This window comes from Thermostichus sp. MS-CIW-38 (assembly GCF_054058415.1).
This window is the reverse complement of sequence record NZ_JBSSAH010000012.1, coordinates 1-56,746: the sequence shown is the minus strand read 5'-3', so window position 1 is coordinate 56,746 and position 56,746 is coordinate 1. Positions and strand designations below refer to the sequence as shown.

Sequence of the window (56,746 nt, the reverse complement as noted above, 5' to 3'; positions counted from 1 at the left end):
GCCTCTTTGCCAGAAAACAGTTCAGGATTGGGATTTGAATTGGATTTGTGCTGCTCTTTAGCCACAAAGTCCAGCTCCATTTGAGAAACCTGGGAAAGAAGAAAGTCGGCAAAAGCTTTGGCCACCACCGAAAGACGTTTAGAGCGCAAATAGACCAAATGCCAGAACCCCCGAATGGGAAACTCTTCCACATCCAAAATAGCCAGATGATGCTGCCACCCCCCCAAGGCCAACACATGCTGAGACAAAACCGAAATGCCCAATCCACCCACAATGCCTTGGCGGATAGCTTCGCTGCTGCCTATCTCCATGCGAATGTTGAGCTTTAGGTTATGCTTCTCAAAAAGCCGCTCTACAGCCATGCGGGTGCCGGAGCCGGGTTCACGGGCTAAAAAAGGTTCTTGGGCAATCCGCGCCAGAGGGATCCCCTTTTGGCCCACCAGCGGATGATGAATGGGGGCCATCACCACCAAGGGATTTTCCAGAAAAGGTTGCGCCACCACGTCCAGATCTTCTGGCGGCATCCCCATCACGTAGAGATCGTCCATGTTGTTGCTCATCCGCTCCAAAACCTGCTGGCGGTTGATCACCTTGAGAGCTACGTCGATGCCGGGATACTGCTGACAAAATGGCCCCAGAAGACGGGGAATAAAGTATTTGGCAGTGGTGACCACTCCAATGCTCAGCCGTCCCTGCTTTAACCCCTTCAGGTCGGCAAGGGTCATCTCGAATTGATTCAATTGTTCAAAAATCTTCTCGCAGGTTTGGTGTAAAGCTCGCCCCGCTTCGGTGAGATACAGCCGCTTGCCCACCTGTTCAAACAGCGGCAACCCTACAGCTTTGCTCAATTGCTTGATCTGCATGGAAATCGTGGGTTGGGTCAGGTAGAGCTCTTCGGCAGCGCGGGTAAAGCTCAGGTGGCGGGCGGCAACCTCGAAGATTTGCAGTTGATGCAGGGTAATGGCCTTCATGGACAATCAAGAAAAGCTAAAGGTTTACTACTAAATCATAAGCGCTAATCTATGCCTTTTGGCGAGATCCCTAGGAGAACCTGGCTAACGGTCACAGTGGCGAAAGGGGCAAAACCGAAGAGCAAACCCCTGCCACTGGGATCGGAGGTCTAGTCATTCTAAACAGGAATGAAACATTTCTGTTGCACTACTCCCCAACTCCCCTCTCCCCGATGGAGAGGGATTAGAGGTGGCTGTAGAAGCGGCGCAGAGCGCTGAGAAGGTGTCTCAATCTAGATTGAAATAACTATAGGGATTGGCCAAGGGATTGCGCCGGTCTGGGCACAGGCGGCTGTTTTTTTCCAATAGCCGCTCTCTGGGCAGGAGAAGAGTACGATCGGGGCCATTCTCGGTGGAGGTTGAGGGTGCTGAGACTGCCGAAAAACCAAGGGATCCGCTGGCTTGCGGGTGTGCTGGGCGCACTGATATTGCTGGGATGGGGGATCGCAGCCCATGCCCAATTTCTGGGGCCGGGCCGTTTTCTTTTCCCGGGCTCTGGTTCTCGGCTTCAGGGCAGCCAGGAACCGGCGGGATCCCTGCTCAATGCCTTCTGTCAGCAACCGCCTGCGGAAGTGGCCCGCAAGTCTCAACTGCGCCAACAGGCCAACCGGTCAGATGTCGCCTGGGCCGAATACGCGCAGATTTTGGACGAGCATCGTGCCGCCTTGATTGCCTGCCGCAGCCAACGCTGGCCCCAGATCCAGGCCATCTGGGTACGTCTGCATCCCTGTGATGCCAATCCGGGCGTGTTGGATCAGGTGTTCGACCAAGTGGTAAACCTGGGCTACAACCGCGTCTTTATCGAGACCTTTTACGATGGCCGCTCTATTTTGCCGGATGGCGCAGGGGGGATCTGGCCCAGCTTACAGCCCAACGCCGACTTGTTGGATCTGGCTCTGAAGGCGGCGCGACGCCGCGGTTTGTCTGCTTATGCTTGGGTGTTTTCCCTCAATTTCGGTTACAGCTACGGACAACGGCCCGATCGACAGGTGGCCCTGGCCCGCAACGGTCGCGGCATCACCACCGTCTTGGATCCCGCTACAGCCCTTTCGGAAGACCTGGGCAGTCCTGGCGAGGTATTTGTGGATCCCTTTCATCCCCTGGCACGGCGGGATTTTGCCGAGTTGGTCCGCCGCATTCTACAGCGACAGCCAGATGGGATCCTTTTCGACTACATTCGCTATCCGCGTGGCTCAGGGGGATCCAGCGTGGCAGCCACCGTCCGAGACTTGTGGATTCATGGAGAGGCCGCTCGGAAAGCCTACCTCGATTTGGCAGAAAACCCGGCGGGTCGGGCATTGCTGGAGCGCTACCTAAGCCAGGGCTACATTGCAGTGGCAGATGTTCTCCATCTGGATGCCACCTATGCCGAAGAGCCCAGGTGGCGGCAGCCAGGGGATCCCTGGCCCAGCCCGACCGAGAAATGGGCGCTTTCCCCAGAGTTACTGGACTGGGCTGCCCAAGACATGGCCAGCAGGAATTGGCAGGGGGATCAGCTTTCCTCTGCAAAAGATTTACCAGAGAGTCTGGAGAAACCGGCGGATTCCAGTTCTGAGGCAGCAGCACCAACTCCTGCCCCTTCCCCCACCCCCAGCGCCGCCGTTCGCCAAGAACGTTGGCAGCAGCAGCTTTGGCAGCTGAGCGTCGAGTTTGCCCGCTACGGCGTTCTCGATTATCTACAGCAGGCCGCCCAACCCGCCCAGAGGCTGGGGATCCCGGTGGGGGCTGTCTTCTTCCCAGAAGGCAACCAAGCAGTAGGAGAAGGGTTTGACGCTCGTCTGCAACCCTGGGACCGCTTTGATCCGGGTATGGAATGGCACCCAATGGCCTATGCCAAGTGCGAGGATAGCTCCTGTGTGGCGCAGCAGGTGGAGCAGGTCCTGGCTGTGGCCTCTCCCCAAACCTTTGTCTGCCCGGCCATTGCCGGTCTATGGGGACAAGCCCAGCGGCAACGCCCCAGCCTGGAAACCCAAACAGCAGAGCTGGCCCGCCGCTTCCCGCAGTTGCCCTGTGTGAGTCACTTCGCCCTCTCCTGGATCGAGCCGGAGCTGGAGCGCAGCCGTCGCACCTGTCAACTCTAACGCCCATCCCAATCTGAAAGTTAGGAATTCTGAACTTATGAGCCCTGAGCAATTTGATCTGATTAACCGCCTGTTTCAACTGACCTTTCAGATCGGGGATCGCTTGGGCTGTGAATCCTCAGATCCTGCTCAATTGTTGCTGACCAACCGGCCCAGCCTGGAATCCAGTTGCACATTCTTTCCTTCCGATTTCACCTACGAAGCCTTGGATCCCCAAGTGTGGGCCGACTACATGGCGGAAGTTCCGGCCTTAGCGCAGATGGCGAATATTTTGCAACCTTATCCTTTCACCTGTGGCATTTATCGCCAAGACGAGGTTTCGTGGTGGATTTGCGCCTTTTGGGCAGCCCAAGAGGACTTGGGAACCAACTTGCTCTTGCGCGCCCACAGAGTCGAAACTTAGGCGCTTGAGCCCTATCTCCTCTCCCTCATCGAGACGGGGATCGGCGTTACCGGAATCAAAGGGGCTGATAGCAGTCGTGGTTTTTATTACCATCTATTTCAACTGATCGCGCTAGCGGGCCAGAGGCCTTAGCAGGAAGCAACCGGTCGTTTGTTTCACCTTGACGGTGAGATAAATGACTATGCGTTGTGGAACGGTTTATTGCAATTGACCTACTCGCGACCGCTATAGCTGGCTTCCGCCCAGAGCGTGAGCTGGGGGCCTTACGGCACTCCTTCGTAAATCACATAGACTCCGGCGCGCTCAGGCCGAGAATGCCGGTGAGGACGTTAAACAAAACCTGCTGCGTGGCCTGCACCAATTGGATGCGGGCTTGGGCCAAAAGGGGATCCTCTTTCAAGAGCGGCAAAATACGGCAGTTGTCGTAAAACTTGTTGAAATCGGCGGCGATGGCTTCTGCATAGCGGATGATCTTGTGGGGAGCGCGCTCTTCGGCAGCGGCGATCAGCTCATCCGGCAAGGCCAACAAGCGCAGCAGCAGGGCCCGCTCTTCTGGCTCTTTGTAGGGCAGTTTTTGTTGCTCCGTCAAAGGGACTTTGTTGGTCAGTTCAACCTTTTCTTCTTCCTGTAGCCGCCGCAGCAGAGTGCAACAGCGGGCATGGCTGTAGTGAACATACACGACCGGGTTATCGAAAGTTTGCTTGACGGCCAAATCCAAATCGAAGTTGATGGGGCTGTCCATGCTGCTGCTAAGCAAAAACCAGCGGGCTGCATCGACCCCCACGCCAATTTCTGGATCTTCGATCAGGTCATTGAGTGAGACAAAGTTGCCGGTGCGCTTGGACATGCGCACTTCGGTTTTCTCACCGGTTTGCGGGTCGGTTTTGAACAATTTGACAAATTGTCCAATCAAGATTTCCAGCTTGACATCTGGGCTGAAGGCACCCACCGCCGCCTTTAAGCGGCCGATATAGCCATGGTGATCCGAGCCAAGAATGTTGATCAGCCGGTGATATCCCCGCTGCACTTTATCCCGGTGGTAGGCAATATCGGCGGCTAGATAAGTGAACGAACCATCGGCCTTTTGCACCACCCGATCCTTGTCGTCGCCAAATTCTTGGGTTTTGAAATAGACGGCCTCTTCGGCCCCTGGCTTGGGATCCTCACCCCGCGGCGCTTTGGCTTTGTAGAGAAAGCCGCGCTCTTGCAGCTCCTGCAAAGCTTGCTGGATGGCGCTCAGGCCTGTCTGGGGATCGGGGGTGTGCAGGCGGCGCTCGCTAAACCAGTGATCAAACTCGGTGCGTAGTTGTTGCAGGGTCTGCTTTTGCCAGGCCAGCATTTCCCCATAGGCAAAATCGGTGTACTCCTCTAGGGTGGTGGGCAGAGGGCGGATCCCGGCTTTCACCTGCTCCAAGAGACGTTGGGCCATCTCGATCAAGTAGGTGCCGTGATAGGCATCTTCCGGCAAAGCGATGTCTTCCCCCTGCAGTTGCCGCACCCGCACCTCCAGAGACTGGCCCAAGAGCCGCATCTGGTTGCCGGCATCGTTGATGTAAAACTCCCGCTCCACCTGGTGGCCCGTCCAGTGCAGCAAGTTGGCCAACGTAGAGCCAACGGCAGCCCAGCGCCCATGGCCGACGTGCAAAGGCCCCGTCGGGTTGGCGGAGACAAACTCCAGCAGAATGCGCTCAGGATGGGGAATGGCTGTTTTGCCGAAGTTTTCTCCCAGATGCAGCAGCTCTTGCAAGCGCTTGGCCAAAAAGGGATCCCCCAGCCGGAAGTTGAGATACCCTCCTCCCGCCACCTGAGTTTCGATGTCCGGCAGATCCAAGTGTTTTTGCAGGGTTTGGGCGATCTGGGCCGGTGCTAGGCGGCAGAGCTTGGCCATGCCCAGGGGGGTGGGACAGGCGTAATCGCCGTAGCGAGGGTCGCTGGGGATCTGGATCACGGGGGCAATGGCTGCGGCTTGTGGGGGAGCCAGGGATCCCAGTTGCCCCGCCTCTGAGGCCCGTCGAATGCTCTCGGCTACGGCGGCGGTGAGAAACCGAATCAGCGAGGTGGATACGGGTTGAGTGGCCATGGCTGTTCGTGTCGGCAGACGTCGAGAGAGGTTCCAGGGATGCCTGGGGCAGTAAAAGCATCATCATATCGACAGCCAACCGGCTCTGACAAAATCTGACAAAAGAATAGATGCTCCTCCAGCCAAACTTTGCTTTTGCTCGCCTGCTTTGCGAAGATGGCTCTGACAAATTGACGGGACAGAGCTTTAGGCCAAGCTTTTGGGTACAAAGTATCACCGAATACAAAAGTTTAACTCTGCTTTGCTAAGTTGTTTGGCGGTAATGCTCGCCTTCCCGCTTGCGGATTTCTGCTGAGACAGCTGCTGTGGAGTTTACTAGTATGTCCATCCCGAAATCGTCGCGTCGTCAATTCCTTCAATCTGCTGCTGCGGCTGCCTCTTGGGTTGCCGTTGGAGGGCTAAAGGCGAGGGCTCAGAGCCGCGGGCCGCTTCTGGTTTCCCAGGGACTGACGCCCCTGAAGTTTACCCTCTCTTGGTTGCCCTCTTCGATGGATACCCCCCTTGTAACGGCGATCTTGAAGGGCTACTTCGCCGAAGAGGGGCTGGAGGTCACCTACGAGCGCGGCTATGGCTCCGCCGATTCCATCACCAAGATTGCCGCTGGCCAGTACGACCTGGGGGAAGGGGATCCCTACTCCATGATCGAGTTCAATGCCAAAAATCCGGACGTGCCCTTGGTAGCGATTTATGTCCACTTCAATCGCTCTCCCTTTGGCATCTACACCTTGAAAGATAAGGGCATTGGGGAGCCGGCCCAACTGGCGGGCAAGAAGCTAGGAGCACCGGCAGGGGATGCGCCGCGTCGGCTCTGGCCGGTCTTTGCCAAGCAAGTCGGCATCGATCCGGGCTCGGTGGAGTGGGTAACTATGGAGCCGCAGTTGCGCGAACCTTTCCTCATCCAAGGTCGGGTGGATGCCATCAGCGGCTTTATGACCTCGGCCATGCCCAATCTGGTGCGGGGCGGCGTCAGCTTGGAGGACATCACGGCTTTCCTTTACAACGACTATGGCCTTGAGCTGTACGGCAATGCGCTCATCACTCGTGTGCAATTGCTGCAGGAAAAACCGGAGCAGCTCAAAGCTTTTTTGCGGGCGTATGTTAAGGGTTGGCAAGACACCATCCGCGACACCGATGGCAACATGTTGGCCCTTCTGGACAAAGCCAAAGCCGAGGGGCAGGTGCTGGATATGGCAACTGAGAAATTGCGCCTCGCCCTGGCCATGCCGCGCCTGTTTGTTACCGATGAGGTGCGAGAAATTGGCTTGGGGGATGTGGTGCCCGCGCGTATGGAAACCTCAATTGCTCAGGTGGTGGATGGCTTTGGCTTGTCTAGCAAGCCCCCTTTGAAGAAAGTGTTTGACAACAGCCTGCTTCCCCCAAAATCCGAGCGGATGATCGGCTGATCTGGATGATCCGGTACCAACTTTGAGGCCTCTGTCTGTTGACTTTTGCAGACAGCTAGCCCTTCCTGCCAGCTGGTCAACTTTTCTCGATGACCGGTGAGAGACGTAGCTCAAAGGCCTACGGCCCGCTGTCGCGATTGGCTCTGTCATCCAAGCGAGATATTCCCAAAGCTTGTCCTGTTCACAGGAGGGAGCCCAAATTTCTCTTGAGGGGAGAACCGCAAGCGACCCAGAGCAGTGAGGAAATATCTCAAACTTTGTTTAAGGTTACTTAAACTTGGGAAACCAATGTGCTGGGAAAGGCAGCTTATGAGGGTTTAATGCCGGGGTGGCTTTTCCGATCCCGAAAAAAAGCTGAATAAGTGTGTGGCGCCCAGGGATCCCTTTTAACCTGGAGGGGATCACTAGGGAGTTTAGGCCCTTGGAAACTTTTGTTCTGATTAAGCAAGTTCCCGATCAAAACGCCAAGGCCGGCATCAACAGTGACGGCACGATCGATCGCGCCAAGGCCAAGCGGATGTTAAACCCTTTTGATCGCTATGCACTGGAAGCAGCTCTGCAAACCAAACGGCAACACGGGGCAAGGGTAACGGCAATTACAATGGGGCCACCCCCGGCCATTGAGGTGCTCTACGAGGCCATTGCCCACGGGGTGGATCGGGGCATTTTGATGACCGACCGCCGCTTGGCCGCTTCCGATACCCTAGCCACTGCCTATACTCTGGCCCAGACGGTTCGCTATGCTGGCCGGCCCGATGTGATCTTCTGCGGGCTCCAGACCACCGACGGCGATACGGCCCAGGTGGGGCCGCAGTTGGCGGAGCGGTTGGGGATCCCTCAGGTCACCTATTGCGAAGCCTTCGAGATTCGGGATGGGATCCTGGTGGCGCGGCGGGCCATCGAAGGGGGATCCCAAATCGTAATGGTGCCCCTGCCGGTTTTGATCACGGTGGCCAATTCCGCTCGGCGTTTGGCCTACCCCACTCTACGGGGTGTGCAGCGGGTGCAGCGGCTAATGCGGGATGAAATGGCACGGGCCGAGGCAATCCAGATCCTCAACTTGGACGATGTGGGGGCAGACCCGGAGCGCTGCGGTCTCAAGGGATCCCCAACCATCGTGGCTGCCACCGAAAAAGTGGGGGAAATTGGCGGCAACTGTCAGGTCTTTCAGGGACAATCCGTCCCCCAACTGGTCAACCAACTGACCCAGGCCGTTGACCTCTCCCGCTACGCGGCAACTTCCTAGATCTTCTGCCTTGCATCCCTCTGGCCAATTCTTATCTCCATCACCTTTCAATCCTCATCGTCTCATCTATCGATCCCAGGGTGGCTAGCTGGCGAAAGCTCCCGGTTTTGGGCAGTGAAAAGTTAACTCAGAAAGACTCTGCTGACCTCGTCGCAATTGCAACACCCAAGATTGCCCTCGACCCGATTCAATCCCGATCTCAACCTAGGAGTCACAGTTTTATGGATCGCAAGCGGATAGTGGTCTTCGCCGAGCAGGTGAACGGGGAACTGCAGCCCATTGGCTTAGAGTTGTTGGGGGCCGGGCGGCGGCTGGCCGATAAGCTGGGAGCCACCTTGAGCGCTCTTGTGCTTGGACACAACATTGCCCATTTGCCCTCGATCCTGATCGGTCACGGGGCAGATCAAGTCTTCATCGCCGATCACCCCGAGTTGGCCGAATACCGCACCTTGCCCTACCGCCGGGTGATCACGGACTTGATCAAAAGCTGGCCCCAACCACCCCACACCATCCTGCTGGGATCCACCACCACCGGGCGAGATCTGGCCCCCCGCTTGGCCGCCCACCTGGAGACCGGCCTGACCGCTGACTGCACCGAGCTGGACATTGGCCCCTTCGAGTACACCAACAGCAAAGATCCCAGCAAGTCCGGCCTCTTCCCCGACTGCCTTTATGCCATCCGGCCCAGCTTCGGCGAATCTCTCAAGGCTCGCATCCTTGGCCCCTGGAAAAACCCGCAAATGGCCACAGTACGACCAGGGGTGATGGTGCCCCTGCCCTGGGACAGATCCCGCCAGGGGGAAGTGATCCCGGTGCCGGTCAACTTGGATCCCGGCGATCTGCGCCTGCAGATTGTGGAAACGGTGCGCAACCTGTCCCAGGCGGTAGATCTCACCCGCGCCAAGGTGATCGTTTCCGGCGGCTACGGGCTGGGATCCCCAGAGGGATTTGAGCTGTTGAAGGAGTTGGCCGCTTGTTTTCCCAACAGCGCTGTCGGCTCCTCCCGCAAGGCCGTGGATTCTGGGTGGATCCCCTATGCCCACCAGGTGGGCCAAACCGGCAAGACCGTCCGCCCCCAGCTCTACATCGCCTGCGGCATTTCTGGGGCCATTCAACATCGCGTGGGCATGGACAAATCCCAGACGATCATTGCCATCAACAAAGACAGCGCCGCTCCTATCTTCAAATTTGCCCACTACGGCATTGTCGGGGATCTCTACCAGGTGGTGCCGGAGCTGATCCGGCAACTGCGACAGAGACAGGAGGAGCTCCGAGAAGGCGCCGAGGGCCAGCCTTTCCAGAGCCTCGGCGAGCGGATCCCAATTTTGCAGAGTCGATGAGAGATGGTTGGCAAAAACGCTCTCAGTGCAGGGCCATTGTCAGCAGCCCCTGCTGCCCCAGCAACACCTCCCGCAACAGGGTAACCAGGCCCACCCAAACCACAGGGGCCATGTCCACACCTCCCAGCGGCGGGATCAGGCGGCGGGTCGGGCGCAACAGAAACTCCGTCAGGCCGACCACCAGCGAGTAGGGCAACCGAGAAGTATCCAGTTGCGGATACCACGACAGAAAGATGCGCAGCACAAACAGGAGGGTGTAGAGCGCCAACAGTGGGCCAAGCACCCAAGAGGTGAGAATTGGCAGCATAGGTTACTCAAAGAACAGGTTTACTGGTGGCAGTTCTCTCCATTCTGCTCTAATTGGGAGGGTCTGCTGGAGTCCAGAGATACCTCGGGGAATGCAGGCGCTCGGCCCAAGTCAAACCCCAACTTTTTTAAACTTTAACCCTCTTCCCGAAAATGGCCTTACCGGCGGGGCAGCAACAGTTAAAGACTAGCGTCATAATGGACGTATCTTGCTGGACTGCAGGCAGGGATCCCATGCAAGGAAAACTACAAGAGATCGATATCCGCAGCATCCTTCAGCTCATCGAGCTGGGCCAGCGCACCGGTGAGCTTTTTGTAGAGGCCAGCCCCTCTGTCTACTGGTTTGTCTTCTTCCTGAATGGGCGGATTATCTACGCCTCTGAAACGGAAGGGAACATTGCCCGCCTCAGAGACTATCTGCACCGCTTCAAGCTGGAAGCCGCCCTGGAGGAAATTCAAATTCCCCACAAAGCCGCGGTCAACGCCCCCGAATACAACCGCCTCTGGTCTTTGCTGGAAAGCCACAAGCTCAACCCCAACCAAGGCAAGCAAATCCTGCTGGGCATGGTGCGGGAAGTCCTCTTCGACCTGCTTAGCCTCCACCAGGGTTCCTTCATTTTTGAGGCCGGATCCCCCCTGGCCCCCCAGTTGACCACCTTCCCCGTTACCCCCCTGCTCACCGAGATCGTAGCCCAAGTGCAGGAGTGGAAAAAGCTGCACCCCTACATCCAAGCTCCCAACCAAGCTCCCACCATCGTCAACCCCCTGCCGCTCCAGCAAAACCTGCCCGCCCCCGTCTTCAAAGCCCTGAGCGAGTGGTCAGACGGCAAAACCAGCATTCGCCAGATGGGTCGCTACCTGGGTCGAGACACCCTGGCGGTGGCCAAGGCCATCTATCCCTACGTCCGCCAAGGGGCCATTCAACTGTCCGAGCCCGTCTTGATCGCGGAGCCCAAGCCCAGCCGTCCCCTCAAACCCAGCGATAAGCCCAGCCACATCCTTTGCATCGACGACTCCATGGCCATCCAAAAAACCGTAGAGTTCATCCTGCAAAACGAGGGCTACCAGGTTACCACCATCGGCAATCCTCTCAAAGCGCTGGGACAGGTGTTTCTTCTCAACCCCGACATGATTCTCTGCGATGTGGCCATGCCCAAGTTGGATGGGTATGAGCTGTGCGCCATGTTGCGCAAATCCAGCCAGTTCCGCGAAACCCCCATGATTATGCTGACCGGCAAGGATGGTTTTACCGACCGGATTAAGGCCCGCATGGCCGGAGCGAACGAATTTTTGAGCAAACCCTTTGCGGAAAAGGAGTTGTTGACCATTGTCGAATCCTACGTGGGCCCTCCCCCCAAACGGGGCGGTGGCGAATAGGCGTTGGGGTAGCCAAAATGTTGGCACAGAAGACTATAGGCGAAGTACTGGACAGAAGAGTGGCCTCACCGAAACAATAGGGGTAGCATGGCCGACTTGGAGCCATGGAGCCAGGTGAGGTTACAAGAGCAAACCTCAGTCAAAGCAGCCCGACGGTTGCGCGGGAGTGCAAAAGGAGCAAGACGGCGATGAGCAAAGTGCTGGTGGTGGATGACAACCGTACCTACCTGGAGACCATTTCCAGCTTGCTTTCCGAGAACGGTTTGGAAGTCTCCACAGCAACAGACGGCGTAGAGGCAATGGAGTGCATTCGCCAGCAGAAGCCTGATGTGGTGGTGCTGGATATTGTCATGCCGCGCATGAACGGCTACGAGGTATGCCGGGAAGTGAAGGGGGATGAAAGTACCAAACACATTCGCATCGTCATGTGTTCCACCAAAGACCAGACCTTTGATATCGAGTGGGCCAGGCGCAACCAGGCGGATGCCTATGTAACCAAGCCCTTTAAGCCCCAAGAGCTCCTGGCGACCATCAAACATCAATTGCGGGAGATGAATCGGAAATGAGTCGCGTTTTGGTGGTGGAAGATAGCCAATCCCAGCGGGAGATGATCAGCAAGCTGCTGCAGGAAAACGGCTTCGAGGTGATGACTGTGGAAGACGGGGTGGAGGCCGTAGAGGCGGTGAAGCAAAACAAACCCGACCTGATCGTGCTGGACATCGTCATGCCGCGCATGAACGGCTATGAGGTGTGCCGTCTTCTCAAGGCCGACCCTCTCACCCAAAAAACGCCCATCGTCATGTGTTCTTCCAAGGGCGAAGAATTTGACCGCTACTGGGGGATCCGCCAGGGAGCGGATGCCTACATTGCCAAGCCTTTCCAGCCCCAGGAACTGGTGGGTACGATCAAGCAATTACTGAGAGGCTGAGAGCTGCCCCTTCTGCTTCCACGCCTTTCGGTAGGTCCTGAGAACGACTCTGCGTTTTAAGCAGGGAGGGGGGCGGGATCAACAGTCCACAAGACTATCCATGCGGGGGAGCATCATGCTGGGGGATCTGGATTTATTGATGGGGGATGAGACCCAAGAGTTGCGGGAGATGGAGGCTCCCGAAGGTGAGCTATTCCTAAAGTTCAAGATTGCCACCGGGGAGGAATTTGCGCTGCCAGCGGTATCGGTTGTGGAGGTGGTGAGCATTGGCCCAGAGAAAATCACCCCCATGCCCAATGTGGCCCCAGTTTTGCTGGGCACGCTGAATTTGCGGGGCGAGATCATCTGGGTTGCAGACCTGGGGCAATTTTTGGGGATCAGCCCGCCCCTGAACATCGACCGAGCCGAGATTCCTGTGGTGGCCGTGATGGATCAACAGGATTTGCTCATGGGCTTGGCTGTGGATTTAATTGTAGGCATGGAGTGGCTGAAGACTGAATTGGTGCGGCCTGCCCTCACGGCTCCTGAGTCCATGGCTCCTTTTTTGCGAGGGGAATGGGTGGTGCCCGGAACGGGATCGCGCTTGCCATTGCTGGATCAGTCGGCCATCCTGCGATCCAATCGTTGGGGTTGACAGACGGCCCCCTGGGAGCTCAGCGGGAGGAAAGTGTATAGTTCCTATCAAAGATCCAAGCTAACTCCAGCCACAATGGGGAAAGTTGGACCAAATCTATCCCCTACCGATGCGTGTCGAGGCTGTTGAGGGTAAGCCCTGAGACGGCGGCAGAAAGGCCCACTCTTGCTTGACTGAATGTGGAAAAGGGGGGATAGCCTGCATCCATGGGGTTTTGAGGTGTTGGGGGCGTTCCGTTTGCATCTGTGTTGACGCGTGAACAGAGGTAGGCAAGCAGTGAAGGGAGGATCCATGGTTCCGAGCGCGAACAGTCAGAGAGACTACACCGATGCGATGGCCGCCTTTTGGCAGGGAGACTACGTCCGGGCGGTGCGGTTGTTCAACCAAGTGGCCGCTGCTGAACCGCAAGATACTGCTGTCAAGCTGCTGCTGGCTTTGGCACAAAAACAAGCTGGGCAGTTGTTGGAAGCTCGCCAAACCTACAACACCATTTTACAAACAGCCAGTGATCCCGATGAGCTGGAGTCGGCCCGGAAGGGTCTAGAAGAGCTGTTGCAAATGGCACCGGAGCTGGCGGATCTTCCCGATTCCCCAGAAGCGGACGAGTTTCGCTCTCCAGATGAGTTTGCACCTGGGTCGGATGCCTTTTCGGAAGAGGCTTTCTCTGCTCCCGATCCCTTCTTGCAGTTCGAGGAGATGGGGGAAGAGGAGGCGGATCCCTTTGCTCAGGATCCCTTTCCACTGGAGGCAGACAGCCTTGGCAGCGATTTCATGGGGGAAGAGAGATTCAGGGATCCCTTGGAGACCGGGCTGCAAATGCCGGAGGCTGATCCGCTGGGTTTATCTCACCCGATGCCGACCCATTCTCGGGTAACACCACCGGCCACCTCGCGACGGGTAGGCTCGGAAGAGGGCGGGCCTCAAACCGATCCGGTGGTCGAAGATGACTTTGCCTTCCTCAACGAGTTCGATCGAGAGCATCTGGAAGCCCTAGAAGGCGACTTCGACTCCATTACGCAGTTGGCCGGCGATGCCGATTTTCCCGATGAGATGGGCTTCTCCCTGCCTGGTTTTGAGGAAGAGGAGGGGGGATCCCTGGAAGAAAGCCTGCCGACCGAATTGGCTGCCCCCATGAGTGAGCCGATCCCTGCTCCCGACGAAGATACTGCCAGTCCCGGCTCTGCCCTCTTCGAGCTTGACGAGCTAGACAGCCTGGATCGCGAACTTGCCGGCATGGATGGCGGCGAGCCGGTGGGGGCCTTCCGCCCAGATGAGGGGGCGATTGGGGGGATGAGCCCAATGGCGGAGACCGGCAGCGGAGCGGCCCAAGTTCTGCTGCCCACGGCCTCCCTCCCTATTCTTAGTGTAGGTGAACAAGGGGCAAGAACCTCTGCTGGGATCGCCAACCGACCGATTGGGGATCGGCAATTGGCCATAGCGCTTATCCAAGGAGCTGTGAGTTTGGCTGCCGGCTTGGCGATTGGCCTTGGGATCCAGGCCAATGGGGGAGCTCGCTTGATTGCCGGGGTGATTGGAGGTGGGGTGATCGGCACAGGAGCAGGGGTTATCCTCGGGGCCAGGAGTGCCAAACAAATTCGCTCCACTGCCCAAGAGCTGGCCGGCCACTTTGCCGCCTTGGCCCAGGGGAATTATTCAGTACGAGCCACAGCCAACACCCACGATGAGCTGGGGCGCTTGGCCGACAGCTTTAACCAGATGGCGGCTGCCCTTGAAGCCAACTTCGCCGAACTGAGCCAGCGGGCTGCCGAGCAAGGGCAAGCTAAGGAAGACCTACAGCGCCAGGTGATTCGCCTGCTGGACGACGTGGAAGGGGCTGCCCGTGGAGACCTGACGGTGCGGGCAGAGGTGACTGCCGACGTGCTGGGGGCTGTGGCCGACTCCTTTAACCTGACCATTCGCAGTCTGCGAGACATTGTCAGCCAGGTGAAGCGGGCCGCCGCCGCCGTGAACGATGCCGCCTTGCAGAACGAGGACTTTGCCCGCAGCCTCTCTGCCGACGCCTTGCGCCAGGCGGAGGAGATTTCCAACTCCCTCAACTCCATTCAGGAGATGACGGACTCCATTCAAGAGGTGGCCAGCAACGCCCGCGAAGCGGCCAACGTGACTGCCCAAGCCACAGAAGCAGCCGCTCGGGGTGGAGAAGCTGTGGATCGCACGGTAAGTGGCATCCTGGAAATTCGCGAAACCGTGGCAGAAACCACCCGCAAAGTGAAGCGATTGGCGGAATCCTCGCAGGAAATTTCCAAAATTGTGGCTTTGATCTCTCAAATTGCCTCGCGCACCAACCTGCTTGCCCTCAACGCCAGCATCGAGGCGGCACGAGCCGGGGAATCGGGACGGGGCTTTGCCATCGTGGCCGATGAGGTGCGACAACTGGCCGACCGAGCTGCCAAAGCCTCGAAGGAGATCGAGCAGATCGTGTTGCAGATTCAATCGGAAACCGGCAACGTGATGACGGCTATGGAAGAAGGCACCCAACTGGTGATCGAGGGGACGCGGCGGGCCGAGCAGGCCAAGAACAGCCTGGACGAGATTATCGAGGTCAGTCGCCGGATCGACGAGTTGGTGCGGGCGATCTCTCAGGCCACCGTGCAACAAACGGAAACCTCTCGCTCTGTGGCGCAGGTGATGCAATCGGTGGAGTTGACCGCCAACGAGACCTCTAAGGAGGCGCAGAAGGTGGCAGCTTCGCTCCAACAGTTGGTGAGCATCGCCCGCGAGTTGCAAACTTCTGTCGGTCGCTTCCGGGTTGGGGATGAATGAGCAAATCTGCTGTTTTGAGGGCATTCTAGGGACAAGGATCCCCATGCAGGAGACGTTATCGATCCTTAGCAAATGGCACCGGGATCCCCCTGTTCCGACTTTTGGCCGGACTCTTCGCTCAGGCGAGCCTCAATCTGTCCGGTCTGCTATTACTGATGCATACCTGTGGGCTGTAGGAAGGGCCTCCTGCCATGAATGAAGAAGCACAAAAGCGGATCCTCAGTTATTTCATCGAAGAAGCCCGCGACCACTTGGCAACAATCGAACAAGTGCTCCTCAGCCTGCGGGACAGCATGAGCGATCCCGAGCTGATCAACGAGCTGTTTCGAGCTGCTCACTCCATCAAGGGGGGAGCTGCCATGCTGGGCCTCACCAGCATCCAACGGACGGCCCACCGCATGGAAGATTTTTTCAACATCTTTCGCTCCCGTCCAGGCGGAGTGCCCGTCGATCAGCACCTGGAAACCCTGCTGCTGCGGGCCTTTGATGGGCTTTCGATGTTGTTGGAGGAGCTGCAGAGCCCCCGCGGCCTCACCCAGGAAGTCAGCAACACCACCCTGGCGGAATTGGAGCCGGTTTTTCAAGAGACCGAAAGGCACATTCAAAATCTTCTCGGCGAGGGCCCTGTCTCAGCTCCCGTCTCGCCGCCGGCGGTTCGCACCCTGCAGCAGGACATGGCGGAGGTGGTGCCGCAGCAGTTGCGCCAGATGCTGGAGCTGTTTAAACAACGGGATCAGCCAGATGTCCGAGAGCGCTTGGCAGCGGCGAATGCCGTTCTCAAGGAGATCGGACAAGTTCATCATCTGGCGGGCTGGCAACAGTTGACGGAAACTTTCGAGCAAGCCCTGGGCAACCCCGATGCCGACCTGCGTGCTCTGGCTTTGGTCGCCCTGCGGGATTTGAAGCAGGGACAGCAGCTCATCCTAGACGGCAAGGCCGAACAGGTTGCCCCTTCTTCAGAACTGCAACAATTGGCTCGCCCTGCCGCTCCCCCTGCCCCACCGGATCCTCTTGAGGTGGTGGTGCATCAGCAGATCCCGGCCCTGCTGCGCCAGATGCTGGAGCTGTTCAAACGTCCTGACGACCCGGCCACTCGACCGGCTCTGCAAGCTCTGGCCCAATCTTTGCAGGATTTGGGGCAATCTTCGGCTCTGGAACTGGGAGGCTGGACAGACTTGACCCGCTTGGTGGGCGAGATTTTGGCGGATCCCAGCCAGGATTTGCGGCAGTTGGCCCTGCCGGTGCTGCGAGATCTGAAGCAAGCCCACCAGGCTCTGGCCGGCGGAGCGGCAAACGCCATCCGACCCTCGGCTGAGTTGCTGGCTTTCCGCCCTGTTCCGGCAGCCCCTGAAGAGCCAGAAGTCCCTGAGCCCTTCGACCTTGGTCTGGCTTGGGGGTCTGAGGCAGAGCCGTCATTCCCAGAACCTGGGGGTGCCCCAGAGGATTGGGCTGCGGCTGCTGGGATCCCTGCGGAGGAAAGCGCTACCCCCGATCTGAGCTGGGAAGCGGTAACCCTCGCTGAGACATCCTTTCAAGAGGATGAGCCCGGAGCTGCCCTGTCGCCGGAGCAGGAGAGCGCAGAGGCAAGCGGAGATCTGGCGGCGGAACAGCTCTCATCCCTATGGGAAGTGGGCACTGCTGAGGACTCCGTCCCGCTGGCGGGAACAGATTCAGAGCACCGATCTGCTCCCGCGGAAGAGGGGGATCTGGATCTGAGTTGGCCAGGGATCCGAGCCGAAGCGGCTTGGGAGGAAGACTGGAGGACAGCTGCCGTGCCGGCAGAAAGCCCAGAAGAGGACGGGCAGGGAGCTGACTTGGCCTCTGTTGCGGACGACTTCGGTCGCGTTAGCGGAGCGGAGCTCTATGCCACTCCCTTGGATCTGGAGGAAGAAGCCACCTCAGCCTTTGACGAGCTGTTTGCCAACGCAGAAGCGCTATCCGATATTGAAGAATTCCCAACGGAGCTGATCCCCTCCTCTCCTGAGCCCCTCTTGCAGACCTTTGAGGATCTGAGCCCAAGGTTGGATGAGGAGAGAGCTGAGGCCGATCTGGCGGAGCTGTTTGCCGAAGTGGTGGGTGAAGGGGCAGAGGGGTTTGTCTCTGCTGAGCCTGCCTGGGATGCTGAACAGGAGCCGACTGCCCAGAGCGTTGCTGCGGAAATGGGCGAGGGATCCGGCTTTGTCCCAGACGAAGCCGCAAGTGCCGGGGTAGAGGCCCTATTTGAGCTGGAGGAACTTCCCGTAGAGAGTGCTTTCCGGCAGGAAGGGTCTCAGCTTCCGGACTTGGAGGCCGTTCCCGCTGGTGAGCCGGAGGCCGATCCTTGGGCGGCTGAACCGTCCCCACCCCTTCAGGAAGCCCTTGAGGACGGGGAAATCGCAGCAGACCTTTGGGCTGAATTTCCCGCAGATATCCAGCTAGAGGATTTTTCCATCCCAGCAGATTATCTGGCAGAGTCGGGATCCGACGAGGTGGGATCCTCAGAGTTCGCCGACTCTGCTGCCTTCGATACTGCCGAAGACAGCCTGGAGAGCTTTTTTTCCACCCCTGCGGCAGAAGCCGATCCGGCTTGGTCGATGCCGGAAGCAAGTGAACCTTCCGTATTTTTGGATCCCTCTTTTGGCCCATCCCTGGACATCGCTGAGGCTGATGCTGCCGAAGCTGAGCAACTGGGGGATCTCTTTATCGGCGAACCCTTCCCCACGTCGCCCGACATGGCCAACGAGCCGAGGGAATCGCCAATTCCAGACTTCGGAGCCGAGCTGAGCCTAGGGGATCTCTTCGCCGGCGAGACCCTCGAGGAGGCGTCCGATGGGGACTCCATCCCCCTGACCCAATCAGCAGCTGGGGACACAGCAGAAGCCCAAGAGTGGGCGCTTCTGGAGGATCTGTTCCCGGTGCAGGAGGAGTCTTTCGCGGAGCTGCAACCCACGGCTGAGGAGGCAGTCGCCCCTTCCCCCGAGCTCTCCTTCGACCATCTCGATGCCCTATTCACCCAGGAATCCGACCCAGAAGAACTGAGCCTGGGGGCCAGGGGATCCCTCTCGGCCATGGATAGCGACAGCCAGGTGGATCTGGATGAGTTGAGCCAGTTCTTTGCAGAAGGGGAAGCGCCCCAAGAAGAACCCCCCTTGGATCTTGCCACCTTCCTGGAGGACACAGAAGCTTTGCAAGCGAGCAGCCTGGCGGAAGTGCCCGTGTCTGAGCCAGAGCCGCCGGTTGCCGCACTGGAGGAAGAAAATGCCCTCCAGCCTGCGGAGGACGATCTGGAAAGCCAGTTGGCCAGCCTGTTTGCAGAGGATGAATCCTTAGCCGTTCCTGTTGGCGAGGCCGAGACCCCAGAGGAAGAGGCGCTGGAAGCTGCTCCGGCTCCCCGTTTGGACGATTTGGCCGCCCTCTTCGACGCTGCCGAGCCGGCGGTAACCCCTGAGCTAGAAAAGGCTATCGCCCCCCTTGTGGGATCCCCTGCAGCCGCGAGCGGCGAGGCTGCTGACGACTTTGCAGCCCAGCTGGAATCGCTCCTGGGCGATCTCGAGGTTCCTGCCCAAGCACCTGCTGCTGCTCCAGCAACCCCCACCCCAGCAGCAGCTGCCCCGGCGGCAACTGGGCCGACTTCACGGCGAACTGCTGCCCTCAGCAACCCTGTGATGCGGGTGGAGGTGCGCCACCTCGACTCCATCAACAACCTGGTGGGAGAGTTGGTGGTCATCCGCAACAGCATGGAGCAAAACCAAACCCGTCTGCGCCAGTTTCTGGATGGCCTGTTGGGCCGTGTGCAACAGCTAGGGGATCTGGGCCAGCGCATGCGGGATCAGTATGACCGCTCCTTGCTGGAATCGGCTTTGTTCTCCAGCCGCAGCAGCTCAGCCTATGGCGGCACGGTAACGGTGGGCTTCGGTCGAAATGGGGAGGGATCCAGCCGAGGAAGGCGGAGTCATTCCTCCGGCCAAGAGTTCGACAAGCTGGAGATGGATCAGTTTACGGCCTTCCACGCTCTGGCCCAGGAGATCATTGAGCTCATCGTGCGGGTGCGCGAGTCCTCCTCCGACATCGAGTTTGCCGTGGATGAGGCCGAGCAGATTACCCGCCAATTTCGCCAGGTGACCACCCAACTGCAAGAGGGCCTGAACCGGGCGCGCATGGTGCCCTTCTCGCAAGTTGCCGATCGGTTGCCCCGCGCCATTCGGGATCTCTCCATCAAAACGGGCAAGCAGGCCAGCCTGGTGGTGGAAGGCCGTGACACGCTCATCGACAAGGCCATCCTGGAGGAGCTCTATGACCCCATGACCCACCTGGTGAACAACGCCCTGGTACACGGGATCGAGACCCCTGAGGAGCGGCGGCGGGCGGGCAAGCCCCCTGAGGGCAAGATCACCGTCAAGGCCTTCTATCAGGGCAACCAAACCATCATCATCGTCTCGGACGATGGCGCCGGGATCCCGGTGGAGAAGGTCAAGGCCAAGGCCCAAAGGCTGGGGCTGCTGTCGGAGCAAGCCGACGAAGACGAAGTGTTCAACGTTCTCTTCCACCCCGGCTTCAGCGTTCGCGAGGCCAGCGAAGTGGACGATCTGGCCGGGCGGGGGGTTGGCTTGGATGTGGTGCGCCGCAACATCACCGATCTGCGCGGCAGTATCCAAGTGGATTCTGTGCGGGGCAAAGGAACCACCTTTACCATCCGCCTCCCCCTCACCCTGAGCATCTCCAAGGCCATGGTGTGTGTCAGCGACAAAGCCCTGATCGCCTTCCCCCTGGATGGCGTGGAGGAGATGCTGGATGTTCCTGCCGACGAAGTTCAGCCGGATGAGCAGGGGCGGCCCTCGATTCTCTGGCGGGATCAGCGTCTTCACTTCCAGCCCCTCTCAAATCTGCTGGCCTACAGCCGCAGCCACAGCCGCAGCCGTTCCGAGGTGTACAGCATCACCCAGGATGAGGGCATTATTCCCATTGTCATCCTGCAAAGTGCCGGCCAGTATGTTGCCCTGCAGGTGGACAGCTTCGTGGAAGAGCAGGAAATCGTGATCAAGCAACTGCGCGGGCCTGTGCCCAAGCCACTGGGCATTTCTGGGGCAACGGTGTTGGGGAACGGGCGGGTCCTGCCGATTGCCGACATCATCGAGCTGGTGGACATAGCCCACGGTCGCCGTCGGGATCTCAACCGCTTCTGGCTGGATCACCGGGATGAGGAGCCAACCCCAGAAGAGGTGCGCCAGACCACGGTGCTGATCGTGGACGACTCGATTACCGTTCGGGAGCTGCTCTCAATGTCTTTCCAGAAGGTGGGCTACCGGGTGGAACAGGCGCGGGATGGCCAGGATGCCTGGGAAAAGCTGCGCGGCGGCCTGCCCTGCGACCTTATCTTCTGCGACATCGAGATGCCGCGCATGGACGGCCTAGAGCTGCTCACCCGCCTGCGAGAAGACAGCAACTTCAAGCATCTTCCGGTTGCCATGCTCACCTCGCGGGGGGCAGAACGGCACCGGCAAACAGCACGGGAGCTGGGAGCAACTGCCTACTTCACCAAGCCCTATCTGGAAGAGGAGCTGCTCAGCGCTGCTGCCCGCATGTTGAGGGGGGAACAGTTGTTGGCGCCCAACCCAACTTCCTAATCGCGACAGCGGTGCGGTTCCCGTTCAGTGTGGCGCAGCAACATAGGGTGCTGTAGGCATGGCACTCTCCCATCAGCGGGTGCCGAACAGGCGATCCCCTGCATCTCCTAGGCCGGGGAGGATGTAGCCGTGCTCGTCTAGGCCATCGTCTACAGCAGCGGTATAGATTGGCACATCTGGGTTCTGTTCGTGGAAATATCGGATCCCTTCTGGGGCGGCCACCAGGCAGATGAAGCGGATCGACTTGGGTCGAGTTTGGCGTAGGCGTGCCACAGCCGCTGCTGCCGAATGGCCGGTGGCCAACATTGGATCCACCACCAGCACCTCACGATCTTCGATATCGGTGGGCACCTTGAAGTAGTACTCGATGGGGATCAGGGTATGGGGATCCCGATATAGGCCGATATGCCCCACCCGTGCTGATGGGATCAGCTCCAGCATGCCGTCGAGGAGCCCTTGGCCGGCCCGCAGGATGGAGACAAGCACCAACTTTTTCTCTGCCGCCAACATCGGCGCCAACATTGGGGCCATCGGGGTTTGAATGGGCTGTAGCTTGAGGGGCAGATCGCGGGTCACCTCGTAGGCCATCAAGAGGCTGATCTCCCGCATCAGCGCTCGGAAGTCGGCGGTTGTAGTTTCAACACGGCGCATGAGGCTGAGCTTGTGCTGCACCAGAGGGTGATCGATGGTAATCACCTGGGCCACCATGCTGTGCTCCTGAGATAATCGGGATCCCGTGATGGATGCCAGAATAGCAGAAGCGCTTGTCCCCCCGGTGGGCCGAAGGCTCTATCTGCTTGCTGTTGTCAAGGGGAGTAATCCGTGCAGATCCGCTTTGCTGTGGTGAGCGATCCCCACGTCACCCTCCCTTCCACCCTTTGGGATCACCCCAGCCGATTTCACCTGGTAGAGGTGAGCATCCCGGCTCTGGAACAGGTTTTGCAGCATCTGGTGCAGTTGCCTCTGGATTTTCTGCTGTTGCCGGGGGATCTGACCCAGCATGGGGAGCCGGAAAACCATGCATGGCTGGCAGAGCGGCTGGCTCGGCTGCCCTTTCCGGCTTTTGTGGTGCCCGGCAACCACGATGTGCCCCAGCCCGAGGCCAGCGGGCGCTCTATTGGTTTGGCGGATTTTCCCCGCTACTACCGAGCTTTTGGCTACGAGGATGGGCAGTCTTTGGATTACAGCCGGGTTCTGCGGCCAGGGATCCGTTTGATCGGCCTCAATTCCAACCATTTTGATGCTCAGGGTCAATTGGTGGGGTGTCTAACCCCAGAACAACTGACCTGGCTGGAGAAAGAATTGGCGGCAGCCGAGGAAGAGCTGGTGCTGCTGATGGTGCACCATAATGTGGTCGAGCATCTGCGCGGCCAGTCTCTCCATCCCTGGGGGCGTCGCTACATGCTGGAGAATGCCTCTCAGTTGCGGCGGCTGCTGCAAGCTTATGGGGTGCAACTGGTGTTCACCGGACATCTGCACATCCAGCACATCGCCCGACGAGGGGGGGTTTACGACATTACCACCGGCTCTTTGGTCAGCTTTCCCCACCCCTACCGCCTTGTCGAGATCCGGTCGGATCGAGAGACCGGAATCCAAGTCCATATCCAGAGCTACCGGGTGGGATCCCTGCCCGATTGGCCCGATTTGCAAGCGTTCTCCCGGGAGTGGATGGCCCAGCGCAGCGAACCAGCGGTGGTTAAGTTTTTAACCTCCGCACCGCTGAATTTGCCTTTGGAACAGGCACAAGCCTTGGCCCCACAATTGCGCTACTTTTGGGCAGCGGTGGCTGCCGGGGATCCAGACCTCACTTTCCCAGACTTTCCCCAGCCAGCAGGCCGATTTCTGGAGCGTTTCAGCCGTTGTTTTCGCTGCCCGCCTGATAACCAGGCCCAGTTTCGTTTGATTTCGATTTTCTCTTTTCCAGTTTCTAAGGATCCCCCCCAAGGGGGAACGCCACCCCTGGCAAACCCAAGCAGGGCAAGGAATGCAAGATCCATTTGCCAGGGATCGCAAAAAAGTCCAAAGGGAGAGGAGGCGGTTTTAGAGCCTAAAAGCTTCTTGTGCACAAGGCGTTGAGGGCTGATAGCAGTCGTGGTTTTTATTACCATCTATTTCAACTGCTCGCACTAGCGGGCCGGAGGCCTTAGCAGGAAGCAACCGGTCCTTTGTTTCACCTTGACGGTGAGATAAATGACTATGCGTTGCGGAACGGATTCTACAAAAGAATGGGCATTTCTTGAGATGCAGGGAACCGTTTTAGTGTTCTTCTGGAAACATCGGGATCCCTGAGCCTTGGCTGGGTCATCTGTTGGCAGGTGGCAAGCTCTCGCTAGGGTTGTTCGATATGGGAGCGGGGCTCCAGGTGGATGAGGATCCGCGCCGGCCCGTAGCGCCCTTGCAGGAGGTGTTCGACTTCCTCAGTGAGGCGGTGGGCGGACTCAATGTCCTGTGGCTCCACCACCAGGTGCATCTCGATAAAGACTATCTCCCCGGGGATGCCGCGGGAAGTGATGTCATGGCAGTCGAGCACGCCTGGCACGCTCAGGATCAGATCCCGCAGGGCCTCAGAGGGGATCGCCACCCGGTCGGTGAGGTAGGGAAGATTCTCCTGCAGCACTTCCCAGCCGCTTCGGAGCACCAGCAGCGCCACCGGCAAAGCCAGGGCTTGATCCAACCAAGGGATCCCCCAATAATGCATGCCGGCCAACCCCAGCAACACCGTCAGCGTCACCCCAACGTCGCTGAGGGTATGGCGCGCATCGGCCAACAGCAGCGAGCTGGACAGAGCTTTGCCCCAGCGGTGCTCGTAGAGGGTGACAAAGACATTAATGCCCAGCACGCCCACCATCATCCCCAAGGTCAGCTCATCGATCTGCAGGTGGGGCTGGGGCTCCCAAAACCGCTCCACGGCTGTGCGCAGGATCTCCAGGCTGGCCATCCCCAAAAAGGCGGCGATCCCCAGCGCTCCAATGGCTTCAAACTTGCGATGGCCGTAGGGATGGTCGTCATCGGGCTCTGGCGAAGAAAAGCGCATGGCCACCAAGCCCAAAATGTTGCTGGCGCTGTCGGTGGAGCTGTGCAGGGCATCGGCAATGAGGCTCAGGGATCCCGTCGTCAGCCCCAGGATTAACTTGATCAGAAACACCAGGACATTTAGCCCTAGCGTGACGTACAGCACCCTCTGCACTTGGCGCTGGCGGCGGCTGGCTATGGCAGCAGAATCCAGAAAGCTCACTGCAGCTCGGGCGGGGATCCACAGATATCCTGTTCTACTTTTGTCACCGACCTCAATAGGGGTAAGGGAGGGTACCCTAAAAGCAAGCTGCTAAGGCTTAGTCAAGTGGCCGCCGATTGGGGAGCGAACTCTGAGTATGCACGTTGCTGTGGTAGGCGCTGGCTATGTGGGCCTGGTAACAGGGGCTTGCCTGGCTCACCTAGGAAATAGCGTTATCTGTGTGGACAACAACCCCGCTAAGATTGAAGGGCTGCAGCGGGGTCGCCTGCCCATCTACGAGCCCGGCCTGGAAGAGCTGGTGCGGGAGGGAACTGCGGCGGGTCGGCTGCACTTTAGTACCGATCTGGGCCTTGGGATCCAGGCCAGCGAGGTGGTGTTTATTGCCGTGGGCACCCCGGCCCTGCCCAGCGGGGATCCCGATCTGCGCTACGTGGAAGCAGTGGCGCGGGAAATTGGCCAGCATCTGGACGAGCACTATCGAGTCATTGTCAACAAATCCACTGTGCCCATTGGCTCTGGGGACTGGGTGCGCATGCTCATTTTGGACGGGGCCGCCGAAGCTGCCAAGCAGCGGCTGAGCAGCCGAGAAGTGGGGAGGGATCCTGAGGCCAGATCTCTCACCTTAGAGCTCTCCCCTTGGACGCCGCAGTTTGACGTGGTGAGCAACCCCGAGTTCCTACGGGAGGGCAGTGCCATCCAAGATACCTTCTACCCGGATCGCATTGTGATTGGCTCCAACAGCCCCCGCGCCATTGAAATCATGCGGCAGCTGTATGAACCCATCCTCAACCGCCAGCAGGGCCTGCAAGGGGATCCCGTGCCTTTGCTGGTGACCGACCTGGCTTCTGCCGAAATGATCAAGTATGCCGCCAACGCCTTCCTGGCCACCAAGATTAGCTTCATCAACGAAATGGCCAACATCTGCGAGCGCACCGGCGCCGACATCACCCAGGTGGCGGAAGGGATCGGCCTAGATAGGCGCATTGGCCGCGCCTTTCTCAACGCTGGCATAGGGTGGGGCGGAAGCTGCTTCCCCAAAGATCTGGCGGCTCTTATCCAAACCGCTGCTGACTATGGCTATGAGGCCAAGCTGTTGCAGGCCACGGTGGAGGTTAACCGAGAACAGCGGCAGCGCCTGGTGGAAAAGCTGCAGCAGGCCCTCAAGGTGCTCAAGGGAAAAACCATTGGCCTACTGGGTCTGACGTTTAAACCCCACACCGACGACCTGCGGGATGCCCCTTCCCTGACCTTAATCGAGCAGCTCCACCGCCTTGGGGCAAAGGTGAAGGCGTATGATCCCGTTGTGTCCGCTTCAGGGATGCGGGAGGGGCTAGCCCATGTGGTGGTGGAAACGGATGTGTTTCGCCTGGCCCAGGACTGCGATGCCCTGGTGTTGGTGACGGAGTGGCCGGAGTTTTTGTCGCTGGATTACCGACGAATTGCAGAGCTGATGCGGCGGCCCTTGCTCATCGATGGCCGTAACTGTCTGGATCGGGAGGCGGTGCGGCAGGCGGGCATAACCCTCATCGGAGTGGGCTGGTAGGTGCTGGGGAAATCAGGGGAAATCATGAAGATCCTGGTTACGGGTGGCCTGGGATTTATCGGATCCCACTTGGTAACCCGCCTTCTGCAAGAAGGCCACTGGGTCATTTGTCTGGATAACGGCTACACGGGCCGGCAGCTCAATGTCCAGGCCCATCTGGACAACCCCGCCTTTCAGCTCATCTGGCACGACGTGGCGGATCCCTTGCCGCCCGCTTTGGAAGAGGCCGGGATCCAGCAGATCTACCACCTGGCCTGCCCCGCTTCTCCCCCCCATTACCAAGCGGATCCCATCCGCACCATCCGCACCAGCCTCTGGGGCACCTACCACCTGCTGCAACTGGCCCAGAAAACGGGAGCGAGGTTCCTGCTGGCCTCCACCTCAGAAGTGTACGGGGATCCCCAGGTGCATCCCCAACCGGAAGACTACTGGGGCCACGTCAACCCCATTGGCCCGCGGGCCTGCTACGACGAATCCAAGCGCTTGGCGGAAACCCTCACCTTCGACTGGCAGCGGCAATACCAGACGGAGATCCGGGTGGCCCGCATCTTCAACACCTACGGCCCCGCCATGCGGGAGGACGATGGCCGCGTGGTGAGCAACTTTATCGTCCAGGCCCTGCGCGGGGATCCCTTAACAGTTTATGGGGATGGATCCCAGACCCGCAGCTTTTGCTACATCTCCGACCTGGTGGAAGGCTTGATCCGGCTGATGAATAGCCCCTACCCCGGACCCTTTAACTTGGGCAACCCAGAGGAGTTCACGATCCTGGAGCTGGCCCAGCAGGTGCTCGCCCTCACCGGCAGCCCTTCTCCCATCGTTTACCGGCCTCTGCCGACGGACGATCCCAAGCAGCGGCGGCCCGACATTCGCAAAGCCCGCGCCCTCTTGGGTTGGGAGCCTCGGATCCCGCTGCAAGTTGGGCTGCAACAGACCATCCCTTACTTTCGTCAGCGGCTGGGGCTGGACTAATCATCAGGTGCTCCCGACAACCCCAACCCGTTTGAGAACCATTTTCGCCTCAGCTCGATTGACCTGGGTGAATGGCTGCCAGCGGCTCCAGTTGGCGGGCTTGCTGTTGTAGCCGACTCACCAACTGCCGACATACCACTTCACACAGCTCAAAGCACATGGGATCCGCAATTTGGTAATAAACACTCACCCCCTTGGGCTGACGGCTGACGATCCCTGCCTGGGTCAGGATCTTGAGGTGCTTGGAAACATTGGCCTGGCCCATACCCGTAGCTTCCAAGATTTGGGTGACGTTCTTGGGCCCCGAGCGCAACTGACACAGGATCTGCAGGCGGCTGGGTTCCGCCAAAACCTTGAAGTACTCTGCCACGCTGTCGAGAACCTGCGGCGTCAGGATCGTGCGACACTCATTCACATCCGCTCTGCTCACCGGCTTTTCCCCAATCAACAAACCTGCTTGCGCCGTTCGTCAACTTGATTTTAATTTTAACACTAGATAGTTATATAGTGTTCCTAGGAAGTCCAAGTTCACGTCGGGCTTTCGATACCAGACAGGAGGGCACTATGCTATTTCGCCAACTGTTCGACGCAGAAACAAGCACCTACACCTATTTAATCGCGGATCCGACAACTCGCGAGGCCGCCCTGGTGGATCCGGTACTGGAGCAGGTGGAGCGGGATTTGAAGCTGATTCGGGAATTAGGTCTAACCTTGAAGTACTGCCTGGAAACCCACGTTCACGCGGATCACATCACGGGAACCGGGAAGCTGCGGGAACTGACCGGTTGCCAAGGGGTGGTGCCAGTACAGGCCAAGGCTCAATGTGCAGATCGTTTCATCGGTCATGGGGAAACGCTGCAAGTGGGATCCGTCGTCATTGAAGCCATCGCTACCCTGGGCCACACCGACAGCCACATGACCTACCGCGTGAATGGGGATCGCGTCCTGACCGGAGATGCCCTGCTGATCCGCGGCTGTGGGCGCACGGATTTCCAAAGCGGGGATCCCGGCCTGATGTACGACCATGTTACCCAGCACTTGTTTACGCTGCCCGATGAGACGCTGGTCTATCCTGGCCACGACTATCGCGGGCACACCGTCTCCACCATTGGCGAGGAGAAGCGCTGGAACCCGCGCTTTGTGGATCCGGAAACGGGCAACCTGCGTTCCCGTGAGAGCTTCATTGCCCTGATGAACAGCCTCAACCTGCCCCAGCCGAAGAAGATCCAGGAAGCGGTGCCGGCCAACGAGCAGTGCGGCCAAGTGGCAGCAGCGGTTTAATTCCTTCTGGGCAGCGAGGTGCAGGGTAAGCCCCCGCCGGCTGGGGAGCCCATGTGAAACTCCGATGGTGAGGGCCCGCTGCTCTGGGTAACCTTCTCTCAATTGGCTTGCCAGAAATGGAGAGTTTGAGCGTGGATCGAGAAAGTCTCTATGAGAGCGATTTCTACGCTTGGATCCAGCAACAAGCTCAATTTCTGCGGGATCGGGCCTGGGAGAAGCTGGATCTGCCCAATTTAGTCGAGGAGATTGAATCGTTGGGCAGGCAACAGCGGCAGGAACTGCGAAACCGACTTGCAGTTTTGGTTGGGCATCTCCTCAAGTGGGAGTACCAGCCAGAGGGGAGATCCGCAAGCTGGCTCCTCACCCTCCAGCTGCAGCGGCAGGAAGTTCTGGAGCTTCTTGAAGAAAGCCCAAGTCTCAAGCCCTATTTGCCAGAGGCCATCTCCAAGTCTTACTTGGGGGCGCTGAAGCTGGCCCTGGAGGAGACCAAGCTGCCCAGAAAGATTTTCCCCAAAACCTGCCCTTATTCCTCAGAGCAAATCCTGGATAGCCGGTTTTACCCCGGTGAGCCCAGTCATTTGCTTGAGGAGGGGGATTAATCCCAAAAATCGCTGCATTTTGCATTTTAGACAACGCTGGAAGCAAGGAGACAACCATGACCGTAACCCAACAAAACCCTATCCCTTCCGCTTCGCAAGAACGGGATCCCCGTCTCAAGGAGATCGATGCCCTGACCTTAAAACAGTGGCTGGATCAGGGGCGAGTCCAGCTCATTGATGTGCGGGAGCCGGGAGAATATGCCGATGAGCGGATACCGGGGGCCATCAACCTGCCCCTCTCTACCTTTGATCCCACCAAAGTGCCTGCTTCCACGCCAGAGAAGCCGGTGGTGTTGCACTGCCGCATGGGCAGCCGCTCCATCCGCGCCGGTTGTCAGTTGCTAGACCGCGGCTGGCCGGAGGTGATTAGCCTCAAGGGCGGGATCGAGGCTTGGAAAGCGGCCAAGCTGCCCGTTACCCGCACCCAAAATGCGCCCATCTCCATCATGCGGCAGGTGCAGATTGCGGCGGGATCCCTGGTGCTCACCGGAACCCTTCTGGGGGCCTTTGTCAACCCCTGGTGGCTGCTGCTGAGTGGCTTTGTGGGCGCTGGGCTGGTGTTTGCGGGTGTAACCAACACCTGTGGCATGGCTCTGCTCTTGGCTCGCATGCCCTGGAACCGAGGTCAGGCGCTATGAGTGGGATCCCTTCTGCTTCCTCTTCGGGGCAAGGGATCCTGGCGCGGTACCTGCCCTTTGCTAAGGAGTCCCTTTGGGTCTTCCACTATCAACGATCAGATTTGCCGGGAGATCTGATCGCCGGCCTTGTGGTGGCCATTCTGTTGGTGCCCCAGAGCATGGCCTATGCCCTGTTGGCCGGGTTGCCCCCCCAAGTGGGCCTGTACGCCAGTATTTTGCCGGTGATCGTCTATGGACTACTGGGATCCAGCCGCGCCTTGGCGGTAGGGCCAGTGGCCATCATCTCCCTCTTGGTGGCGGCAGGGTTGGAGCCCCTGGCCGGTCGCGTCAGCGGGACGGAGTCCTTGCCGGGCAGCCCGGAGTATGGACAGTTGGCTTTGGGGCTGGCCTTGGAGGTGGGTCTGGTCCAGGGGGCCATGGGGTTGTTGCGGCTGGGGTTTTTGGCCAATTTCTTAAGCCACACGGTGGTGACTGCCTTTGGCAGCGCGGCGGCCTTGATCATCGGCTTCAGCCAGCTCCGGCACCTCTTGGGAGTCAAGATCGCCAACACGGAGTCCTTCTTGCTGTTGGTGCAGCGGCTGTGGCAAAGCCTGGACAAGGTGAACTGGGCAACCTTTGGCCTAGGGCTGCTGGCCGTATCCCTGCTGGTGTACGCTCAGCGAAAGTTGCCCCACCAACTGCGGCGTTGGGGTGTGCCTCCAGGTTGGGCCTTGATTTTGACCAAGGGGGCACCGCTAGCGGCTGTGCTCGTGACCAGCCTGTTGGTCTGGGGCCTAAACCTCTCGGAGAGGGCAGGGGTATCTGTTGTTGGCTCCATTCCTTCCGGGTTGCCCCCCTTGGGCTTTCCCTCGTTGAGCTGGGGACAGTGGACAGCGCTTCTGCCCACCGCCTTGGCCATTAGCTTGGTGGGCTTCACGGAAAGCTATGCCGTGGGGCAGTCCTTGGCCAGCCAGCGGCGGCAGAAGGTGGATCCCAACCAAGATCTGGTGGCTTTGGGGGCAGCCAACTTGGCAGCAGCCTGCAGTGGCGGCTATCCGGTAACGGGAGGCATCAGCCGGTCGGTGGTGAACTTTCAAGCGGGAGCCAACAGTGGCCTGGCTTCCCTGATCACCGGCCTGTTGGTGGCTTTGACGGTCATCTGGCTGATGCCCCTGTTCACCTTCTTGCCCCAGACCACCCTGGCGGCCATCGTTCTGGTAGCAGTGCTGGCACTGGTGGATTTTCACCCCCTGCTGCAAAGCTGGCGCTACGACCGCGGCGATGCCCTGGTTTGGTTGGTAACCTTTGCCAGTGTTTTGGGGATCGGGGTGGAGCAGGGGATCGGAATAGGGGTGTTAGTCTCCATCCTGCTCTTTCTTTGGCGGGCTAGCCGTCCTCACATTGCCATCGTGGGTCAGGTGCCCGGTACGGAGCACTACCGCAACGTGCAGCGCCATGAGGTGATTACCGATCCCCGTATCTTGGCAGTGCGGGTGGACGAGAGCCTGTTTTTTGCCAACGCAGCCTACTTGCAGGAGTATCTGCTGCGAGAGGTGGCGGCGCGACCCACAGTGGAGCAGGTGCTGCTCGTTGCCAGCGCCATCAACTTCATCGACGGCAGCGCTTTGGAAGTGCTGACCCAGTTGGTGGAACGTTTGCAGCAGGCAGGGGTGGGCTTTGCCATGGCCGAGGTGAAGGGGCCGGTAATGGATCGCCTCCAAAAGGCTGGGTTTGTGGAGAAAGTGGGCGCTGAGCGCTTCTTCCTCTCCACTCACCAGGCGATGCAAGCCCTCGGATCCCAGCAGAGCCTCAGTCAGGTGGCATCTTCCTGATCAGCACAAGGGGGGTTTGTTCAGCGGCATTGCCGGCGGGGTTCTTGCCCAGGGCTTGCTCCACCAGCTCCCGCTCTACGCCGGGGCTGGCTGCCAGGATCTTGACCTGCCCCAGATCGTTGGCATCCACGATGGCCACTTCGTAGCCCGTCTGCCGATGCAGATCCCCCACCAACTTGGCCGGATCCCGCGGCCCCAGCACGATGAACTGGTCATAGGGAGGCAGGGTGCCAGTAACGTCGTCGATGAGATCGGCCTGCTCCCCCGCCAGGGCATAAAAGACCCCCGGGATCCCCAGCAGCTTGGCCAGGGATCCCACCACAAAAGCCCACACCACCCGCCAGGCCCCGGAGCAGTCAATCAAAGTCTGCATCCCGTAGCAGCTTGAAAGACTGGTCTTGGAGGGGAAGAAGTAGCACAGGGTGCGGGCCAGCCAGCCGGGCTGCACCTGCAGGGGATGGCGGAAGTTGCCCTGGACAATAGCCACGGCGCTTTCCGAGATGGCCACCATATCGCCGGGCTGGATGTGAGGGCCTACATACCGCCGTAGCACCTCGGCCAAGTCATCGCTGGGGGTCAGCAGATGGGTGGGAACGGCGGCCCAAAGGAGGGATCCCTGCTGCTGCCAGTTCAGCTCCGGCAAGGGATCCACCTCCTGCAACGGCAGGATGAGATGGCTGGTCTTGAGGGTGCGCCGCTGCCGCCCGTACTGAATGTAGTCCAGCTGGAGCCAGGCCGAGCGCAGATCCGCTAGCCCTTTCCCCTTCAGCTCGATCTCAACCTCTAGGCCAGTCTGGTTCTGGGGGGTGATGATGTAGGCCTGCCAGTAGTTGTCTTGGCGGGGGGGAAGATCCGGATGGCGAGAGCGCAGGCGTAGGCGGGTGTGAATGCCTTCTAGGGATCCGGCGCTGAGCAAATGCAGTCGCGGCTCCACCTGGGCCAAGGTGACTTCCAAAAGGGGGTTGAGGTTGCGAGCCACAAACTCCGCTTGAATGACCCAGTGCTCGGGGGTGTGGCGGCTGATGCGCCAGCCTTGGGGCTCCACCACCAGGTGATCGGCGGGGCGGGTCTTGAGCCAGTAGAGCAAGCTGCCCAAACTCAGCAGCAACCCGGCCACTACCTGAGCCCAGCCCCAGGGATCCCACAGCCAACGCCAAGCCCCCCATAGGCTGAGTCCTACCCCAGCCAGCACTGCAGCCAACACGCCACGATTCACCATGCTGCTACTTGTTGCCATCGGGATCCCACTCCTCCAAGTCCTTAAACCCTGCTAAAGTCTGCCCCTTTGTCCACCACAACACCCTAGACTACGGGTACGCTCTAGCTCTTCTCCCAAACCCTAGCCATCCTACCGGGAAACCGAAGCAGGCCGTAGCGGGATCCCTACCTAATTTTTAGTCTCAAACAGTTAGCTTACAAATAGATTTCATTTCAGGCTTTTCAGAACACTCTGGGAGTTTCCTATGGCGCACAAACAGCAATTCAAAAGTTTTGCCGACATGATTCAGGGATCCAAAACCCCCATCCTGGTGGATTTTTATGCTTCCTGGTGCGGCCCTTGTCAGGTTATGGCGCAAGTGTTGGAGCAGGTAAAACCTCAGGTGGGGGATGCGGTTACTTTTGTGAAGGTTGACACCGAAAAGTACCCAACCATCGCTGCTCGCTGGGGCATTCAAGCGGTGCCAACGCTGATCCTCTTCAAAGATGGGAAGCCGATTGACCGCATTGAGGGGCTGTTGCAGCCGCGGGCCCTGTTGGAGCGGTTGCGGGCGCAGGTTAACTAAACCTGTAAGCTAGGTGAACTTTTCTGGATCCCCCGTGCAACTGCCGCTTCTGCAGGTTCACCTGCCGGGTGAAGTGCCCTACCGCACTGCCTGGGCTTGGCAGCAGGCAAGACTGGCCCATATGATCCGGGATCCCCAGTTGCCGGACGGATTACTGCTGCTCACCCATCCTGCGGTTTACACCTTGGGGGCAGGAGCCGATCCCAAGTTTCTCAAGAGCCTTTCTCAGCCGATAGGATCCCCGGCTATCCACCCGGAATCTCCTTCTGAACAAGAGCCGGAAATCCTACGGGTGGAGCGCGGCGGCGAAGTGACCTACCATGGGCCGGGGCAGTGGGTGGGCTATGCGATGCTGAACCTAAAGCGCCACCGCCCAGATCTCCACGAGTACCTACGCCAGCTAGAAGAGGTGGTCATCCAGACCTTGGCCCACTTCGGCCTACAGGGGGAGCGGATCCCTGGCTTGACAGGAGTTTGGGTGGAGGGGCGCAAAGTGGCGGCCATCGGCATCAAGGTCTCCCGCTGGGTGACCTACCATGGCTTTGCCCTCAACGTCTGCCCGGATCTAGCTGCCTTCGAGGCCATCGTGCCCTGTGGGATCCCTGATCGCCCGGTGGGATCCCTGGTTCAGTTTTGTCCCCGAGTAACGATGGCGGCAGTGGCCCCGGTGGTGGTGAAGTCCTTTTGTCAGGTCTTTGGGCTGCAAGCTCAGGAAGTTTCCTTATCAGAGTGGTTGGGAGAACGCAAGTCTCTAAAGACTCAAGGCTAATCCACCCCCAACTGGCGCAGCAGTTGCTGCAGGATGGCCTGGTTGGCAAAGTTGCCGCTCTTGGAAAAGAGAGCCAAGGCCTGGCGAAAGTCGGCCATCGCCGCTTCTCGATCCCCCAACTGAAGATAGGCCACCCCGCGGCTAAAGTAGGCTTCTGGAATTCGCGGATCCAACTGAATGGCCCGCTCCGCATCGGCCAACGCCTCTTGGGGCTGGCGCAACTGGTTGTAGACGTAGCTGCGGTTCACATAGGCTGGCGCATAGCTGGGATCCAACTGCACCGCCCGATCCAGATCCGCCAGGGCAGCCACGGGATCCCCCCGCAGCAACTTGAGGGATCCCTGCCAGTTGAACTCGGAAGCGGTGTTTGGGGCCGAGGTCTTCTCAGGAGGAGGTGGGAAGGCAGGCAAAGAGGTGGCAGGGGCAGGAGCGAGGAATGCTGCCAAGAAACCTATCAGAGCTATCCTTCCCCATCGACACTTGATTGTGCTCCGCACCGCTAATGACGTCCTGATACATTTACGCTGAACACTGCTGAACATCACTGTTCAACTATGCAGCGATAGCATTCTGTTTGTTTCCAACCAGAATGGCGGTATCCCGCAAAGCTTTGAGTAGAATACCCAAAGCGCAGTTTCCGTGTCGTCTTACTACCAATTTTCTGCTTTGCTTTGGCTACCATGTTGGCAGACTCGAAAGTAAACAGAAAGATCAACTGGTAGTAATCCGTACTGAACATATTATACATTATTTTCAGTATAGTTGAGCTTATTATTGACTAGAGTCATGCTCTTCGGATCCCGAACTAGTTCAATATAGACCGTCGGCGAGAGGGGCAACCCCCTGCACTTAACTTGCAAGGGGTGCGGGGAGCTACAAGTTCCGCGCTCTGGCGAGAAAGTCAGGGTCGAGATACCGACTCCTCTGCCAAGTCGTTCTGTGACGCGGGGCAGGAATGCCCAATGGCAAGGTTGGGAGGCCCAAGCTCTATTGGCTAGAGTGAGGGCGGGGGGATGTTACAAGGAAAGCTTCTGGAATAGATGAGCCACCGGCAGGGCAAATCCTGGAATAACCTCTTCACCTTCTAGAAGATCAACCGATTTCAGGAGGCGGTCAGGCTCTTGAGAGCTGCGATACACCAGGACGTAGTGCTCGCTGGGGTGAACCAGCCAAACCAGGCGGCTGCCATTTTCAAAGTACTCCACCAGCTTGTCATGAATTTCTTCAACCGTATTGCGGGGGGAAAGCACTTCAACAGCCAGATCTGGAGCGCCTTCCAAAAATCCTGTGGGCAGTTCAGCCATGCCCTGCAAGCGTTCTTTAGCAAAAAAAGAGATGTCAGGGGAGCGCCAATTTCCACTCTTCATCTTAAAAGCAGTGCTGGAATCTAAAACGATCCCCAGCTTGTTGGACAAAACGTAGGGGGTCAAAGCTGCCAATAGGAGGCTGCAGACATAACCATGGAGTGCCCCCGCGCTTCCCATATCAATTGGCTTCCCATCAACAATCTCGTAGCGATGTCCCTCCCTGGACAACGCCATGAATTCTTCGGCTGTCCAAGCTCTTTTTCCCTGAGTTGGCACAGCTCCGACGGTCATCTGCAAACTCCTTGCTGCTCCTTCGACACCGCAAGCCAAGCCCGCAGGGATCCCCCAGCGGCTTTTCCTCGAGGGGGGACGCCAAAGGCTAAAATAGCCTAGCTCATCCTACTGTACCGACGGAAAAGGCACCTTGATCGAGCGCTACACTCTGCCCGAAATGGGCCAGATTTGGTCCACTGCCCACAAGCTCCAGACCTGGCTGCAGGTGGAGCTGGCTGTCTGTGAAGCGCAAGCGGAGCTGGGGCGGATCCCGCAAGAAGCCCTGCAGGAGATCAGAGCCAAAGCCGCCTTTGACCCGGCGCGGGTTTTGGAAATTGAGGCGGAAGTGAAGCACGATGTTATTGCCTTCTTAACCAACCTCAACGAGCACGTGGGCGAGGCAGGGCGCTACATCCACCTGGGCCTGACCAGCTCGGATGTGTTGGATACGGCCCTGGCCCTGCAGCTTGTGGCCTCGGTGGAGATCTTGCAAGCCCGCCTGGCCGACCTCATCGCTGCTATCCGCGACCAAGCTCGGCAGCACCGCTACACCCTCATGATCGGCCGCACCCACGGTGTTCACGCCGAGCCGATTACCTTTGGCTTTAAGCTGGCAGGGTGGCTGGCCGAGTGCCTGCGCCACCAAGAGCGCCTAGCTCGCCTGCGGGAAGTGGTGGCGGTGGGCAAGATCTCTGGCGCCGTGGGCACCTACGCCAACGTGCCTCCCCAGGTGGAGCAGTTGGCCTGCGCTCGCCTGGGCCTGAAGCCCGATACAGCCTCGACACAGGTAATCTCGCGGGATCGCCACGCTGAATACGTGCAAACCTTGGCTCTGATTGGCTCTTCCCTAGAGCGCTTTGCTACTGAAATCCGCCACCTGCAGCGAACAGAGGTACTGGAGGCTGAGGAGTACTTTGCCCCCGGCCAAAAGGGATCCTCTGCCATGCCCCACAAGCGCAACCCCATCAAGGCGGAACAACTGACGGGGCTGGCCCGTCTCCTGCGCGGGTATGCCGTCTCGGCCCTAGAAAACATTCCCCTTTGGCATGAGCGGGACATCTCCCACAGCTCGGTGGAGCGGGTCATCCTGCCGGATGCCTCCATCCTCTGCCACTATCTGTTGGTCAACATGGCGGAGCTGGTGGGCCAGCTGCAGGTTCACGCTCGCAACATGGAGCGCAATCTCAACCTCTACGGCGGCGTCATCTTCAGCCAGCAGGTGCTTCTAGCCTTGGTGGAGAAGGGCCTTAGCCGCGAGGAAGCTTACCGCCTGGTGCAGGAAAATGCTCACCGCGCCTGGAACCAGCCGCAGGGGGACTTTCGCGCCAATCTGCTGGCGGATCCCCGGGTGATGGCCCACCTCAGCGAGGCAGAACTGCAGGACTGCTTTGATCCCCAGCGCCACCTAACTCACCTAGACGAGATCTTTGCCCGCCTGGGCATTTGAGGATCCCCTATGGCTTGGCAGCGGCAACATGTCCTGGGCTTGGCGGACTTTACCCCCGAAGAATATCAAATCGTTTTGCAAACCGCTGCCAGCTTCCAGGAGGTGTTGACGCGGCGGTTGCCCAAGGTGCCCACCCTGCAGGGGAAGGTGGTGGTGACGCTGTTCTTCGAGCCTTCCACCCGCACTCGTTCCAGTTTTGAGCTGGCGGCCAAGCGCCTTTCGGCAGATGTGCTCAACTTTTCCCCAGGCACCTCTTCCTTGAGCAAAGGGGAGACGCTCTTGGATACGGCCCGCACCTTTCTGGCCATGGGATCCGATCTCTTGATCGTTCGCCATGCCCAGGCAGGGGTGCCGCAGCAGTTGGCTGCCGAGATCGACCGCCGTGGATCCCCTGTGGGCGTTCTCAATGCCGGGGATGGCCTGCACGAACATCCCACTCAAGGCCTGCTGGACTTGTTTACCCTCTGCAGCCATCTGGATCCCCGGCGTCCCCGTCTGGAGTTGCTGCAAGGGATCAAAATTGCCATTGTCGGCGATATTCTCCACTCGCGAGTGGCCCGCTCCGATATCTATGCCTTGGTGGCTGCCGGAGCTGAGGTTCACTTAGCCGGCCCTCCCACCCTGTTGCCCAAGGATTTTGCCCAGTTTGTGCCCGGCCATACGCTCCCTGTCCATTGGCAGCTAGAGCCTGCCCTCGAAGGGGCGCGTTTTGTTATCACCCTACGCCTGCAACAGGAGCGCATGAGCGAGTTCCTTCTCCCCAGCTTGCAGGAGTACCATCGCTTCTTCGGCCTCACGCGGCAACGACTGCGCCTGTGCCACCCGGATGTCAAGCTTCTGCACCCCGGCCCGGTCAATCGCGGTGTGGAACTCAGCTCCGAGGTGATGGAGGATCCCGGCTTGAACCTGATTGAGCAGCAGGTCACCCACGGCGTGGCGGTGCGCATGGCCCTGCTGTACCTCATGGGGGGCGGGCGGATCCCAGCTTAGAGCCCAGATCTTTCTCTGCTCGGGGAACATGTAGAGCTGCCCCACGTCTGGAGTGTTGAAGTCCATCTCCTAGCTAATTCTCTCTGTCAAAAGTCGGAAGAAGCTCTGGCCAGAGCTTTTCCCGCCCTGCTGAAATCATGTCCAAGCTTGCCGAGAGGGGAGCAACATCTTTGTCTCAAATTTTACACATCTTGGATCTGGATCGAGTTTTTTTGCAGCCGTCTAAGCTTAGCTCTTATTCAAGTTGTGTCCGTTTAATTGGTTGTCAAACGAGATAGAAGTTCAGCAGCTAGACCTTTTCGCGGATTCTGGGCTCCAGGATCCTGATTTTGCTGAAATCCAAACTGGCCAAGACCACCAGATGGAAAATCGAGGTTTGGAAACGAGTCAGTATACTCAAAAAATATCGATTTTTCTCTTGACTTAACCTAAGGTTAACCTTTAGATATCCCTCTGTTAACTTTGAGGTTATAGGGTTGAAAGTGTTGATTCGCAACAGATATTACCTATGCGAACCCTGCTTTCTGCTTTCTCCCTCACCGCTCTAACAGTAGGATTTCTAACAGCGACCTCGGCTCAAGCCCAAACCGTGCAAATCTCCGGGGCGGGCGCGACCTTTGCGGCTCCTTTGCTGCAACGTTGGTTTGACGCCTACAACCGCACCGTAGACCCCACTGTGCAAGTCAGCTATCAGTCTGTCGGTAGTGGTGCTGGCCTAGAGCAGGTGATCAATGGCACTGTGGACTTCGGCGCTTCCGAGGCGCCTTTCTCCGGTGCTCGCCTGGAAAGCTTCCGAGCTAAATACGGCTATGAGCCCCTACAGTTGCCTCTGGCGGGAGGGTCCATCGAGTTTGCCTATAACCTGCCCGGCATTGAAGACGGAGAGCTCATCCTGAAGCGGAAAACCTACTGCGGCATCGTGACCGGCGAGATCACTCGCTGGGACGACATTCGCATCAAGGCCGAGAACCCAGGTATAGCAAACAAGCTGCCACCCCTGGACATCACCTGGGTACACCGCTCTGATGGTTCTGGGACTACCTTTGTGTTCACCAACCACATCAGAACTGTCTGCCCTAATTGGACAGCCGGTGCTGGTACTTCTGTCGAGTGGCCTGTTGGCATTGGAGCCCAAGGGAATGAGGGCGTAGCCGCCACCATCAAGCAGGAGCCAGGGGCAATTGGCTACGTGAACCAGTCCTATGCCAAGCTGGAAAAGATGACCACTGCTCGCTTGGAAAACAAAGCGGGCAACATTGTTGAGTTCTCGACTGAGGCAGCTACCTCGGCGCTTGATGCTCCCATTCCTGATGACTTTGCGCTGTTGGTGCCCGACCCTGAAGGGCCAAATGACTACCCAATCGTGGGCTTGTTCTGGGTGATGCTGTACCGCGAGTATCCCGATCAGCAGAAGCTGACCAAGCTGGTGGAGGCTCTGAAGTGGACCCAGGGGCCGGAAGGTCAGGCCATTACCCGCGAGCTGGACTACATCCCTATGCCTGAGGCGGCTATCCAGCGGATCTTTGCAGAGCTGGATGCCATCACCGTTAACCCCAATGCGGTGCGATGACCGGGGTGCAGCCTGAACTCCACTAGAGTGGAGCTGGTGGCCGGCTGAGGAGGCAGATGAGGCTTTCTCGGTCGGCTGCTGGGCTTACCTTGCACGGTGGGATTTTTAGGAAAGATTTTGAACCGAAGATGATCATGGGAGAGAGGCTATGACTTCAGCGGCTACGGGTTATGGTTCACCACCAAACCCGGATATCGATGTTGACATTGAGAAAAAGGCGAGCCTGTCTCGGGCTGTTGATGTGGGCTTTGTCCGCCTGACGCTGGCCTTGGCAGGGTTTGCCGGCATTATCCTCATCTGGGTGATTCTTCAAACCACCGAAGCGGCTCTGCCGGCGATCCAGCAGTTTGGCTTGGGCTTCCTGGTTACTGCCCGCTGGAACCCGGTGGAAAACATCTACGGGGTGCTACCACAGATTTATGGCAGTTTGGTAACCTCTCTGGTGGCTTTGATTTTTGCCATCCCTCTGGGCATTGGCACTGCCATTTTTTTGACGGAAGGTTTTGCCCCCAAGTGGGTAACGGCGCCGATTGGCTTTGCCATTGAGCTGATCGTGGCCATTCCCAGTGTGGTGCTGGGGCTGTGGGGGATCTTTGTGCTGATTCCAGCAGTGCGGCCCATCTTTCGAGCCATTAACCAGACGCTGGGTTGGATCCCTTTCTTGAGTGGCCCGGCTCCGCGGGGGCCCAGCTTGTTGATAGTGGCTATGGTGCTGGGGATCATGATCTCTCCCATCATCATCTCCATTACCCGCAGTACCTTTGAATCTCTGCCACGCAGCCTAAAAGAGGGGGCTTTGGCTCTGGGGGCAACCCGCTGGGAGACCATCTTAACGGTGATGATCCCTGCCGGCCTGTCGGGTATCGTCAGCTCGATCATGCTGGCGCTGGGGCGGGCCCTGGGAGAGACCATGGTGGCGGCCATGCTTTCCGGCAACGCCAACCGCATCAATATCTCCCTAATGCAGCCGGGATCCACCATTACCGCCTTGATTGCTTCTCAGTTTGGGGAGGCAGGACGCTTGCAGGTTTCGGCTCTCATGTATGCCGGCGTGGTGCTGATGGTGCTGACGTTATTGGTCAACATCGTTGCCGAGATCATTATTCGCAAGTTTCAAAACCTGGAGCAGTAACTTCAGAAGCAGAAAGAAGATGAAGGAGCACCGTTATCATGTCCGACTCAGCACAGCTTGCCCCTGAGAAGGTTGACATCGACATTACTCGTGCCGCCATTGCCCCTGTCCGCAATTACACAGGCATTGTCCTAACCCTGCTGAGTGGCCTCTTTGTGGCGGTGATCATAGCTTCCCTATCTTGGGTGCTGTGGGATGTGGGCAAGGAAGGCATCCAGCGGATAAATTGGGATGTCCTCACCCAGACCCGCTACCCTGCCCCTGGCCTGGCGGAAGGGGGCTTTGGTCACGCAATTGTCGGCAGTTTAATGGTGCTGGCTACGGGGGCGGCTTTGAGCTTTCCCTTCGGCATCTTGGCGGCAGTGTACTTGTCTGAATTCGGTCGCGGCACCCGCTTGGCTTATCTGGTTAAGTTTTCCTGCAATGTGCTCACGGGGGTACCGGCCATTCTCTGCGGCCTGTTTGCCTATGCTGTGGTGGTGAGGGGATCCGGCTTTTCGGCTTTCTCGGGAGGGGTGGCTTTTGGCGTGCTGATGCTGCCGATTGTCATCCGCTCCACCGAGGAGGCGTTGCTGCTGGTTTCGCCCGACATGCGCTTGGCTTCCCTTGGCCTGGGCTCAAATCGCTTTCAGACCACAATGCGCGTTGTTTTGCCGGCAGCGGCACCGGCCATCGTAACCGGGCTAATCCTGGCTTTGGCCCGAGCGGCAGGCGAGGCTGCACCTCTGCTCTTTACCGCCTTCAACAACAATTTCTGGTCTACTAATCTATTTGGCCCGGTGGCTACCTTGCCGGTGATGGTCTACTTTTTCTCCATCATTCCCTACAGGGTGCAGCAGCAGCTGGCTTGGGCGGGCGCTTTGGTTTTGTTAGCCATTGTTTTGGCGGCCAGCTTGACCGCTCGCTTTTTGGTGTACAAGACCAGGAAATAGCCTGAGGATTCTCAACAAAGTCTTGAATCGAACTCTTCGTCGAACTCTAGCTCTTTTTGTGAGTGCTGCCATGCAAACTCAATCTCTTAACCAGACCTCTTACGTTTTCAGGACCGAGAACCTGAATGTCTACTATGGCTCCAATCTGGCGGTAAAAAATGTTACTCTGGACATCCCAGCCCGACAGATTACTGCGTTTATCGGCCCTTCCGGCTGTGGCAAAAGCACGATCCTACGTTGCTTCAACCGCACCAACGATTTGATCCCCGGTGCTCGTGTAGAGGGCAAGCTCACCTACCACGGCAAGGATCTCTACGCCAAAGAAGTCGATCCGGTGGCGGTGCGGCGGCGTATCGGCATGGTCTTCCAAAAACCCAATCCCTTCCCCAAAAGCATTTACGACAACGTGGCCTACGGCCCGCGGGTGCTGGGGATGAAGGTAGACTTGGACGAGGTGGTGGAAACCTCGCTGAGGCGGGCTGCCCTTTGGGATGAGGTGAAAGATAAACTGAAAGAAAACGGTCAGTCGCTGTCGGGAGGGCAGCAGCAGCGCCTGTGTATTGCCCGGGCTCTAGCGGTGAAGCCGGATGTGATTTTGATGGATGAGCCCTGTTCGGCGTTGGATCCCATTTCCACCCGCCGCATTGAGGAGCTGATGAAGGAGCTGGAGGAGGAATATACCATCATCATCGTCACCCACAACATGCAGCAGGCCGGCCGCGTCTCGGATATGACGGCTTTCTTCAGCGTGGAGGTGTCGGGATCCAACCGTGTGGGCGAGCTGATTGAATTTGACAGAACTGAAGTCATCTTCAACAGCCCTACCAAGCAAGCCACAAGAGATTATGTGGAGGGCCGCTTCGGCTAATCGACCTGGCCGGACAGGGATCCTTCCCATACTGTTCTCGGCAAACCCTTTTGCAGGCAATTTCTGCCGATGATGGAGCATGCCTCTAACCCCCAAAACCCTGAACTTTGCTGAATTTACTGAGCTTTAGGCGGTTTGGCAAAAGTCATTGAGAGGGATATAGTAGACCAAGTTTCCCCCTGATCCTTGAGTCCACCGCAACGGTTGCCGGGAAGTGAAGGGGGAAAGCGCTCGGGGGGTATTCCTCAGGGCTTTGCGGGATACCGCCTTCCTGTTTGGACTCCGTCCCGCTGACGCGAACAGAGATAGGCAGGATGCGATCGCTTCTTTCCTGAACCATGTTCAGGAGAGTTCAGCGTGAATGTATCAGTCTGAAGAACCGTTGCACCCAAATACGGATACCTATGATCGTTGCCGCTCCTGACAAGCTGCAGGCTTTGCGTTCTGACTTAGAGGGTATTGAGATCATCACTGATCCGGCTCAGGTGGCCAAGTTGTCGTTGGATTTTTACCACTACAGCCCCGTGCTGAGCCGACAACTGAGCGACAAGCGGGGAGATGTGGTGGTGCGCCCCGCCGATGAGGCCGAGGTGATGCGGGTGGCAGCGGCCTGTGCCAGGCTGCGGATCCCGGTTACGGTGCGCGGTGCCGGTACCGGTAATTACGGCCAATGTATCCCGCTGGCCGGGGGTGTGATCCTGGACATGGGCAAGCTCAACCAGGTGCTTTGGGCAAAGCCGGGCTTGGCGCGGGTGCAGGCGGGGGCCAAGTTGATGGCCATCGACAAACACACCCGGGAGATGGGCTGGGAGATCCGCATGGCTCCTTCCACCTATCGCACGGCCACCATCGGGGGGTTCATTGCTGGCGGCAGTGGTGGCATTGGTTCTGTGACTTACGGCCAACTGCGGGATCGGGGCAACATCTTGGGGCTGCGGGTGGTCACCCTGGAGGAAGAGCCCCGGGTGCTGGAGCTGCGGGGAGATGAGGTATTCAAAGTAAGCCATGCCTGGGGCCTCAATGGGATCATCACCGAGGTGGAGATCCCGCTGGCGCCTGCTTATCCTTGGGTGGAGCTGGTGGTGGCCTTTCCCCCTGAAGTGGGCTTTATGCCCTGTGCCCATTTTGGCCAAGCCCTGGGAGATGCCGATGGGATCCTCAAGAAATTGGTCAGCCTGCACGCTTGGCCGATCCCCAGCTACTTTGCACCGCTGCGGGGTCATTTGCCAGAAGGATCCGCTGTGGCCCTGTTGATGGTGGCCGAATGCAGCCTGGAGCCGCTGTTGGAGCTTGTCCGGGAATATGGGGGCCAAGTGGTTTACAACAAAACGGCCCAAGAGGCCAGCAAGGGGATCTCGCTGGGGGAATTTTCTTGGAACCACACCACTTTGCACTGCCGCAGCGTGGATCCCAGCCTGACTTATTTACAATCGGCTTTTCCCGCCGATCGGGAGCTGAAGCTGGTGCAGCACATGTACGAGTATTTTGGCGACGAAGTGCTGATGCACCTGGAGTGGATTCGCATCAACGGGCAAGCTACCCCTGTCGGCCTGCAAATTGTCCGCTTTACCACCGAAGAGCGTCTAAACGAGATCATGCGCTACCACGAAGAGCAGGGAGTATTTATTGCCAACCCCCACACTTTCATCATCGAAGACGGCGGGCGCAAAGTGATGGATCCGCGCCAGATTCGTTTTAAAGAAGAAGTGGATCCCTATGGCCTGCTCAATCCGGGCAAGATGCGCACCTGGCAGGAGCGCGCCTCTGCTTGAGGAATAGCAACAGTAGCACAGCAATTGGCCTTGGTCTATCTGTATTGCCCATGTTTAATCCCTGATGGATTGTCTGGGCAGGACAACACCAGTCCAAAGCTCTACAGTCAGTACTGTGGGAATGCTGTCCACCGTTAAATGCTTTGTGGTGTGGACTGTCAAACTTCCGGCAGCCAGTCCTCTGCAAGCACCAACTCTGGGGAGTAGGGGCAGACATCTGGAAATGTCGAGATTTCTATCCCCGTTTGCCTGGCTGCTTGGCGGCGCGCCCGTTGATAACTCTCTTCAAGTTGCTCTACCAGATAACCTTTTAGGCTAGGGCTATCTTCTATGGCCAATCCGATTTGGGTTCGCGCATCTGTAATGGAATCTAGCCAGCTATCTGAACGGCGCTGAGGTTGATACTGCCACTTGAGTAGATGCAGCAGAAGGCGAGTTAATTGACTGGCAATCCCTCGTCGTTCGCTCTTACCCAAATTCTCAACCTCTTCAATTAAGTGTGCTATGTCAATTTCATGCCAGCGCCTTTCCCGCAATAGCCGGGTTGTTCGGTCAATCCACAAGTTAAAGTCTGTCGAGTATAGATTGCTCATAGCTTTGTCCTGCTGAAAAATAGGGTCGCGATAATTATGAAATCCAGACTACGTCCTTCTTGAGTTTACTACAATAAAACCTGTAACACCTGAGTTCTCAACCGTCTGGGAGCAGAGTCCTCTGGTGACAAACCTTATCCAGGCAACTCTTTCTATAGTCATTTCGATTTAAAGCAGGACACTGCACCCACACTTAAAGTGCACCGAGCCGGAAGGCTTTTCAAGGACTCCGTCCCGCTGGCGCGATCAGGAGCCCAGGCGTCTTACCCTAAACTGAAGCAACTATATTTGACGAATATTTGACGGAGAGTGGATGGAGAGGGCGTCCCTGTGGAGAAAGGTTCAAACAAATGCTTTAACTGCCATAGTAGTTGATGGCTAAAGCTCCCACCAGAGTAAGCTGAAAGACCAAGATCACGAAGTAGAAAATGGCGCGGGGCTTGAACAGAGTGAGCATCAAGCCTATGGCTTTCAAGTCTACTATCGGCCCAAACACCATAAAAGCCAACAGGGATCCCGGCGTGAAGGTGGCGGCAAAGGAGAGGGCGAAAAAGGCATCCACCGTCGAGCAGATGGAGATGATCCCGGCCAGGGCCATCATGATCAGGATTGAGAGCAATGCATCTTGGCCATAATCCAGCACAAACGAACGCGGGATCACCGTTTGAATCAGGGCCGCCATCGCCGAGCCCAAGATGAGCACGGATCCCAATTCGCGGATCTCCCTGGCCCAGGTCTGCAGCAGGAGAACTCCTTTTTGTCCCCTGGAGGGAGAAGGCGCAGCGGCCAGAGCAGAGCGATATACGTCTTCAGCCGTTTGTAAAGTGGCCAGGGATCCGCCAGAGGCCCCTTGAGCAGGGCTCTGGGATCCAATCCAGAAGGTGCCCCCCTGCAACAACGGCGAGCGGGAGATGTTCTTCGGATCAGCTTCTTGGGAGCAATTGCGCTGCAGCTCCCGCCAGACTGACGGCTGCAACAGAGGCTGGAAATCCTTTTGCAGGCTGAAGATCAAGCCGACGACAACCGCAATGCCGAAGGAAAAGAGAACTCGGTAGATCACCAGCTCCGGCATGGAGCGAAAGGCAATCCAAGTGGAAAAGATCACCACCGGGTTAAACACCGGCGCCGCCAACAGAAAGGCCACCGCCACGTGGGGTGGGATCCCTTTGATCACCAGTTGACGGGCCACCGGCAGGTTGCCGCACTCGCACACCGGGAAAAAGAATCCTAAAGCGCCACCGGCCACCGCGCTGCCGATTTTGCCTTTGGGCAGGAAACGGGCCAACTGGGATCCCTCGACAAACACCGCCAGCAGCCCCGATAGAAACACCCCCAGCAGCAGAAATGGCATGGCCTGCACCACAAGGCTCAGAAACAGGGTGAACCCGTCTCGCCAAAGGGGAGAGTCTAAAAGGCTCAACACACCGCCTCACGCACGACTTGGGCCTTACTGAGTTTGGATCTCGGCCCAGCGCCCTGTCAAACGGCTCTCAACCCCGCTCTTCTATGGGGATGTAGCGTTGCTGGCGTTCGCCTGTGTACACCTGGGTGGGTCGGAAAAGCCGATTATCGGACAACTGCTCCCGCCAATGGGCCAGCCAACCCGCCGCTCGGGCAATGGCAAACACCGGTGTAAACAAATCTTCTGGGATCCCCAACTTGGCGTAGACCAACCCTGAGTAGAAGTCCACATTCGGGTAGATCCCCTTCGGCCCCAGCAACTCCTCACACACCCGTTCCACTTCCAGGGCGATGTCGTAGTACTTGTCGTGGCCGTAGCGCTCAAACAGCTCCTCAGCCAGCCGCTGCAGGATGGTGGCCCGCGGATCCTTCACCTTGTAGACTCGGTGCCCCATGCCCATGATGCGCTGTTTTTTGGCCAGTTTCTCCTCGATAAACGAGCGCACATTTTCCACCGAGCCAATTTGCCGCAGCAGCATCATCACCTGTTGGTTGGCCCCCCCGTGCAACAGCCCCGAAAGGGTACCCACCGCCGTGGCCAGGCTGCTGTAGGGGTTAGCCAGCGTGGAAGCGCTCACCAGAAGGGCAAACGTAGAGGCATTGACCGTGTGCTCGGCGTGCAGGATCAGGCAGATGTCAAAAATGCGGGCCAACCAGGGATCCGGCTTCTTGCCCGAGAGCATGTACAGAAAGTTGGAAGCGTGATCCAGACTATCGTCCGGGGGAATGGGATCGTTGCCCTGTCGCATCTGGTGGAACATGGCCACCATGGTCGGCAGCTTTGAGAGCAACCGGGTGACGGTGCCGAACACATAGTCGGGATCCATCTCCCGCAGCGGGTAAAACAGCCCCAAGCCCGCCACACAGGTTTGCAGAGCATCCATCGGGTTGCCCGACTCTGGAAACGACTTGATCATGTCGCGGATGCGGTATTTCACCCGTCGATGACTGCGGATTGCCTGATCAAAGTTGTCCAGCTCCGATTGGGTCGGCAGCTTGCCAAAGATCAGCAAGTAGGCTGTCTCCAGAAAGGTACTGTGGGCGGTCAATTCCTCGATGGGGATGCCCCGATATTCCAGGATCCCCGCCTGGCCATCCACAAAACTAATGTTGGAGCGTGTGGCCGGAACGCCTTCCAAGCCTGGTCTGTATTCGCCATCCGCCATGGTCGGATCCTTAGAGCAAGTATTTCCTAGATAATGATGAATCAAGGGTTGCCAAAGGTGCCTGGAACCCAACCCCTTGCTCCCCTCGGGCAGTACTGACCCCGCTTCGCTACAGTAAAGCAAATTTTGGATCCCTGTAGCCAAATGCTGCCCCTGTCATCCTTCACAGAGAGCTAGGCTGGGATCCGCCTTCTATCTTGCAACAGCTCCCGCTGCCCGACGCAAAAATTGTTGCTATGGTGAGAACTGCGCCCGGCTTGAGGGATCTTGGCGCCTGCCGGAGCCGTGAAAGTTCGCTCCCCCGCTTGGAGATCGGCATCGATGTCGGATACTGCTCAAACTCACCTTGGCTCCAGCCCAGTGCAAGGACTGGAGTACGTGGTGCTGGGAGTGGCCACTTGCTTCCAGCAGGATCAGGAAGGTCGCCTGGTAGAGGTTTTGGTGGCCGAGCCGGTGCCTGCTGCCGATTTGGACTGCCTAGCCCAAGAACGCCGCAGCACTTCCTATGTTCTCCTCTACGCCACAACCTACGCCGAGATCGTGAACAACGGGATCCCAACTTTGCCTGCCGATGTTTTCCCGCCAGGGGTGTTGTTGGGAGAAGACTTCGTGGAACGGGTGCAGGCAGCGGCCCGCACCTATCGCAACAAGCCCCAGTTTCGCCATATCCCCCTGCACCAAACCTGCACTCCAGAGCGGGGGGTGTTTAAGCTCAATCACAGCGTTGAGCCCCGACGGATCCTCAACGCGGTTGTGGAGGTGAAGGATGCCGACAACATCAAACAGCACCCCCACACCCATCAACGGCTCTGACTCACTGGGCTGTACGGGTCAGACGTGCCCTGGAAAGCAGGTTGAACCGCCACTCTGGGCTAGGCTTCGGGATCCCTCTACCCTTCTGGAGCAGGTACGCAGCGGTCAGGTTTGGCTGGTTAAGGGAATGGGATCCCATGGGCTGTTGCTGGAGAAAGCTCATATTGTCGAGCTGCTGGAGTTTGGTGCAGCCGTTGGCCTGGCCATCGATCGCGATTGCCGAGCGGTTTTGCCGATCGCGTAAGCGGGACGGAGTCCTTTTGGCCAAGTGTATCTGCAGGCCCCTGCCACTTTTTTGGAGCGTCAGCAGTTTGGGCCGGCGTTGCTTGCTTCTGTGCCGGACGAATGGCTAGGACGGTTGGTGGGGGTGTCGGGAGATCTGATCCAACGTTGCCGCCAAGAAATGAGGATCCCTGCTGGCGCTTTGGGCTGCAGAGAGCAAGATTGAGACGGGGGGAGCCCAAGAGAGAAACTCGAGCGCTTGTTTCACCAAAAGACAAGCTGCTGCCGCCTCAACCCCAGCAAAAGGACGGCAAAACACTTGGTCAAAGGAATTGGTGGCTTTCCGGCTGCAACACTATCTCGCTCGGTACAGCACCAGCGGGCGCTGTAAGGGCAAAGCAGATGGCTTCCGCAGCCGTGGCAGGGCTGAGCATCTTGTCTCGTTGCACCTTCAGGCTGATGGGATCCCAGAAGGGTGAGTCGATGCCCCCGAAGTAAAACAGCGTAAATCTGACCCCAAAGCGCTTCAGCTCATCGGCCATGCACTTGCTAAACCCGACCACCCCAAACTTGGCCGCACAGTAAGCAGAGGCCATCGCCATGGGATGACGTCCAAGGACGCCGGGGAAATTGAGGATGTGGCCGGATTTTTGCTCCCGCATGGGGTTGGCAGCCAGTTGGCTGGTGTAGAAGCTGCCCTTCAGGTTGACCGCTATCATCCGCTCTAGGTCTGCGGGGGTTAGTTGCGGAGCAGGTTTCAGGATCCCGGCCCCGGCCAGGTTGATCAACACGTCAATGCGCCCATGCTTTTGCACCGTTTGGTTGACCAGTGCCTCTACCTGGGCATAGTCCGTCACATCAGTGGGGATCCCCAATCCAGAGGCAGCCCCCAAAGAGGCTGATTTCTCCACCAGAGCTCGCAGGGGCTCTTCTCGCCGAGCGGCCAACACCAGATGGGATCCGGCCTGAGCCAGCATGGGCACCAGGACGCTGCCGATACCCCCTGTTGCCCCTGTGATCAAAATAACTGCCTGCGATAGCGGAGAAGACACGTTACGTTTCTTAAACTCTTTTTCCCATCATACACAGGGATCCCGACAAGCCAGTCACAGCCCCACTGGATCCCTCGACAGAGGTCATCTGAGCGATGGGGAAGACAGAAAGGGCTGGCACAGCCACAACCCACTGAACCCCAGGGTTAGGAGAGTGAGGGGCAGGCCAAAGCGCAGATGTTCCCCAAACGAAAGCACATAGCCTTTTTTGGCCGCTGCCTCGACTGTGATCAAATTGGCCACCGCCCCAAATAGTGTCAAATTGCCTGCCAAAGTGGAGCCAGCAGCCAGCAACAGCCAAGCGGTGGTCTCCTGTCGGGGCAGGAACGATTGCAGCAACAGCACCGCCGGCACATTGGAGATGAGGTTGGATAAAACGGCCACACTACTCAGCAGGGCAAGAGGGGATCCCGCCAGACTCTCTGCCAAGGATCCCAAGCTCATCCCCCAAACAGTTACCAGCTCTCCCGTTGCCCGCGTCAGGATAAATAGCCCGGAAAACATCACCAGCAGATTCCAGTCCACCTGCCCCAAAAATCGCTCCGGCTTCAGCCTGCGGGTAATCAACAACAGGGCTGCCGCCACCAAGGCCGATTCTGCCAAGGGAAGTCCGGCTACAAAGGCCACAAACAGCCCCCCCGTAATCACCACGCTCTTGCGCAACAGGGGCGGGTAGAGCCGCAGCGGCAGCCAAGGCACCCGAGCAAAGGGTTTCAACGAGCGCACCTCAGGGTAGTACAGCCACAGCAACCCCACTTCCAGCAGCAGCCCCACCACGGCAATGGGGGTCATCTGGGCAGCAAACTCCAGGTAGCCGATCCCAGAGAAGGAGCCGATCAGGATATTCTGCGGGTTGCCGCTCAGGGTGGCGACGGATCCCAGGTTGGTGGCTGCCGCCAAGCCCAGCAGGTAGGGGATCGGGTTTAACCCCAACACCGTTGTGACTTGCAAAGTTAGGGGGGTGAATACCAGCGCCAGCGTGTCGTTGAGCAGGAAAGCCGAGAGCAGCCCGCTGCCGAACACCAGCATGATCAACAGACCAAAGGGGCTGCGGCTCACCCGAATCAAGCCCAGCAAAGCCAACTGAAAAGCCCCCCCATAGGACAAGCTGGCATTTACCACCATCATGCTCAGGAGAAACACAATCGTGGTCGGGTCAATGGCTTCCCAAGCCTGCCGTAGCGACAAGGTCCCCAAGCCAATCAACAGGGCGGATCCCACCAGGGCGATGGTGGCCCGGTTCATACGCAACCTAGGCAGGGATCCCAGTCCCAACCCGACATAGCTCAAACCCAACACCAACCAAGACAGCCCCTGCACCCCCCGATCCCTCCCGCACTTCTTTCAGGATCCCTGATGGGTTCAGCCAATGGCAAAGGCTGGAGTTGAAACAGGCCCAACATTCCCGATACTCAATGAAGTCACAAATAAGTCACAAGAACCAATCATGGTCAGAAACCTTTCGGGATAGTCCAAAAGCTCCGCTGGATCAGCGCGTTTGCCTCGGCGAGCTGCAGACCGAGCAGAGGTGGCGAGAATATCCAAGGTCTGGCCATCGTTCGTAGGATAATGGGAGCCCGCAGGCACTAACCCGCAAACATTGAGTTACCCACCGTTCACTGAGGAGTTGTCCCCTTGGTCAAAGAACGCGTAGAGGTGATCGTCCCGGCCACCACCGCCAACTTGGGGCCAGGGTTCGACTGCATCGGTGCAGCCCTAGAGCTCTACAATCACTTCTATTTTCGCGAGATCCCTTCTGGCCTCAGCATCCACTACCGCGGCAGCGACCACATCAGCCAAAGCAAGGACAACCTGGTGTACCGGGCTTTTTGCCGCGCCTTTGAGTTGCTGAGTAAGCCTGTGCCGGGGGTAGAAATCGAAATTACCCTCAACGTGCCCCTGGCGCGGGGGTTGGGCAGTTCTGCCACCGCCATTGTCGGCGGCTTGCTGGGGGCCAATGCCATTGGAGCACTCAACTTAGCTCCCGAAACCCTTCTACAACTGGCTATTGCCTTGGAGGGCCACCCAGACAATGTGGTGCCCGCCCTGCAGGGCAGTTGTCAGCTTTGTGTGCAGGGACAGCAGGGGCAATGGGTGTTTTGTCCCGTGGAGTGGCATGAGAGCATTGGCATCCTGGCCGTAGTGCCCAACTTTAAGCTTTCCACCCAAGCGGCCCGCGAGATCCTGCCCAAATCCGTCAGCTTGGCGGATGCAGTTTTTTCCAGCAGCCATCTGGGCCTACTCATCCGCAGCCTGCAGTCGGGGCGGGTGGACTGGCTGAAGGTGGCCCTGCAGGATCGGCTGCACCAGCCGGCGCGTATGGAGCTGATCACCGGGTTCAAAACGGTTCAAGCTGCAGCCATGGCTGCCGGAGCCTATGGAGTGGTGATCAGCGGAGCCGGCCCCACTCTTCTGGCCCTCTGTGCTCCCGAGAATCGGGAACGGGTGGGATCCGCGATGGTCAGCGCTTGGGCGCAGTTGGATATTGAAGCGGAGGCCAAACTGCTCAACCTGGACCGGCAGGGAGGACGGGTGGTGATCCACTCCCAGCCGTCTGGATAGGAAACTTCCTGTCCAATCGGGGAGCTACCCTGCTGCCGGGAAGCCATCTTGCAGCAGCAACACCAAGGGCGGAAGAAATAGCCAAGCCGCCACCATCAAGGACGCCACTGCCGCCATCAACACCGCTGCCGCCGCGCAATCTTTGGCGATCTCGGCCAGGAGATGGTACTTGCTGCCCAGGGTGAGATCCACCACTGCTTCCAGAGCGGTATTCACCAGCTCCAGCGCCATCACCAAACCGCTGGTCAGGCTGATCAGGGCCATTTCCACAGCGCTCAGCCGCAGGCCCAGCCCAAGGCCAAAGGCTATCACCGCCACCGCCATGTGGATGCGCAAGTTGCGCTGGGTGCGGATGGCATAGACCAAGCCCTTGCCCGCGTAGTAGAAACTTTTGCCCAAGTTGTCGGCCACTTGCCAAGAGGGGGGGCGTCGCCAGGGATCCCTTCCCAAAGGCTCGGCAGTTGCTGCGGGATCGGCCTCAGAGATAGGCGCTGGGTCTACACCGGTGGGCCCGGAATGGACGCGCCGCCGGAACACCGCCAGGCGAGAACGCTCCGGCAACCGACTAGGGCTGTTGGCCATGGGCCACCTCCCCATCCAGTTGGATGGCGGCAAGCAACTGTCGCTGTTGCTGCAACATGCGCTGCAGGGACAGTTCATCCGGGTGATCCCACCCCAGCAGATGGAGCAACCCGTGGCTGGCCAACCAGGCCAACTCTTGCGAAAGACGATGCCCCTGCGCCTTGGCCTGTGCGCGGGCGGTGGGCACCGAAATCACAATATCCCCCAGCAGGCGTACCCCCGTTATGTCTTGGATCCCAAAGGGGGCAAGCATCTCCTGTGCGGCAAAGGCCAACACATCGGTGGGCTCGTCGAGATGGCGAAACTCGCGGTTGAGCTGGCGGATGTGTTCATCGGAAGTGAGGCAAAGGCTGAGCTCGCATGGCTCCTGTACTCCCAGCTCTTTCAGCCAGATCTCGAACCAATGACGCCAAGTGGCTTCTTCAATCGGGCTGGGGATGTTGAATTGCAGATAGAGATCTAAAAATCCATCCATGCGGGCCTCACTCACACCACGCCCCTTATTCTACTGGTTTGCCCAGATTGGGCCAGGTTTTGCTTCTTTGCTCTGCCAGCTGTTTCAGCGCCTGTCGTAGTCGATTCTCCAGCTCATGGCAGCCCGAATGCAAATCCTCTGGCGGGAACAGATCTCCGGCAACGCCGACCGCCCAGGCCCCTGCTTGCAGGTATTCCGCTGCCTTGGCCAAGGTGACTCCCCCGGTGGGGATCAACGGCAGGGATCCCAGCACCGATTGTAGATGGCGCAGGTAGCGGGATCCCCCCATGCTCTCCACCGGAAACACCTTTACTGCCGTTGCCCCCGCCTGCCACGCCCTCCAGATCTCGCTGGGGGTGAGGGCACCGGGCACGATGGGCAGCCCCACCTCCCGACCCCAGCGGATAACTTGCTCATCGGTGAAGGGGCAAACGCAAAACTGGGCTCCTGCCTGCCAAGCCTGCTCCGCCACCTGCCGATCGAGAACAGTGCCCACCCCTATCCAACACTGCGGGTGGTCTTGTCGCAGTTGGGCAATCAGCTCCAGATATTGGGGAACTTGCGTGGTGATTTCAATGTGGCGGATCCCGGCCCGGATGGCCAGCATGGATCCCTCGAGAGCTTGGGCTGGGCTGGCCCAGAGGCGGATCACGGCAATCAGCGGCTGCTGCCACAGATGGAGTAACCAGGGGTGCTGTAACCCTTTTCTGAAACTGCACTCAGCATCCTCGAATGCCATCTGTAGGAAAATACCCGCTCAGTGTTTTGCAGTTGCTTGGGTTTAGCTTAAGTTTAATTGCAATCCAAAAACGAAAAAGTCAGCCTGCCAATGAAATAATGACAAACCATAAAGCCTAAACGTCTTTTCTTTCAAGGGAAAGCCTAGCAGATGACTCAGGAACAAGCAAAGCCGGTGTTTTATAGGGGCAACTGTTTGCGCGTTCGTGGCCTTTGCCGGAGTGTTTGCTTTTCCCAGCTTTTCACGGCGTTGCTGGTTCCTGCTCTGGCCTTGTTGTCTCCCTAACCGGTGCTGAACTCAGCAGAGAAGAGGAGGAAGATTCCTCAAACCAAAGGTGCCGCAAGGTATCCCGTCTGTATGAGGCAACTTTTTGGTTGGCCTTCTAAGCGTGAGGTTTGCCAGCAGGTGAGCGGCCAGTTTATCGTCATTTCCTAGTTTTTCTAGTCCGTTGAGGTTGCTGCCGCTTGAGTTGCATGCCGTCAGGCCTGTGGGATCCGGAGGTGGAGTCGCTACTGTCTGGCTCTTCTGTTGCTGTTCGGAGTAGCCCTAAATAGCCAGCTCAGGCCCGATTCAGATCCGTGGGGATCTTTGTATCCTTAGGGTCGATGGGTCAGTCGCAGAGGGTGTGAGGAGTGACGAGTCTGAGTCGTGGGGCACGCAGACTGAAAGTGTGGGTGATGCTTGGATTGCTCACCCTCTTGCTGTTGGGGGGACTGGGGGGGGTTGCCCCGTCTCAGGCGCAGAATGTCAACCAATTGCAACAGCGGCAGCAGCAGATCCAGCAACAAATCCAGAGCACTCAGCGCCGCTTGGGAGAACTGCGCCAAGCAGAAGAAGAAGCCCGCCGCCGCATGGGATCCCTGCAGCAAAACATTCGACAGACCGAATCCAGCCTTCGCGACAATCAGTATCGTCTGGAACAAGCCCAGAAAGCCCTGGAGCAAGCTCAAAAGGAGCTACAGGAGCTGGAAGACCGCCTGAGACGGCAGCAACAGGGCACGGCGGCCCGTTTGCGCTACATGCAGCGACAGGGGGCCGAACATTGGTGGGCTTTGCTGCTCACCAGCCGTGACTTGAACGAGTTTTTCGACCGCCGCCACCAACTGCAACTGTTGATCGAGGCGGATCGGCAGTTAATCCAAGAGCTGCAAGCAATGGCCAAAGAGGTGGATCAACAGCGCATTGCCCTGGAGATGCAGCGCAACGAGATTTCCTTGATTTTGCAGGAGCTGGCCGCCCAGAAGAATCAACTGCAGCAGCAGGCTGCCGCCCAAGAGCAACTGGTGGGACGCTTGGCCAACGAACGCGCGGCCTATGAAGCAGCCCAACGGCGGCTGGAAGCCGATTCCCAACAGTTGACTCTCCTCATCCAGCAACTGATCGCCCAGCAGGCCCAACAGCAGGGGGGCAGGGATCCCGTTCAAGGGACGGGCCGATTCATCGCTCCGGTGCGCGGGCCGATCACCAGTGGCTTTGGCTGGCGGGTTCACCCCATCTACCGCAGTCGCCGCTTTCATGCGGGGATCGATTTTGGTGTGCCCACCGGCACTGCGGTGAGAGCCTCCGACCGGGGCACCGTCATCTACGCCGGCTGGTACGGCGGCTATGGCTACACGGTGATTGTGAATCACGGCGGCGGCATCACCACCCTGTACGCCCACAACAGCCGCGTTGCCGTTGGGGTAGGCCAGCAGGTACAGCGGGGGCAAGCAATTGCTGCTTCCGGCTCCACCGGCCTCTCCACCGGGCCCCATGTTCACTTTGAAGTGCGCGTCAATGGCCAACCGGTGGATCCCCGCCGCTACCTGTGAAGCAAAGCCTCCGTCGGCAACAGCTTCAGGGATCCCGCCTGCAATGTCCACCGCACATCGGCAATGGAGGACAGCTCCTCCGGGTCGTGGGAAACCACCAACACCGTCCAGGTGGACTTTAGCCGAGCCAACAGCTCGATCAACTGCCGTCGCACCGACCAATCCAATCCTGCCGTCGGCTCATCCAGCAACAGCAAAAACGGGCCACGGATCAACTGGACGGCCAGGGCCAAGCGCCGCTGTTGCCCGCCGCTGAGGCGGTTTGGGGAGGTATGTAGAGGGATCCCTTCCAATCCCACCTGTCTGAGGGCGTTTTCGATCTCTTTTCTCTGTAGCTCTGGATAACCAAAGCGCATTTCCTCCAGCACCGTCAAGCCGCAAAAGTGGCGCTCTGGAAACTGAAACACCAACCCCGCCATGCTGCGCAAGCGGTTGGGGGAAAGTTCTGCCCCTCCCCAGGTAATCCGTCCTTGGGTGGGCCGCGCCAAGCCAGCCAAAATCTCCAGCAGGGTGCTCTTGCCCGCCCCACTTTTGCCCACGATCAGCCCCAACTGGTTCAGGCCCAACTCAAAGGAAAGATCGTTGAGAATGGGCTGGGAAACGCCTGCCGGATGGTAGGAAAGATGCTGAACTTGCAACATGGGGGGCAAAAGAGGGGGATGCTGTCGTTATTTTGGCACCGGAAGATCCCCGCGCGACAGCTATGGCCCTTCTTCAGCGGGAAGGTCGAAGCTTGGGAAACACCTCTATCCGGAGGAGCAGATTAAGCTAGCCTGAAGGTAGGGTAAATTATCGCTCTGGTTATCCTGATGGCGCAGCCTTCTTCTGCAGATTCTCCTTCGGTTGGGGCGGGATCCCCCCCCCAGCTGAGTTACACCCGCCTGGCCATGCGCAACATGGTGCGCAAAGGCAAGACTTCCCTGCTTCACTTCACCCTGACAGCGGTGGGGTTGGTGGCCCTGCTGGTGGGGCTGGCCTACCTGTTTCAGTAAACTACCCGACCCTGACTACTTCGCAGTACAGGGCGGGCTTAAGGCCTCCGGCCCGCTGGCGCGAACGGTAGCCCTGCAGTTGGCAAGCCAACCACGGACCTCTAGGCTGGTTTACGACAGCCCCAAGTTTGGCAATCATGTTGGCCCCATTCCAGTCCGC

General features: G+C 58.4%; 52 protein-coding genes and 2 pseudogenes (2 of these 54 running past the window's edge). 34 read left to right on the top strand and 20 right to left on the bottom strand.

The genetic code is table 11. The annotated features are described in order from the left end of the window. Positions 1-61: the end of a hypothetical protein gene (locus ACVWXZ_RS06355; RefSeq protein WP_457403512.1), read on the top strand. The gene continues 2,354 nt to the left of window position 1, outside the view; 61 of the gene's 2,415 nt are visible here — the last part of the coding sequence; its start codon lies off the left edge, out of view; its stop codon occupies positions 59-61. Here the strand turns inward: ACVWXZ_RS06355 and ACVWXZ_RS06350 are convergent. After that, positions 1-971, bottom strand: the 5' portion of a protein-coding gene (locus ACVWXZ_RS06350; protein ID WP_457403513.1) for a LysR substrate-binding domain-containing protein. Its footprint begins 58 nt before the window's first position; the window shows 971 of its 1,029 coding nt (coding positions 1-971); the start codon lies at positions 969-971; its stop codon lies beyond the left edge, outside the window. The genes ACVWXZ_RS06355 and ACVWXZ_RS06350 overlap by 119 nt on opposite strands. Positions 972-1,375: 404 nt before the next feature. On the opposite strand from ACVWXZ_RS06350, the gene ACVWXZ_RS06345 reads away from it, so the two are divergent. Both ACVWXZ_RS06345 and ACVWXZ_RS06340 read left to right on the top strand, forming a co-directional pair. Further along, entirely contained in the window at positions 1,376-3,091 is a 1,716-nt protein-coding gene (locus ACVWXZ_RS06345; RefSeq protein ID WP_457403515.1) for a hypothetical protein, read from the top strand. Between the two features lie 37 nt (positions 3,092-3,128). Then, positions 3,129-3,494: a hypothetical protein gene (locus tag ACVWXZ_RS06340; RefSeq protein ID WP_011433539.1), complete on the top strand. Its 366-nt coding sequence runs from the start codon at positions 3,129-3,131 to the stop codon at positions 3,492-3,494. 283 nt (positions 3,495-3,777) lie between these two features. Here the strand turns inward: ACVWXZ_RS06340 and argS are convergent, their stop codons facing one another. Further along, on the bottom strand, positions 3,778-5,574 hold the full coding sequence (gene argS / locus ACVWXZ_RS06335; protein ID WP_457403516.1) for an arginine--tRNA ligase: 1,797 nt from the start codon (positions 5,572-5,574) through the stop codon (positions 3,778-3,780). Positions 5,575-5,894: 320 nt separating this feature from the next. Between argS and ACVWXZ_RS06330 the strand changes: the two genes are divergently transcribed. From ACVWXZ_RS06330 to ACVWXZ_RS06320, 3 genes are all read left to right on the top strand, one after another. After that, the gene (locus ACVWXZ_RS06330; protein WP_457403517.1) at positions 5,895-6,977 is read left to right on the top strand and encodes an ABC transporter substrate-binding protein; all 1,083 of its coding nucleotides are present in this window, start codon (positions 5,895-5,897) and stop codon (positions 6,975-6,977) included. A 421-nt stretch (positions 6,978-7,398) separates the two neighbouring features. After that, complete coding sequence (locus ACVWXZ_RS06325) at positions 7,399-8,223, top strand: electron transfer flavoprotein subunit beta/FixA family protein (RefSeq protein WP_011433536.1); 825 nt, start codon at positions 7,399-7,401, stop codon at positions 8,221-8,223. Between the two features lie 221 nt (positions 8,224-8,444). Beyond that, positions 8,445-9,563, top strand: a complete 1,119-nt coding sequence (locus tag ACVWXZ_RS06320) for an electron transfer flavoprotein subunit alpha/FixB family protein (protein WP_457482302.1) — start codon at positions 8,445-8,447, stop codon at positions 9,561-9,563. Positions 9,564-9,585: 22 nt separating this feature from the next. On the opposite strand, the gene ACVWXZ_RS06315 is transcribed toward ACVWXZ_RS06320, so the two are convergent. After that, positions 9,586-9,870: a YggT family protein gene (locus tag ACVWXZ_RS06315; protein ID WP_011433534.1), complete on the bottom strand. Its 285-nt coding sequence runs from the start codon at positions 9,868-9,870 to the stop codon at positions 9,586-9,588. A 233-nt stretch (positions 9,871-10,103) separates the two neighbouring features. Here ACVWXZ_RS06315 and ACVWXZ_RS06310 point away from each other — a divergent pair, with 233 nt between their 5' ends. The 6 genes from ACVWXZ_RS06310 to ACVWXZ_RS06285 all read left to right on the top strand — a co-directional run bounded on the left by ACVWXZ_RS06310 (position 10,104) and on the right by ACVWXZ_RS06285 (position 21,195). Next, positions 10,104-11,246: a response regulator gene (locus tag ACVWXZ_RS06310; RefSeq protein WP_414350115.1), complete on the top strand. Its 1,143-nt coding sequence runs from the start codon at positions 10,104-10,106 to the stop codon at positions 11,244-11,246. Positions 11,247-11,434: 188 nt separating this feature from the next. Further along, positions 11,435-11,812, top strand: coding sequence for a response regulator (locus ACVWXZ_RS06305; protein ID WP_414328794.1), 378 nt, complete (start codon positions 11,435-11,437; stop codon positions 11,810-11,812). Next, positions 11,809-12,174: a response regulator transcription factor gene (locus ACVWXZ_RS06300; RefSeq protein ID WP_011433531.1), complete on the top strand. Its 366-nt coding sequence runs from the start codon at positions 11,809-11,811 to the stop codon at positions 12,172-12,174. Before ACVWXZ_RS06305 ends, ACVWXZ_RS06300 begins: the two co-directional genes overlap by 4 nt. A 115-nt stretch (positions 12,175-12,289) precedes the next feature. Beyond that, on the top strand, positions 12,290-12,808 hold the full coding sequence (locus ACVWXZ_RS06295) for a CheW domain-containing protein (RefSeq protein WP_457440606.1): 519 nt from the start codon (positions 12,290-12,292) through the stop codon (positions 12,806-12,808). A gap of 291 nt (positions 12,809-13,099) precedes the next feature. Continuing rightward, positions 13,100-15,592, top strand: a complete 2,493-nt coding sequence (locus ACVWXZ_RS06290) for a methyl-accepting chemotaxis protein (RefSeq protein ID WP_457482301.1) — start codon at positions 13,100-13,102, stop codon at positions 15,590-15,592. Positions 15,593-15,783: 191 nt separating this feature from the next. Then, positions 15,784-21,195 carry a response regulator gene (locus tag ACVWXZ_RS06285; RefSeq protein ID WP_457482300.1) on the top strand — a complete coding sequence of 1,804 codons (5,412 nt, stop codon included), beginning with the start codon at positions 15,784-15,786 and terminating at the stop codon, positions 21,193-21,195. Between the two features lie 72 nt (positions 21,196-21,267). Here ACVWXZ_RS06285 and upp read toward each other — a convergent pair whose 3' ends face one another. Further along, positions 21,268-21,903: a uracil phosphoribosyltransferase gene (upp, locus tag ACVWXZ_RS06280; protein ID WP_457393862.1), complete on the bottom strand. Its 636-nt coding sequence runs from the start codon at positions 21,901-21,903 to the stop codon at positions 21,268-21,270. Between the two features lie 114 nt (positions 21,904-22,017). On the opposite strand from upp, the gene ACVWXZ_RS06275 reads away from it, so the two are divergent. Next, positions 22,018-23,271 (top strand): metallophosphoesterase family protein, encoded by a 1,254-nt coding sequence (locus ACVWXZ_RS06275; RefSeq protein ID WP_457482299.1) that lies wholly within the window; start codon positions 22,018-22,020, stop codon positions 23,269-23,271. Between the two features lie 253 nt (positions 23,272-23,524). Here the strand turns inward: ACVWXZ_RS06275 and ACVWXZ_RS06270 are convergent, their stop codons facing one another. Then, positions 23,525-24,430 carry a cation diffusion facilitator family transporter gene (locus ACVWXZ_RS06270; RefSeq protein WP_457482298.1) on the bottom strand — a complete coding sequence of 302 codons (906 nt, stop codon included), beginning with the start codon at positions 24,428-24,430 and terminating at the stop codon, positions 23,525-23,527. 136 nt (positions 24,431-24,566) lie between these two features. Here ACVWXZ_RS06270 and ACVWXZ_RS06265 point away from each other — a divergent pair, with 136 nt between their 5' ends. Together ACVWXZ_RS06265 and ACVWXZ_RS06260 are read left to right on the top strand one after the other, a co-directional pair. Further along, complete coding sequence (locus tag ACVWXZ_RS06265) at positions 24,567-25,973, top strand: UDP-glucose dehydrogenase family protein (RefSeq protein ID WP_457482297.1); 1,407 nt, start codon at positions 24,567-24,569, stop codon at positions 25,971-25,973. 24 nt (positions 25,974-25,997) lie between these two features. Continuing rightward, positions 25,998-26,945: a UDP-glucuronic acid decarboxylase family protein gene (locus ACVWXZ_RS06260; protein WP_457482296.1), complete on the top strand. Its 948-nt coding sequence runs from the start codon at positions 25,998-26,000 to the stop codon at positions 26,943-26,945. A 49-nt stretch (positions 26,946-26,994) separates the two neighbouring features. On the opposite strand, the gene ACVWXZ_RS06255 is transcribed toward ACVWXZ_RS06260, so the two are convergent. After that, on the bottom strand, positions 26,995-27,360 hold the full coding sequence (locus tag ACVWXZ_RS06255) for an ArsR/SmtB family transcription factor (RefSeq protein WP_457482295.1): 366 nt from the start codon (positions 27,358-27,360) through the stop codon (positions 26,995-26,997). Between the two features lie 149 nt (positions 27,361-27,509). Here ACVWXZ_RS06255 and ACVWXZ_RS06250 point away from each other — a divergent pair, with 149 nt between their 5' ends. The 4 genes from ACVWXZ_RS06250 to ACVWXZ_RS06235 all read left to right on the top strand — a co-directional run bounded on the left by ACVWXZ_RS06250 (position 27,510) and on the right by ACVWXZ_RS06235 (position 31,274). Next, the gene (locus ACVWXZ_RS06250) at positions 27,510-28,226 is read left to right on the top strand and encodes an MBL fold metallo-hydrolase (protein ID WP_414413400.1); all 717 of its coding nucleotides are present in this window, start codon (positions 27,510-27,512) and stop codon (positions 28,224-28,226) included. Positions 28,227-28,357: 131 nt separating this feature from the next. Further along, positions 28,358-28,825 carry a DUF29 domain-containing protein gene (locus ACVWXZ_RS06245; protein WP_414355907.1) on the top strand — a complete coding sequence of 156 codons (468 nt, stop codon included), beginning with the start codon at positions 28,358-28,360 and terminating at the stop codon, positions 28,823-28,825. 56 nt (positions 28,826-28,881) lie between these two features. After that, entirely contained in the window at positions 28,882-29,463 is a 582-nt protein-coding gene (locus tag ACVWXZ_RS06240) for a rhodanese-like domain-containing protein (protein WP_457482294.1), read from the top strand. Beyond that, positions 29,460-31,274 (top strand): SulP family inorganic anion transporter, encoded by a 1,815-nt coding sequence (locus tag ACVWXZ_RS06235; RefSeq protein ID WP_457482293.1) that lies wholly within the window; start codon positions 29,460-29,462, stop codon positions 31,272-31,274. Before ACVWXZ_RS06240 ends, ACVWXZ_RS06235 begins: the two co-directional genes overlap by 4 nt. Here ACVWXZ_RS06235 and ACVWXZ_RS06230 read toward each other — a convergent pair. Then, a complete protein-coding gene (locus tag ACVWXZ_RS06230; protein ID WP_457403533.1) occupies positions 31,252-32,511 on the bottom strand; it encodes a hypothetical protein in 1,260 nt (419 codons plus the stop codon). The two genes, ACVWXZ_RS06235 and ACVWXZ_RS06230, sit on opposite strands and share 23 nt — an antisense overlap. A 226-nt stretch (positions 32,512-32,737) precedes the next feature. Here ACVWXZ_RS06230 and trxA point away from each other — a divergent pair, with 226 nt between their 5' ends. Further along, the gene (trxA, locus tag ACVWXZ_RS06225; protein ID WP_011433516.1) at positions 32,738-33,058 is read left to right on the top strand and encodes a thioredoxin; all 321 of its coding nucleotides are present in this window, start codon (positions 32,738-32,740) and stop codon (positions 33,056-33,058) included. Between the two features lie 13 nt (positions 33,059-33,071). Continuing rightward, complete coding sequence (gene lipB / locus ACVWXZ_RS06220) at positions 33,072-33,827, top strand: lipoyl(octanoyl) transferase LipB (RefSeq protein ID WP_457403534.1); 756 nt, start codon at positions 33,072-33,074, stop codon at positions 33,825-33,827. On the opposite strand, the gene ACVWXZ_RS06215 is transcribed toward lipB, so the two are convergent. From ACVWXZ_RS06215 to ACVWXZ_RS06205, 3 genes and pseudogenes are all read right to left on the bottom strand, one after another. Further along, positions 33,824-34,273 (bottom strand): tetratricopeptide repeat protein, encoded by a 450-nt coding sequence (locus ACVWXZ_RS06215; RefSeq protein ID WP_457403535.1) that lies wholly within the window; start codon positions 34,271-34,273, stop codon positions 33,824-33,826. The genes lipB and ACVWXZ_RS06215 overlap by 4 nt on opposite strands. A 106-nt stretch (positions 34,274-34,379) precedes the next feature. Beyond that, positions 34,380-34,563 (bottom strand): annotated as a pseudogene (locus tag ACVWXZ_RS06210) (hypothetical protein); the annotation flags it as partial. A gap of 280 nt (positions 34,564-34,843) precedes the next feature. Then, entirely contained in the window at positions 34,844-35,425 is a 582-nt protein-coding gene (locus ACVWXZ_RS06205; RefSeq protein ID WP_011430559.1) for a Uma2 family endonuclease, read from the bottom strand. Between the two features lie 133 nt (positions 35,426-35,558). On the opposite strand from ACVWXZ_RS06205, the gene purB reads away from it, so the two are divergent. The 7 genes from purB to ACVWXZ_RS06170 all read left to right on the top strand — a co-directional run bounded on the left by purB (position 35,559) and on the right by ACVWXZ_RS06170 (position 44,118). After that, positions 35,559-36,854, top strand: a complete 1,296-nt coding sequence (gene purB / locus ACVWXZ_RS06200; RefSeq protein ID WP_457482292.1) for an adenylosuccinate lyase — start codon at positions 35,559-35,561, stop codon at positions 36,852-36,854. 9 nt (positions 36,855-36,863) lie between these two features. Next, complete coding sequence (locus tag ACVWXZ_RS06195) at positions 36,864-37,844, top strand: aspartate carbamoyltransferase catalytic subunit (RefSeq protein ID WP_457482291.1); 981 nt, start codon at positions 36,864-36,866, stop codon at positions 37,842-37,844. A gap of 508 nt (positions 37,845-38,352) precedes the next feature. Then, a complete protein-coding gene (gene pstS, locus ACVWXZ_RS06190; RefSeq protein WP_457482290.1) occupies positions 38,353-39,414 on the top strand; it encodes a phosphate ABC transporter substrate-binding protein PstS in 1,062 nt (353 codons plus the stop codon). Positions 39,415-39,562: 148 nt separating this feature from the next. Beyond that, positions 39,563-40,546, top strand: coding sequence for a phosphate ABC transporter permease subunit PstC (pstC, locus tag ACVWXZ_RS06185; RefSeq protein ID WP_457482289.1), 984 nt, complete (start codon positions 39,563-39,565; stop codon positions 40,544-40,546). Positions 40,547-40,584: 38 nt separating this feature from the next. Further along, on the top strand, positions 40,585-41,478 hold the full coding sequence (gene pstA, locus ACVWXZ_RS06180) for a phosphate ABC transporter permease PstA (protein ID WP_457398131.1): 894 nt from the start codon (positions 40,585-40,587) through the stop codon (positions 41,476-41,478). 70 nt (positions 41,479-41,548) lie between these two features. After that, on the top strand, positions 41,549-42,346 hold the full coding sequence (gene pstB, locus ACVWXZ_RS06175; protein WP_457440561.1) for a phosphate ABC transporter ATP-binding protein PstB: 798 nt from the start codon (positions 41,549-41,551) through the stop codon (positions 42,344-42,346). Between the two features lie 404 nt (positions 42,347-42,750). Then, the gene (locus ACVWXZ_RS06170; protein ID WP_457482288.1) at positions 42,751-44,118 is read left to right on the top strand and encodes an FAD-binding oxidoreductase; all 1,368 of its coding nucleotides are present in this window, start codon (positions 42,751-42,753) and stop codon (positions 44,116-44,118) included. 158 nt (positions 44,119-44,276) lie between these two features. Here ACVWXZ_RS06170 and ACVWXZ_RS06165 read toward each other — a convergent pair whose 3' ends face one another. From ACVWXZ_RS06165 to ACVWXZ_RS06155, 3 genes are all read right to left on the bottom strand, one after another. Next, on the bottom strand, positions 44,277-44,711 hold the full coding sequence (locus ACVWXZ_RS06165; protein ID WP_457403542.1) for a DUF29 domain-containing protein: 435 nt from the start codon (positions 44,709-44,711) through the stop codon (positions 44,277-44,279). Positions 44,712-45,066: 355 nt separating this feature from the next. Continuing rightward, positions 45,067-46,134 carry a permease gene (locus ACVWXZ_RS06160; RefSeq protein ID WP_414341727.1) on the bottom strand — a complete coding sequence of 356 codons (1,068 nt, stop codon included), beginning with the start codon at positions 46,132-46,134 and terminating at the stop codon, positions 45,067-45,069. 67 nt (positions 46,135-46,201) lie between these two features. Then, complete coding sequence (locus ACVWXZ_RS06155; RefSeq protein WP_414341728.1) at positions 46,202-47,338, bottom strand: citrate synthase; 1,137 nt, start codon at positions 47,336-47,338, stop codon at positions 46,202-46,204. Positions 47,339-47,659: 321 nt separating this feature from the next. On the opposite strand from ACVWXZ_RS06155, the gene ACVWXZ_RS06150 reads away from it, so the two are divergent. Genes ACVWXZ_RS06150 through ACVWXZ_RS06140 form a run of 3 tightly spaced genes read left to right on the top strand, consistent with a single transcriptional unit; the run spans position 47,660 to position 48,599 of the window. Continuing rightward, complete coding sequence (locus ACVWXZ_RS06150; protein ID WP_457388023.1) at positions 47,660-48,151, top strand: hypothetical protein; 492 nt, start codon at positions 47,660-47,662, stop codon at positions 48,149-48,151. Further along, entirely contained in the window at positions 48,105-48,395 is a 291-nt protein-coding gene (locus ACVWXZ_RS06145) for a hypothetical protein (protein WP_148202743.1), read from the top strand. Before ACVWXZ_RS06150 ends, ACVWXZ_RS06145 begins: the two co-directional genes overlap by 47 nt. A gap of 24 nt (positions 48,396-48,419) precedes the next feature. Further along, positions 48,420-48,599 carry a hypothetical protein gene (locus ACVWXZ_RS06140; RefSeq protein WP_457482287.1) on the top strand — a complete coding sequence of 60 codons (180 nt, stop codon included), beginning with the start codon at positions 48,420-48,422 and terminating at the stop codon, positions 48,597-48,599. A gap of 97 nt (positions 48,600-48,696) precedes the next feature. Here ACVWXZ_RS06140 and ACVWXZ_RS06135 read toward each other — a convergent pair whose 3' ends face one another. Together ACVWXZ_RS06135 and ACVWXZ_RS06130 are read right to left on the bottom strand one after the other, a co-directional pair. Next, positions 48,697-49,425 (bottom strand): SDR family oxidoreductase, encoded by a 729-nt coding sequence (locus ACVWXZ_RS06135; protein WP_457403544.1) that lies wholly within the window; start codon positions 49,423-49,425, stop codon positions 48,697-48,699. Between the two features lie 84 nt (positions 49,426-49,509). Then, the gene (locus tag ACVWXZ_RS06130) at positions 49,510-50,745 is read right to left on the bottom strand and encodes an anion transporter (protein ID WP_457403546.1); all 1,236 of its coding nucleotides are present in this window, start codon (positions 50,743-50,745) and stop codon (positions 49,510-49,512) included. Between the two features lie 315 nt (positions 50,746-51,060). Here ACVWXZ_RS06130 and thrB point away from each other — a divergent pair, with 315 nt between their 5' ends. After that, positions 51,061-51,987: a homoserine kinase gene (gene thrB / locus ACVWXZ_RS06125; protein WP_011433497.1), complete on the top strand. Its 927-nt coding sequence runs from the start codon at positions 51,061-51,063 to the stop codon at positions 51,985-51,987. Between the two features lie 24 nt (positions 51,988-52,011). On the opposite strand, the gene ACVWXZ_RS06120 is transcribed toward thrB, so the two are convergent. The 3 genes from ACVWXZ_RS06120 to eda all read right to left on the bottom strand — a co-directional run bounded on the left by ACVWXZ_RS06120 (position 52,012) and on the right by eda (position 53,783). Next, entirely contained in the window at positions 52,012-52,437 is a 426-nt protein-coding gene (locus ACVWXZ_RS06120) for a diacylglycerol kinase family protein (protein WP_011433496.1), read from the bottom strand. A 115-nt stretch (positions 52,438-52,552) separates the two neighbouring features. Next, on the bottom strand, positions 52,553-53,044 hold the full coding sequence (gene ybeY / locus ACVWXZ_RS06115) for an rRNA maturation RNase YbeY (protein ID WP_011433495.1): 492 nt from the start codon (positions 53,042-53,044) through the stop codon (positions 52,553-52,555). 25 nt (positions 53,045-53,069) lie between these two features. Next, positions 53,070-53,783: a bifunctional 4-hydroxy-2-oxoglutarate aldolase/2-dehydro-3-deoxy-phosphogluconate aldolase gene (gene eda / locus ACVWXZ_RS06110; protein ID WP_457482286.1), complete on the bottom strand. Its 714-nt coding sequence runs from the start codon at positions 53,781-53,783 to the stop codon at positions 53,070-53,072. Between the two features lie 677 nt (positions 53,784-54,460). Between eda and ACVWXZ_RS06105 the strand changes: the two genes are divergently transcribed. Then, entirely contained in the window at positions 54,461-55,594 is a 1,134-nt protein-coding gene (locus tag ACVWXZ_RS06105; protein WP_457406516.1) for a murein hydrolase activator EnvC family protein, read from the top strand. Here ACVWXZ_RS06105 and ACVWXZ_RS06100 read toward each other — a convergent pair. Continuing rightward, positions 55,585-56,235 carry an ABC transporter ATP-binding protein gene (locus ACVWXZ_RS06100; RefSeq protein ID WP_011433492.1) on the bottom strand — a complete coding sequence of 217 codons (651 nt, stop codon included), beginning with the start codon at positions 56,233-56,235 and terminating at the stop codon, positions 55,585-55,587. The genes ACVWXZ_RS06105 and ACVWXZ_RS06100 overlap by 10 nt on opposite strands. Positions 56,236-56,403: 168 nt before the next feature. On the opposite strand from ACVWXZ_RS06100, the gene ACVWXZ_RS06095 reads away from it, so the two are divergent. Further along, positions 56,404-56,586: a DUF3285 domain-containing protein gene (locus ACVWXZ_RS06095; protein ID WP_414409480.1), complete on the top strand. Its 183-nt coding sequence runs from the start codon at positions 56,404-56,406 to the stop codon at positions 56,584-56,586. Between the two features lies 1 nt (position 56,587). On the opposite strand, the pseudogene ACVWXZ_RS06090 reads toward ACVWXZ_RS06095, so the two are convergent. After that, positions 56,588-56,746, bottom strand: a pseudogene (locus ACVWXZ_RS06090) (RNA-guided endonuclease TnpB family protein); the annotation flags it as partial.

Bases quoted from the DNA above. Each gene is read 5' to 3' on its own strand.
- ACVWXZ_RS06150 (WP_457388023.1), top strand. From the start codon at position 47,660: ATGTCGGATACTGCTCAAACTCACCTTGGCTCCAGCCCAGTGCAAGGA.
- ACVWXZ_RS06095 (WP_414409480.1), top strand. From the start codon at position 56,404: ATGGCGCAGCCTTCTTCTGCAGATTCTCCTTCGGTTGGGGCGGGATCC.
- ACVWXZ_RS06300 (WP_011433531.1), top strand. From the start codon at position 11,809: ATGAGTCGCGTTTTGGTGGTGGAAGATAGCCAATCCCAGCGGGAGATG.
- ACVWXZ_RS06265 (WP_457482297.1), top strand. From the start codon at position 24,567: ATGCACGTTGCTGTGGTAGGCGCTGGCTATGTGGGCCTGGTAACAGGG.
- ACVWXZ_RS06195 (WP_457482291.1), top strand. From the start codon at position 36,864: ATGGCTTGGCAGCGGCAACATGTCCTGGGCTTGGCGGACTTTACCCCC.
- ACVWXZ_RS06290 (WP_457482301.1), top strand. From the start codon at position 13,100: ATGGTTCCGAGCGCGAACAGTCAGAGAGACTACACCGATGCGATGGCC.
- ACVWXZ_RS06315 (WP_011433534.1), bottom strand. From the start codon at position 9,870: ATGCTGCCAATTCTCACCTCTTGGGTGCTTGGCCCACTGTTGGCGCTC.
- ACVWXZ_RS06260 (WP_457482296.1), top strand. From the start codon at position 25,998: ATGAAGATCCTGGTTACGGGTGGCCTGGGATTTATCGGATCCCACTTG.
- ACVWXZ_RS06145 (WP_148202743.1), top strand. From the start codon at position 48,105: ATGCCGACAACATCAAACAGCACCCCCACACCCATCAACGGCTCTGAC.
- pstC (WP_457482289.1), top strand. From the start codon at position 39,563: ATGACTTCAGCGGCTACGGGTTATGGTTCACCACCAAACCCGGATATC.
- ACVWXZ_RS06205 (WP_011430559.1), bottom strand. From the start codon at position 35,425: ATGACCGTCGGAGCTGTGCCAACTCAGGGAAAAAGAGCTTGGACAGCC.
- pstB (WP_457440561.1), top strand. From the start codon at position 41,549: ATGCAAACTCAATCTCTTAACCAGACCTCTTACGTTTTCAGGACCGAG.
- eda (WP_457482286.1), bottom strand. From the start codon at position 53,783: ATGGCATTCGAGGATGCTGAGTGCAGTTTCAGAAAAGGGTTACAGCAC.
- ACVWXZ_RS06305 (WP_414328794.1), top strand. From the start codon at position 11,435: ATGAGCAAAGTGCTGGTGGTGGATGACAACCGTACCTACCTGGAGACC.
- ACVWXZ_RS06100 (WP_011433492.1), bottom strand. From the start codon at position 56,235: ATGTTGCAAGTTCAGCATCTTTCCTACCATCCGGCAGGCGTTTCCCAG.
- upp (WP_457393862.1), bottom strand. From the start codon at position 21,903: ATGGTGGCCCAGGTGATTACCATCGATCACCCTCTGGTGCAGCACAAG.
- ACVWXZ_RS06170 (WP_457482288.1), top strand. From the start codon at position 42,751: ATGATCGTTGCCGCTCCTGACAAGCTGCAGGCTTTGCGTTCTGACTTA.
- ACVWXZ_RS06285 (WP_457482300.1), top strand. From the start codon at position 15,784: ATGAATGAAGAAGCACAAAAGCGGATCCTCAGTTATTTCATCGAAGAA.
- ACVWXZ_RS06155 (WP_414341728.1), bottom strand. From the start codon at position 47,338: ATGGCGGATGGCGAATACAGACCAGGCTTGGAAGGCGTTCCGGCCACA.
- pstS (WP_457482290.1), top strand. From the start codon at position 38,353: ATGCGAACCCTGCTTTCTGCTTTCTCCCTCACCGCTCTAACAGTAGGA.
- ACVWXZ_RS06165 (WP_457403542.1), bottom strand. From the start codon at position 44,711: ATGAGCAATCTATACTCGACAGACTTTAACTTGTGGATTGACCGAACA.
- ybeY (WP_011433495.1), bottom strand. From the start codon at position 53,044: ATGGATGGATTTTTAGATCTCTATCTGCAATTCAACATCCCCAGCCCG.
- ACVWXZ_RS06295 (WP_457440606.1), top strand. From the start codon at position 12,290: ATGCTGGGGGATCTGGATTTATTGATGGGGGATGAGACCCAAGAGTTG.
- ACVWXZ_RS06340 (WP_011433539.1), top strand. From the start codon at position 3,129: ATGAGCCCTGAGCAATTTGATCTGATTAACCGCCTGTTTCAACTGACC.
- argS (WP_457403516.1), bottom strand. From the start codon at position 5,574: ATGGCCACTCAACCCGTATCCACCTCGCTGATTCGGTTTCTCACCGCC.
- trxA (WP_011433516.1), top strand. From the start codon at position 32,738: ATGGCGCACAAACAGCAATTCAAAAGTTTTGCCGACATGATTCAGGGA.
- ACVWXZ_RS06235 (WP_457482293.1), top strand. From the start codon at position 29,460: ATGAGTGGGATCCCTTCTGCTTCCTCTTCGGGGCAAGGGATCCTGGCG.
- ACVWXZ_RS06330 (WP_457403517.1), top strand. From the start codon at position 5,895: ATGTCCATCCCGAAATCGTCGCGTCGTCAATTCCTTCAATCTGCTGCT.
- ACVWXZ_RS06250 (WP_414413400.1), top strand. From the start codon at position 27,510: ATGCTATTTCGCCAACTGTTCGACGCAGAAACAAGCACCTACACCTAT.
- ACVWXZ_RS06105 (WP_457406516.1), top strand. From the start codon at position 54,461: ATGCTTGGATTGCTCACCCTCTTGCTGTTGGGGGGACTGGGGGGGGTT.
- ACVWXZ_RS06230 (WP_457403533.1), bottom strand. From the start codon at position 32,511: ATGGCAACAAGTAGCAGCATGGTGAATCGTGGCGTGTTGGCTGCAGTG.
- ACVWXZ_RS06320 (WP_457482302.1), top strand. From the start codon at position 8,445: ATGGATCGCAAGCGGATAGTGGTCTTCGCCGAGCAGGTGAACGGGGAA.
- pstA (WP_457398131.1), top strand. From the start codon at position 40,585: ATGTCCGACTCAGCACAGCTTGCCCCTGAGAAGGTTGACATCGACATT.
- ACVWXZ_RS06310 (WP_414350115.1), top strand. From the start codon at position 10,104: ATGCAAGGAAAACTACAAGAGATCGATATCCGCAGCATCCTTCAGCTC.
- ACVWXZ_RS06240 (WP_457482294.1), top strand. From the start codon at position 28,882: ATGACCGTAACCCAACAAAACCCTATCCCTTCCGCTTCGCAAGAACGG.